Source organism: Jeotgalicoccus meleagridis (assembly GCF_903994045.1).
GTDB classification, from domain to species: domain Bacteria; phylum Bacillota; class Bacilli; order Staphylococcales; family Salinicoccaceae; genus Jeotgalicoccus; species Jeotgalicoccus meleagridis.
This window is the reverse complement of sequence record NZ_CAJEWD010000004.1, coordinates 115,344-173,014: the sequence shown is the minus strand read 5'-3', so window position 1 is coordinate 173,014 and position 57,671 is coordinate 115,344. Positions and strand designations below refer to the sequence as shown.

General features: G+C 34.5%; 55 protein-coding genes, 1 tRNA gene and 2 pseudogenes (2 of these 58 cut by a window edge). 47 read left to right on the top strand and 11 right to left on the bottom strand.

What is annotated here, in order from left to right:
* The 3 genes in view from JEOSCH030_RS03330 to JEOSCH030_RS03320 are tightly spaced (at most 13 nt apart) and all read left to right on the top strand, a layout consistent with a single transcriptional unit that may run on beyond the window.
* Positions 1 to 383: the 3' end of an ATP-binding cassette domain-containing protein gene (locus JEOSCH030_RS03330; protein ID WP_185125200.1), read on the top strand. 496 nt of this gene lie to the left of the window's left edge; only the last 383 of its 879 coding nucleotides appear in the window; its start codon lies beyond the left edge, outside the window; it ends in the stop codon at positions 381 to 383.
* Entirely contained in the window at positions 384 to 1,028 is a 645-nt protein-coding gene (locus JEOSCH030_RS03325; RefSeq protein WP_185125199.1) for a hypothetical protein, read from the top strand.
* Between the two features lie 13 nt (positions 1,029 to 1,041).
* Complete coding sequence (locus tag JEOSCH030_RS03320; protein ID WP_185125198.1) at positions 1,042 to 1,707, top strand: hypothetical protein; 666 nt, start codon at positions 1,042 to 1,044, stop codon at positions 1,705 to 1,707.
* 44 nt (positions 1,708 to 1,751) lie between these two features.
* On the opposite strand, the gene JEOSCH030_RS03315 is transcribed toward JEOSCH030_RS03320, so the two are convergent.
* On the bottom strand, positions 1,752 to 2,624 hold the full coding sequence (locus JEOSCH030_RS03315) for a LysR family transcriptional regulator (protein ID WP_185125197.1): 873 nt from the start codon (positions 2,622 to 2,624) through the stop codon (positions 1,752 to 1,754).
* Between the two features lie 114 nt (positions 2,625 to 2,738).
* On the opposite strand from JEOSCH030_RS03315, the gene JEOSCH030_RS03310 reads away from it, so the two are divergent.
* Positions 2,739 to 3,497, top strand: a complete 759-nt coding sequence (locus JEOSCH030_RS03310; protein ID WP_235962214.1) for a YczE/YyaS/YitT family protein — start codon at positions 2,739 to 2,741, stop codon at positions 3,495 to 3,497.
* Between the two features lie 94 nt (positions 3,498 to 3,591).
* On the top strand, positions 3,592 to 4,572 hold the full coding sequence (locus JEOSCH030_RS03305; protein ID WP_185125196.1) for an acyltransferase family protein: 981 nt from the start codon (positions 3,592 to 3,594) through the stop codon (positions 4,570 to 4,572).
* 33 nt (positions 4,573 to 4,605) lie between these two features.
* On the opposite strand, the gene JEOSCH030_RS03300 is transcribed toward JEOSCH030_RS03305, so the two are convergent.
* The 3 genes from JEOSCH030_RS03300 to hemQ form a co-directional block, all read right to left on the bottom strand.
* Positions 4,606 to 5,328 carry an MBL fold metallo-hydrolase gene (locus tag JEOSCH030_RS03300; protein ID WP_185125195.1) on the bottom strand — a complete coding sequence of 241 codons (723 nt, stop codon included), beginning with the start codon at positions 5,326 to 5,328 and terminating at the stop codon, positions 4,606 to 4,608.
* 54 nt (positions 5,329 to 5,382) lie between these two features.
* Positions 5,383 to 5,532: a hypothetical protein gene (locus JEOSCH030_RS03295; protein WP_185125194.1), complete on the bottom strand. Its 150-nt coding sequence runs from the start codon at positions 5,530 to 5,532 to the stop codon at positions 5,383 to 5,385.
* A gap of 75 nt (positions 5,533 to 5,607) precedes the next feature.
* Complete coding sequence (gene hemQ / locus JEOSCH030_RS03290) at positions 5,608 to 6,357, bottom strand: hydrogen peroxide-dependent heme synthase (RefSeq protein WP_185125193.1); 750 nt, start codon at positions 6,355 to 6,357, stop codon at positions 5,608 to 5,610.
* A 131-nt stretch (positions 6,358 to 6,488) separates the two neighbouring features.
* On the opposite strand from hemQ, the gene pta reads away from it, so the two are divergent.
* The 16 genes from pta to JEOSCH030_RS03210 all read left to right on the top strand — a co-directional run bounded on the left by pta (position 6,489) and on the right by JEOSCH030_RS03210 (position 24,153).
* The gene (gene pta / locus JEOSCH030_RS03285) at positions 6,489 to 7,490 is read left to right on the top strand and encodes a phosphate acetyltransferase (protein ID WP_185125192.1); all 1,002 of its coding nucleotides are present in this window, start codon (positions 6,489 to 6,491) and stop codon (positions 7,488 to 7,490) included.
* Entirely contained in the window at positions 7,483 to 8,295 is an 813-nt protein-coding gene (locus tag JEOSCH030_RS03280) for a lipoate--protein ligase family protein (protein WP_185125297.1), read from the top strand. The genes pta and JEOSCH030_RS03280 overlap by 8 nt, the downstream gene beginning before the upstream one ends.
* A 47-nt stretch (positions 8,296 to 8,342) precedes the next feature.
* Positions 8,343 to 9,521, top strand: coding sequence for an MFS transporter (locus tag JEOSCH030_RS03275; RefSeq protein ID WP_185125191.1), 1,179 nt, complete (start codon positions 8,343 to 8,345; stop codon positions 9,519 to 9,521).
* 72 nt (positions 9,522 to 9,593) lie between these two features.
* Entirely contained in the window at positions 9,594 to 10,895 is a 1,302-nt protein-coding gene (locus JEOSCH030_RS03270) for an HD domain-containing protein (RefSeq protein WP_235962209.1), read from the top strand.
* Positions 10,896 to 10,906: 11 nt separating this feature from the next.
* Entirely contained in the window at positions 10,907 to 11,422 is a 516-nt protein-coding gene (locus tag JEOSCH030_RS03265) for a YwhD family protein (RefSeq protein ID WP_185125189.1), read from the top strand.
* Positions 11,423 to 11,604: 182 nt separating this feature from the next.
* Positions 11,605 to 12,003 carry a DUF1934 domain-containing protein gene (locus tag JEOSCH030_RS03260; protein WP_185125188.1) on the top strand — a complete coding sequence of 133 codons (399 nt, stop codon included), beginning with the start codon at positions 11,605 to 11,607 and terminating at the stop codon, positions 12,001 to 12,003.
* A gap of 2 nt (positions 12,004 to 12,005) precedes the next feature.
* Positions 12,006 to 13,655, top strand: a complete 1,650-nt coding sequence (gene argS, locus JEOSCH030_RS03255) for an arginine--tRNA ligase (protein WP_185125187.1) — start codon at positions 12,006 to 12,008, stop codon at positions 13,653 to 13,655.
* Positions 13,656 to 13,782: 127 nt separating this feature from the next.
* Positions 13,783 to 14,658 (top strand): helical backbone metal receptor, encoded by an 876-nt coding sequence (locus JEOSCH030_RS03250; RefSeq protein WP_185125186.1) that lies wholly within the window; start codon positions 13,783 to 13,785, stop codon positions 14,656 to 14,658.
* Positions 14,651 to 15,601: a FecCD family ABC transporter permease gene (locus JEOSCH030_RS03245; RefSeq protein ID WP_185125185.1), complete on the top strand. Its 951-nt coding sequence runs from the start codon at positions 14,651 to 14,653 to the stop codon at positions 15,599 to 15,601. The genes JEOSCH030_RS03250 and JEOSCH030_RS03245 overlap by 8 nt, the downstream gene beginning before the upstream one ends.
* Positions 15,602 to 15,682: 81 nt before the next feature.
* Positions 15,683 to 17,620, top strand: coding sequence for a S9 family peptidase (locus JEOSCH030_RS03240; RefSeq protein ID WP_185125184.1), 1,938 nt, complete (start codon positions 15,683 to 15,685; stop codon positions 17,618 to 17,620).
* A 12-nt stretch (positions 17,621 to 17,632) separates the two neighbouring features.
* Complete coding sequence (locus JEOSCH030_RS03235; RefSeq protein ID WP_185125183.1) at positions 17,633 to 18,721, top strand: aminopeptidase P family protein; 1,089 nt, start codon at positions 17,633 to 17,635, stop codon at positions 18,719 to 18,721.
* Between the two features lie 22 nt (positions 18,722 to 18,743).
* Positions 18,744 to 20,153 carry an aspartate ammonia-lyase gene (gene aspA, locus JEOSCH030_RS03230; protein WP_185125182.1) on the top strand — a complete coding sequence of 470 codons (1,410 nt, stop codon included), beginning with the start codon at positions 18,744 to 18,746 and terminating at the stop codon, positions 20,151 to 20,153.
* Positions 20,154 to 20,273: 120 nt separating this feature from the next.
* Positions 20,274 to 21,617 carry an IS1096 element passenger TnpR family protein gene (locus tag JEOSCH030_RS03225; protein WP_185125181.1) on the top strand — a complete coding sequence of 448 codons (1,344 nt, stop codon included), beginning with the start codon at positions 20,274 to 20,276 and terminating at the stop codon, positions 21,615 to 21,617.
* Positions 21,618 to 21,628: 11 nt separating this feature from the next.
* Complete coding sequence (locus JEOSCH030_RS03220) at positions 21,629 to 22,408, top strand: hypothetical protein (protein WP_185125180.1); 780 nt, start codon at positions 21,629 to 21,631, stop codon at positions 22,406 to 22,408.
* A 163-nt stretch (positions 22,409 to 22,571) separates the two neighbouring features.
* Positions 22,572 to 23,762 (top strand): amidohydrolase, encoded by a 1,191-nt coding sequence (locus tag JEOSCH030_RS03215; protein WP_185125179.1) that lies wholly within the window; start codon positions 22,572 to 22,574, stop codon positions 23,760 to 23,762.
* A gap of 13 nt (positions 23,763 to 23,775) precedes the next feature.
* Positions 23,776 to 24,153 (top strand): RidA family protein, encoded by a 378-nt coding sequence (locus JEOSCH030_RS03210; protein ID WP_185125296.1) that lies wholly within the window; start codon positions 23,776 to 23,778, stop codon positions 24,151 to 24,153.
* 68 nt (positions 24,154 to 24,221) lie between these two features.
* Here the strand turns inward: JEOSCH030_RS03210 and JEOSCH030_RS03205 are convergent, their stop codons facing one another.
* A complete protein-coding gene (locus tag JEOSCH030_RS03205) occupies positions 24,222 to 25,061 on the bottom strand; it encodes a PPK2 family polyphosphate kinase (protein WP_185125178.1) in 840 nt (279 codons plus the stop codon).
* Positions 25,062 to 25,460: 399 nt separating this feature from the next.
* Here JEOSCH030_RS03205 and JEOSCH030_RS03200 point away from each other — a divergent pair, with 399 nt between their 5' ends.
* The 4 genes from JEOSCH030_RS03200 to JEOSCH030_RS03185 all read left to right on the top strand — a co-directional run bounded on the left by JEOSCH030_RS03200 (position 25,461) and on the right by JEOSCH030_RS03185 (position 29,679).
* On the top strand, positions 25,461 to 26,660 hold the full coding sequence (locus tag JEOSCH030_RS03200) for a M20 metallopeptidase family protein (RefSeq protein ID WP_185125177.1): 1,200 nt from the start codon (positions 25,461 to 25,463) through the stop codon (positions 26,658 to 26,660).
* 20 nt (positions 26,661 to 26,680) lie between these two features.
* The gene (locus JEOSCH030_RS03195; protein WP_185125176.1) at positions 26,681 to 27,922 is read left to right on the top strand and encodes an SLC13 family permease; all 1,242 of its coding nucleotides are present in this window, start codon (positions 26,681 to 26,683) and stop codon (positions 27,920 to 27,922) included.
* A 15-nt stretch (positions 27,923 to 27,937) separates the two neighbouring features.
* Positions 27,938 to 28,783, top strand: a complete 846-nt coding sequence (locus tag JEOSCH030_RS03190; RefSeq protein ID WP_185125175.1) for an isocitrate lyase/PEP mutase family protein — start codon at positions 27,938 to 27,940, stop codon at positions 28,781 to 28,783.
* Positions 28,784 to 28,944: 161 nt separating this feature from the next.
* Positions 28,945 to 29,679, top strand: coding sequence for a GntR family transcriptional regulator (locus tag JEOSCH030_RS03185; RefSeq protein WP_185125174.1), 735 nt, complete (start codon positions 28,945 to 28,947; stop codon positions 29,677 to 29,679).
* A 147-nt stretch (positions 29,680 to 29,826) separates the two neighbouring features.
* On the opposite strand, the gene JEOSCH030_RS03180 is transcribed toward JEOSCH030_RS03185, so the two are convergent.
* Positions 29,827 to 30,723 carry a LysR substrate-binding domain-containing protein gene (locus tag JEOSCH030_RS03180; RefSeq protein ID WP_185125173.1) on the bottom strand — a complete coding sequence of 299 codons (897 nt, stop codon included), beginning with the start codon at positions 30,721 to 30,723 and terminating at the stop codon, positions 29,827 to 29,829.
* Between the two features lie 113 nt (positions 30,724 to 30,836).
* Between JEOSCH030_RS03180 and JEOSCH030_RS03175 the strand changes: the two genes are divergently transcribed.
* Positions 30,837 to 32,015 (top strand): M24 family metallopeptidase, encoded by a 1,179-nt coding sequence (locus JEOSCH030_RS03175; protein WP_185125172.1) that lies wholly within the window; start codon positions 30,837 to 30,839, stop codon positions 32,013 to 32,015.
* A 24-nt stretch (positions 32,016 to 32,039) separates the two neighbouring features.
* Positions 32,040 to 33,452: a YfcC family protein gene (locus tag JEOSCH030_RS03170; RefSeq protein WP_185125171.1), complete on the top strand. Its 1,413-nt coding sequence runs from the start codon at positions 32,040 to 32,042 to the stop codon at positions 33,450 to 33,452.
* A gap of 76 nt (positions 33,453 to 33,528) precedes the next feature.
* Here the strand turns inward: JEOSCH030_RS03170 and JEOSCH030_RS03165 are convergent, their stop codons facing one another.
* From JEOSCH030_RS03165 to JEOSCH030_RS03155, 3 genes are all read right to left on the bottom strand, one after another.
* On the bottom strand, positions 33,529 to 33,888 hold the full coding sequence (locus JEOSCH030_RS03165) for an SLAC1 family transporter (RefSeq protein ID WP_185125170.1): 360 nt from the start codon (positions 33,886 to 33,888) through the stop codon (positions 33,529 to 33,531).
* Between the two features lie 69 nt (positions 33,889 to 33,957).
* A complete protein-coding gene (locus JEOSCH030_RS03160; RefSeq protein ID WP_328794779.1) occupies positions 33,958 to 34,911 on the bottom strand; it encodes an ornithine cyclodeaminase family protein in 954 nt (317 codons plus the stop codon).
* On the bottom strand, positions 34,908 to 36,230 hold the full coding sequence (locus JEOSCH030_RS03155) for an MFS transporter (RefSeq protein WP_185125168.1): 1,323 nt from the start codon (positions 36,228 to 36,230) through the stop codon (positions 34,908 to 34,910). Before JEOSCH030_RS03155 ends, JEOSCH030_RS03160 begins: the two co-directional genes overlap by 4 nt.
* Positions 36,231 to 36,454: 224 nt before the next feature.
* Between JEOSCH030_RS03155 and JEOSCH030_RS03150 the strand changes: the two genes are divergently transcribed.
* The 16 genes and pseudogenes from JEOSCH030_RS03150 to JEOSCH030_RS03075 all read left to right on the top strand — a co-directional run bounded on the left by JEOSCH030_RS03150 (position 36,455) and on the right by JEOSCH030_RS03075 (position 52,525).
* Positions 36,455 to 36,526, top strand: a tRNA-Val gene (locus tag JEOSCH030_RS03150).
* Between the two features lie 86 nt (positions 36,527 to 36,612).
* Positions 36,613 to 37,335 carry an ABC transporter ATP-binding protein gene (locus tag JEOSCH030_RS03145; protein WP_185125167.1) on the top strand — a complete coding sequence of 241 codons (723 nt, stop codon included), beginning with the start codon at positions 36,613 to 36,615 and terminating at the stop codon, positions 37,333 to 37,335.
* A complete protein-coding gene (locus JEOSCH030_RS03140) occupies positions 37,332 to 38,408 on the top strand; it encodes an ABC transporter permease (RefSeq protein ID WP_185125166.1) in 1,077 nt (358 codons plus the stop codon). The genes JEOSCH030_RS03145 and JEOSCH030_RS03140 overlap by 4 nt, the downstream gene beginning before the upstream one ends.
* A 17-nt stretch (positions 38,409 to 38,425) precedes the next feature.
* Positions 38,426 to 38,807: pseudogene (locus JEOSCH030_RS03135) on the top strand (VOC family protein).
* A gap of 63 nt (positions 38,808 to 38,870) precedes the next feature.
* The gene (locus JEOSCH030_RS03130) at positions 38,871 to 39,320 is read left to right on the top strand and encodes a GNAT family N-acetyltransferase (RefSeq protein WP_185125165.1); all 450 of its coding nucleotides are present in this window, start codon (positions 38,871 to 38,873) and stop codon (positions 39,318 to 39,320) included.
* A 41-nt stretch (positions 39,321 to 39,361) separates the two neighbouring features.
* Positions 39,362 to 39,892: a PucR family transcriptional regulator ligand-binding domain-containing protein gene (locus tag JEOSCH030_RS03125; protein WP_185125164.1), complete on the top strand. Its 531-nt coding sequence runs from the start codon at positions 39,362 to 39,364 to the stop codon at positions 39,890 to 39,892.
* A 107-nt stretch (positions 39,893 to 39,999) separates the two neighbouring features.
* Complete coding sequence (locus tag JEOSCH030_RS03120) at positions 40,000 to 42,873, top strand: DUF3427 domain-containing protein (protein ID WP_185125163.1); 2,874 nt, start codon at positions 40,000 to 40,002, stop codon at positions 42,871 to 42,873.
* Between the two features lie 138 nt (positions 42,874 to 43,011).
* Entirely contained in the window at positions 43,012 to 43,995 is a 984-nt protein-coding gene (locus JEOSCH030_RS03115) for a LacI family DNA-binding transcriptional regulator (RefSeq protein WP_185125162.1), read from the top strand.
* Positions 43,996 to 44,048: 53 nt separating this feature from the next.
* Positions 44,049 to 45,485 carry an aldehyde dehydrogenase family protein gene (locus JEOSCH030_RS03110; protein WP_185125161.1) on the top strand — a complete coding sequence of 479 codons (1,437 nt, stop codon included), beginning with the start codon at positions 44,049 to 44,051 and terminating at the stop codon, positions 45,483 to 45,485.
* Positions 45,478 to 45,903 carry a hypothetical protein gene (locus JEOSCH030_RS03105; RefSeq protein ID WP_185125160.1) on the top strand — a complete coding sequence of 142 codons (426 nt, stop codon included), beginning with the start codon at positions 45,478 to 45,480 and terminating at the stop codon, positions 45,901 to 45,903. The genes JEOSCH030_RS03110 and JEOSCH030_RS03105 overlap by 8 nt, the downstream gene beginning before the upstream one ends.
* 192 nt (positions 45,904 to 46,095) lie before the next feature.
* Positions 46,096 to 47,514 carry a sodium:solute symporter family protein gene (locus JEOSCH030_RS03100; protein ID WP_235962206.1) on the top strand — a complete coding sequence of 473 codons (1,419 nt, stop codon included), beginning with the start codon at positions 46,096 to 46,098 and terminating at the stop codon, positions 47,512 to 47,514.
* A gap of 11 nt (positions 47,515 to 47,525) precedes the next feature.
* Entirely contained in the window at positions 47,526 to 48,686 is a 1,161-nt protein-coding gene (locus JEOSCH030_RS03095) for an iron-containing alcohol dehydrogenase (RefSeq protein WP_185125158.1), read from the top strand.
* Positions 48,687 to 48,705: 19 nt separating this feature from the next.
* A complete protein-coding gene (gene hisD, locus JEOSCH030_RS03090) occupies positions 48,706 to 49,983 on the top strand; it encodes a histidinol dehydrogenase (RefSeq protein WP_185125295.1) in 1,278 nt (425 codons plus the stop codon).
* A 63-nt stretch (positions 49,984 to 50,046) separates the two neighbouring features.
* Positions 50,047 to 50,804, top strand: a pseudogene (locus tag JEOSCH030_RS03085) (SDR family NAD(P)-dependent oxidoreductase).
* Positions 50,805 to 51,122: 318 nt separating this feature from the next.
* Entirely contained in the window at positions 51,123 to 51,656 is a 534-nt protein-coding gene (locus JEOSCH030_RS03080) for a helix-turn-helix domain-containing protein (protein WP_185125157.1), read from the top strand.
* 38 nt (positions 51,657 to 51,694) lie between these two features.
* The gene (locus tag JEOSCH030_RS03075; RefSeq protein WP_235962205.1) at positions 51,695 to 52,525 is read left to right on the top strand and encodes an IS3 family transposase; all 831 of its coding nucleotides are present in this window, start codon (positions 51,695 to 51,697) and stop codon (positions 52,523 to 52,525) included.
* A 65-nt stretch (positions 52,526 to 52,590) separates the two neighbouring features.
* Here JEOSCH030_RS03075 and JEOSCH030_RS03070 read toward each other — a convergent pair whose 3' ends face one another.
* Entirely contained in the window at positions 52,591 to 53,484 is an 894-nt protein-coding gene (locus tag JEOSCH030_RS03070; RefSeq protein ID WP_185125156.1) for a M protein trans-acting positive regulator PRD domain-containing protein, read from the bottom strand.
* A gap of 16 nt (positions 53,485 to 53,500) precedes the next feature.
* Complete coding sequence (locus JEOSCH030_RS03065; protein WP_185125155.1) at positions 53,501 to 54,079, bottom strand: helix-turn-helix domain-containing protein; 579 nt, start codon at positions 54,077 to 54,079, stop codon at positions 53,501 to 53,503.
* Between the two features lie 195 nt (positions 54,080 to 54,274).
* On the opposite strand from JEOSCH030_RS03065, the gene JEOSCH030_RS03060 reads away from it, so the two are divergent.
* From JEOSCH030_RS03060 to JEOSCH030_RS03045, 4 genes are all read left to right on the top strand, one after another.
* Complete coding sequence (locus JEOSCH030_RS03060; protein ID WP_208454278.1) at positions 54,275 to 55,453, top strand: benzoate/H(+) symporter BenE family transporter; 1,179 nt, start codon at positions 54,275 to 54,277, stop codon at positions 55,451 to 55,453.
* Positions 55,454 to 55,480: 27 nt separating this feature from the next.
* On the top strand, positions 55,481 to 56,047 hold the full coding sequence (locus tag JEOSCH030_RS03055; RefSeq protein ID WP_185125153.1) for a glycerol-3-phosphate responsive antiterminator: 567 nt from the start codon (positions 55,481 to 55,483) through the stop codon (positions 56,045 to 56,047).
* Positions 56,048 to 56,235: 188 nt separating this feature from the next.
* Positions 56,236 to 56,916 carry an HAD family hydrolase gene (locus tag JEOSCH030_RS03050; protein WP_185125152.1) on the top strand — a complete coding sequence of 227 codons (681 nt, stop codon included), beginning with the start codon at positions 56,236 to 56,238 and terminating at the stop codon, positions 56,914 to 56,916.
* Positions 56,917 to 56,921: 5 nt separating this feature from the next.
* Positions 56,922 to 57,671 carry the 5' portion of an ABC transporter substrate-binding protein gene (locus JEOSCH030_RS03045; protein WP_185125151.1) on the top strand. 543 nt of this gene lie beyond the right edge of the window, so the window shows 750 of its 1,293 coding nt (coding positions 1-750); the start codon lies at positions 56,922 to 56,924; its stop codon lies beyond the right edge, outside the window.

The window sequence follows — 57,671 nt, the reverse complement described above, 5'->3', positions numbered from 1 at the left end:
TGTTTTACGAAGAAGTGCTAGAGACAGAGGATAGAGAAAATCGAATCATTATTCTTTCTACTCATATCATTTCTGAAATGGAACACCTATTTGATGAAATCATCATGATACATGAAGGAAAAGTATTGCTTCAAGAAACGACAAATGAGCTATTAGAAAAAGGCTTTACAGTAGCAGGTAAGGCGGAGAAAGTCAGGGACTTCACGCTTAACAAAAATGTAATCAAAGTGAAGTTTTTAGGTGCCTTACAAATAGATACAGTCATCGGCTATTTGGGCCCAGAAGAGTTAGAGTTCGCTGAAGATCAACACTTGGATATTTCACGTTTGGCTCTCCAAGAGTTATTCATTAGCCTTACAAATGATGAAAATGGGAGGGATTAGTTGCTTAATTTGAAGAAAAAAAGAATGGTATCTTATCTCCTTTGGATATTTTTATATGTGCTACTCATGACGATTGTCATCAGTTCAATTATTTATCTCTTAGACGGTATGGGAGAGATATACTATCAAGCACAATTTTCATCATTGTGCATTGGCATGCTTGTCTTTGGCATTATGGCATTTATGGTGTTAAAACGACACGTGTCATACGGTAAATCCAGACGTACATTTTTTAAAGAAAGCACAGGTACGACCCTATTTTTTTCTATTTACTCTATCATTATCATTCACTTGTTTGCTTGGATACTAAATATGGTTTTAGACAAACAGACACAAATAATATTGGAAGGCGCACTATTTGATTATATCTTATACAGCTTAACTGGACTGTTAGCAGCCATATTATTTTACTATATCGGACAGATAATATATTTCGCATTTAACAGACATCCCTTACTAGGCATTTTTGTATGTCTCTTAGTGTCCGGTCTTGGAATTTATTTTATAAATCTTGAATATTTTATAGCGCTAACTCATATGGAATTGAGTCAACCTATTTTGTTACTGACATTCCAGCTTATTGCTGTCTTTTTACTTGGAATGCTAGTGAGGAATTTACTAATAAATGGAGCGATAAGAATTTAAAAGGAGGAGAGCAATGAAGACTAAATTTAATGCGACAACCCAGTCATTGACCTTTATACTGTCAATGTTCACACTAACATTTTTAGGCATACTACTAATTATTCATATAATATTAACTTTTGTAGATGACCCAACTTCTACTTTTTTAGGGGTGGGCGTGAGAACAGCACGCATCTATTTTGTGGTCGTTGGGATTAGGACAGTACTCGGTTTTCTTGAGTGGGCGATAAACAAAGGAGTTTCTAGAAAGACATTTTTTAAATCGATAATGACTTCGGCCTTGTTAACGACAATTGTTCTAGTGATTGTGTTAGCTATCATTAGCTTTATACTATCATTTACACCATTAGCAGGTGATTATTTAATAGAAGAAGAAATTAAAGGCTTATCGGTTTTTGGTAACATTCTCTTCGTCTTGTTACAAAGTCCCTTGTTCTTTGTTACAGGTTCTCTAATTGGCGCTGCTTTTAATAAAAATTTCAGCTTAGGAATGACGTCAATACTTTCAGGTTTTATCATCATCGTAGCCTTGATATTTAGTGAGAGCATGATGAATTATTTAGTTAGCTTAGGCACTATTTGGGTCTACCTCGGTCATTTAGTAGTTGTTGTTATGACCTTGATTTATACTTGGATTTTATGGAGATTACTAAAAGATATGCCCGTAAAAGTAAAATAAGACGATTTAAAATACCTCTCGGACTTGTCTCCGAGAGGTATTTTTTAGTTAACTAGGGACCAAAAATTATTGGCTGCTGTTGATAGTGGTATATTTTTAAGTTTTAAAAACACAGGTTCAACAGTCACATTTAACTGGGGAAGCTTGTAAATTTTTAGATGCTCAGTATCTAAAGATTTATTATTCATACCTGGAATAATAGAAATACCAAGTTCGTGACTGACTAAGGATACAAGTATCGGTAGATCCTTACATTCCATCACGATGTTAGGCTTAATCCCACGACGAGCAAAAGACTTTAAAAGGTCGTTTCTAAAGGTGTAATCCTTCATGGCACCAAGCATGATAAAAGGAAGATGAACAAGATCTTTTAACTCTGGCTCATTGGGTAAGTCATTGGCCCAAGATTCAGGTGTAATTAAAATATTAGGTTCACTGTCTAAAACTTTGACATCATAATCATCTGTAAACGAAGGTCGCATGACAATGGCAATGTCTATTTCTTTTTCTTTTAGTTTGTCGACTAAGCTTTCAGAGTCACCAGAATGTATAAGTATTTTAACTTCTGGATACTGTGAGCGAAAGTTTTGAAGATAATCAATCAATAGATTGTAACAAGAGGAGGACACTCCGATTTCAATGGTTCCCCCTTGTCCAACTTCAAGTTCATGAATTCTCTTTTTCAGCTGATCGGTTTGACCAACAATCTGGTTAGCATAATCATATAGAAGTAATCCTGCTTCTGTGACCTCCCATTTCTGGCGGTAGCGGTGAATGAGTGTAGTTTCCAGCTCATCTTCTAGGCGCTTTAATAATTGACTGAGGGGAGGTTGTGCAATGTGTAATTTTTCAGCTGCTTTAGAAATACTAGCTTCTCTAACAATTTCTCTGTAGTAGTAAAGTTGTCTAAAATCCATAAAGACTCCTTAACATATTGTTTTTGATATGATTTTATTATATTTATATATTATTAATATATCATAATAGTTGGTATAATAGATAGTGGACAAATTTTGAGAGGAGAGATAGTCATAGCACATATTAATGTTACTGTTAAAAGACTATTCATATATTTATTAGGTTTATTTTTTCTTTCCCTCGGCGTTAGCTTTTCAATTCAAGCAAACATGGGTGTCTCACCTGTGTCTTCACTCGCATATGCATTAACTCTATCTTCAGGAATTTCAATTGGTTTAATGACCGTTGCTGCAAACGTATTATTTATTATTGTTCAAATTATTTTAAGTAAAAGATTAAATGTTAGAGAAGCAATTGTACAATTGATTATTGCCTTTTTATTTGGTGGAATGATGGATTTCACTTTATTTTTAGTAGAACTTTTACCTAATCCTTCGACTATCCTAAGCCAAGGGCTATTTCTTTTAGTCAGTTTATTTTTGGTGGCTCTAGGCTTACTTGGTTACTTCAATGCGAAATTCCCTTTAATGCCATACGATGAACTCACACACGTTATTAGTGACCGCTTTAAAATGGAATTTTCTAAAGCTAAGATCACGAGCGATTTATTAAACGTCATTGTAGCTGCTGGTATTGGTTTAATATTTATTCAATCATTAGGTTCAATTGGTATTGGAACATTTGTTGCAGCTATTTTTGTAGGGAAAATCCTAGGCTGGATGATGAGAAAGTTCCAACCTGCACTTATGGATTTTGTACATCTTGACAAAGATAATATACAAGAATCTGTTGAGAGAACAGTTTTAGAACAAGAAGAACAAGATAAAAAACACGAAGAAAAAGAAGAGGGACGTTCTGTATTAGAATCTTAAAGAAATTTAAGGTTCTTTTTTTAATTACTTTCATTTTGTTCTAAATTATTCTACCATATTGGTCAATGATTATATTAGGCTCGGAGGAAAAACAATGAACCGCATCCCATTTTTTGATAATGCCAGAGCTATTTTAATATTTTTAGTGGTCTTTGGACATATGATTCAACCATTCGCATCCGACTCACATCTAATTAACTCACTGTATGCAATCATCTATATTTTTCACATGCCGATGTTTATCCTATTGGCGGGATTTTTTGCTAAGGGGAGTGGAAAGCCACGCTATATTTTAAAGCTCGCTAAGAATTTGCTCTTACCTTACTTAATCTTTCAACTGCTCTATACAGGTTTGTATTTTATCTTAGGAAGAGAAGAGTGGTATAAAGGAATTTTGCATCCACAGTGGGCAATGTGGTTCTTACTGAGCTTATTTGGATGGCATATTTTGCTCATTCTCTTTAAAAGACTACCAGCAGTGTGGGGTATTTTAATTTCTGTCGCTATAGGGATTTTAGTAGGTTATACCGATCTCATCGGTTATGGACTCAGTATGTCTAGAACCCTAGTATTCTTTCCTTTCTTTTTAGCTGGATATTTCTTAACTAAAGAACACATTCAGTTAATAAAAACAAAAGGTTTAAAAATAGTAGGCTTACTTTTCACTTTAGTTCTGTTTGCCTTTATTTATATAACCATTAACGTGGACGTTACTTTAGATACGGATTGGTTAAGCGGGGCAGTTGCTTATCGTTCCTTAGAAGCAGAAATTAGTGGTGGCCTGATGAGGTTAATCATTTATATCTTGGCTAGTTGTTTGATTGTTGTAATGATTGCTTGGATTCCTTCAAAAGATTATGGATATTTTACGAGACTTGGAGAAAAGACGCTCTATGTTTATCTATTGCATGGCTTTATTATCCAGCCACTGAGAGAATTTGATATTATGTGGTTTGATCAGTGGTATGAATTATCCTACTTCATTATACTTTCAGCTCTGATTGTCTGTGTGCTTTCAAGTAAGCCGGTCGTCAACTTGACTAGACCGCTTGTCGAGATGAAGTGGAAAAAATAAGTAAAATGCATACCTGTTTTATACAAGTATGCACTATAATTCTTCCGCTATAATTGCTTGTCTTAGGGCATTAAGTTCTTGTCTATCCATAGGCTCTAAATGGCCATGAATATAAGTGTCAAAAGGGAATTTATCAACTGTTTCTATATATTGATAAAACTCTTCTGCTCGATAACCACCATCAAGTTCATAAAAATTACCAGAGTCCGCATCACCTGCAAATAATACTTTATCTTCTTCAACAAGAATCACAACGCCATCGTCTGAATGTGGATTGTCTATTGGTGTGATTGAAAGGTGTACATTGCCTAAATCTAAAGTCATTTCACCTTTGTAGACGATGTCAGCTGGAACGACTTGAATTTCTGAAACATCATCGTATTCGACTTGGATATAATCGTGGCAAAACTGACATTCTTTCCCGCTCCTTAAACGCTCTTCCATGGCGTCTTGATTCCATTGCCAGGATGACATTTTTATAAGGGATGCATTCGTTTTTTCATGTGCCATGGTGAGTCCTTTAAAAGCTGTCATACCAAAAGTATGATCCCAATGCCAATGGCTGATTATCGCTAACTTTGGTTCTTCTAAGCCCATTTTTTCTATGTCAGCTAAGACGTTTTGTAAATGTTCAGGAGAGTTTCCAGTGTCTATAAGTACGCTGAAATTTTCTCCTTTGACATAGCCAATATTTGGACGGTCTCTGTCCTTATCAAAAGGCGAGACATAAACATGCTGACTAATTTGATTTAACATATGAAAAACCTCTCTAAAAAACCACTTAACATAAAGTTAGGTGGTTTTAGTTTCTTATTTTTTTCTTTTAGATTTTTTAACAGGGTATGAGCCTGTACGATCTTGATTCGATTTTTTAGAATCTTTGTTAGAGAATTTCTCTATTACTTTATTAAGAACAATCGGTGCTAAGAAAATAGCAGCACGTTTTAATAGACGATTCATAGTATATCCTCCTAAATTTAGATAGTTATATATAACCAATTTTTAAACTGTCAAAACAAGGAAGGAGATATTACTTTATTTAAAGTAGTCTGCTAATCCGTCTGCACTGATTAAGCCGCCGACATAGAAGTCACCAAAAACACCGTAGCGGGCACTTGCTTCATCGAAACGCATTTCGTAAATAATCTTTTTAAATTCGAGCATGTCATCTGACAGTAAAGTGACACCCCACTCGTATTTGTCTAAACCTTGTGAGCCAGAAATGAACTGCTTAATCTTACCGGCATACTGACGACCGATCATACCATGATCTCGCATGAGTTTCTTTCTCTCATCCATTGGTAACATATACCAGTTATCATCGAGATCACGTTTTTTATCCATTGGATAAAAACAAATGTACTTAGATTTTTCGAGAGTCGGGAATAATCGACTTTGAACATGTGGAATTTTGAGCATTTCTTCAGCTGTTTTATTTCCACCGAGATATGAGCTCATTTCAATAATAGAGACGTAGGAATATGTTGGGATTAGGAAATCTCCAATACCTAGCTTACTAATTGCTAGTTCTAAGTTGATTAGCTCTTCTGGAGTATTGCGTAAAAACCAGAATAATAAATCAGCTTTATGGCCCATAATGTTATAAAAAGCATAATCGCCTTCTTTGTTTAAGTGTACTTCTTCTTGTTCTTTTAAGAATGTTTGAAGTTCTTCTAAAAGCGCATCTTTTTCTCCTTCATCTAAGACCTTAAAGGCTGACCAATCTACGCTGTAAAGTAAATGTAAACTGTAATATCCTTCGATAGTACTAACCGCTTCACTCATCTTTGTCTCTCCTTTTTATATCATTAAGTCTATTTTAAGGAGTAGAAAACGTTTTAACAACAGATTATGTTTAAAAGATGTGACAGAACAAGTATAATAATAGTTAAAGTAAAGTCACCGAGGAGGATATAATGAGTAACTTTATCACAAATCTTAAAAATGATTTACAGGGTAAAAGGGTAAAGATTGTATTTCCTGAAGGTATAGACAAGAGGATATTAACAGCAGCTGTTTGGCACTTGAAGGATAGTTATGTTCATCCTATTGTTCTTGGAGACAAAGAGAAAATACAGGAATTAGCAAAAGAAGAAAACTTAAACATTGATAAGCTAGAAATTATAGATCCTTCTAATTCAGATATGGCTGAGTCACTTGCCGAAGAGTTTAAAAAGGTGAGAGATGGTAAGGTGACAGGTGAACAAGCCGAGGAGATTATTTCTAATAACGTCAACTATTTCGGTACGATGTTAGTACATACAGGCTATGCTTCTGGTCTAGTGTCTGGGGCAATGCATTCTACACCTGATACTGTCAGACCAGCACTACAAATTATTAAGACCAAAGAAGGCGTCTCAAAAACGAGTGGAATCTTCTTTATGCGTAGAGATAGTGAATTATACGTAATGGGTGACTGTGCAATTAACCCAAGTTTAAATGCTGAGGAATTAGCTGAAGTGGCAGTAGAAACTGCTAAGACTACTCAAAGTTTTGGCATAGAGCCGAGAGTTGCTTTACTGAGCTTTTCTTCGAAAGGATCAGCGAAGACGGAAGAAGCTGAAAAAATTAGATTGGCAACTGAATATGCACAAAATAAATTACCTGAAGTTATGATTGATGGAGAATTGCAGTTTGATGCTGCGTTTGTGCCGAGTGTCGCAGAGAAAAAATCTCCTAAATCACCATTAAAAGGTCAAGCGAACGTCTTTATTTTCCCATCTTTAGATGCAGGTAATATTGGTTATAAGATTGCTCAGAGACTAGGTGGTTTTGAAGCATATGGACCTATTTTACAAGGGCTTAGAAAGCCAGTGAATGATCTATCAAGAGGCACAACGACTGAAGAAGTTTATAATCTCGCGCTCTTTACAGCAACTCAAGTAGTAGCAAATAGAGAGGCACAAAATGATGACTGAGTCATATTTTAATGGAAAAACGGTTGAAGTGATTGACAGATACCAGTTTTCCCATCCTTTTGAATCATTTGCTTTTGATGATTATCTTCAACATCAGATTTCCAATGATCACACACCAAAAATTAGATTTTGGGTACATGATCCTTTTGTCATCCTAGGTTTACAAGATGCGAGACTTCCTAAGCTCGGATATGGCTTAGATTTTTTAGATGATAGTGGTTATGAGTTTATCGTTAGAAATAGTGGTGGTCTTGGTGTTGTTTTAGATGAAGGTGTCTTAAATATCTCCTTGATTCTGGATAAAGCAGATTTTCACTATATAGAAAATGGCTATGATATAATGTATGAATTGATTTCTCAGATGTTTTCTGAAGATGAAGTCAAGGCGTATGAAATCATCGATAGTTATTGTCCTGGAAGTTATGATTTGAGCATTGATGGTAAAAAATTTGCAGGTATATCCCAAAGACGCATCAAGAATGGCGTTGCTGTGCAGATTTATTTGTCTGTCACAGGAAGCGGGGCGGATCGTGCAAAACTTATGAAAGACTTTTACTATCATGCTGAGGCAAACACACACCAGAAATTTACCTATCCTGATATTAACCCGGCTAATATGGCTTCAATTAACGAATTGTTAAAGATGGATTTAACAATTGATCAAGTAGAAAAAAGAGCTTTAAAAGTACTTGGTGACATGGGTGCAGAACTAAAAGAATATCGGAGTCAAGAAGACGAAACACTTTACGAACAACTTTTGAATAATATTAAAGAGCGGAACAACAAATATCTTGCAGGTCATTAACCAGTATATTCATACTGGTTTTATTTTATTAGGAAAGAAGGAATTGAATGTCAGAGAGTGAATATTCACCGAAGATTTGGACCAAGGAATTTATAGCAATTTTTGCCTTTCATTTTATTTTAATGGGAGCGATGTATTCAACGCTTGTAACCGTTGGTAACTATGCCATCGATAAATATGATATCAATCCAAGTATCGCGGGTTTTACTGCTAGTATTTTTATTGTTGGAGTACTCGTAGGTAGGGGTGTGACTGGTTATCAAATTAATCATCTAGGTGCTCGTAATATCATGATGATAGGGACTCTCTTATATTTTCTTACATATAGTCTGTATTTCTTAGATTTTGGCTTGACCTTCTTATTAGCTACAAGACTTTTAAATGGTTTTGCTACAGGAATTATTTCAACCGCCTTAAACACTCTAGCAACAATATCTGTACCCTTAGAAAAACGAGGAGAAGGAATCAGTTACTTTAGTTTAAGTATGGTCGTGGCAAGTGCGGTGGGTCCATTTATCGCCTTCTTATTACTCGAGGTCATTAGCTTTGAAACCATGTTAATTTACGTTGGTATCTTAATGCTACTTGTACTCTTAATGATTCCTTTTATAAAGATTAATAACATCACTAAGGAAACTGCAGTCAAACCAAGTAAGTTTGTTCTAATAGAAAAAAATTCTTTAAGAATGCTGTTGCCAATATTTTTAATGGGACTAAGTTATTCTAGTATCCTGTCCTTTTTAAATACTTATGCGATTGAAATTGATGTAGTGACACAAGCGAGCTTTTTCTTTATTGTGTATGCAGCTGCAGTCTTAGCAACCAGACCGTTTACAGGCCGACTGATTGACCAAAAAGGACCAAACTTAGTAATCTACCCGACCTTTATTTTAATGGCACTTGGTTTTTATCTGCTCGGTAATACGACATCAGGTCTTCTTGTTTTACTTGCTGGTTTTATAATTGGCCTCGGCTTTGGGAATTTCCAATCGGCAGCGCAAATTATTTGTGTCAACGTTGCTCCAAAAGAAAATGTTGGTTTGGCAACATCAACCTACTTTATTATTTTAGAAATTGGACTTGGCTTTGGACCGGTCATCTTAGGTCTATTTATTCCTTTTGTTGGCTATAGTGGTATGTATCTATGGTTAATCGTACCAATTGTAATTGCAGGTCTATCATACTTATTTTTAATCGGTAAAAAAGGGTCAAGAGTGAGTCGATAAAGAACACTTAAGAGTCGGTGAAGACCATTCTCTTATGATATTATGAGGATGTTAAGAAGGAGGCGTCAGTATTTGGAAACGAGCGATTATGGCAAGAAACAACTTGCTGAAGAAAAAGTATTTAAAGATCCAGTTCACCGTTATGTTCATGTTCGTTATCAAGTGATTTGGGACTTGATTAAAACTAAAGAATTTCAAAGACTAAGAAGGATCAAACAACTCGGCACTTTATATCTAGCCTTTCATTCAGCGGAACACTCACGTTTTAACCATTCACTTGGGGTCTACGAAATTGTTCGAAGAATGATTGAAAATTTTAAGGACTATCCCGAATGGAATGAGGATGACAATCTATTAGTGCTGACCGCAGCACTCCTTCATGATTTAGGACACGGTCCTTTCTCGCATAGCTTTGAAGATATCTTCCACACAGATCATGAGGAATATACTAAGAAAATCATTTTAGGACATACTGAAGTGAATGCAGTTTTATCTAAAGTTGCTCCAGATTTTCCTAAACAAGTTGCCGAAGTGATTAATAAAACACACAGCAATAAATTGATTGTTTCTATGATTTCCAGTCAAATAGATGCAGATAGGATGGACTATCTCCAGCGCGATTCTTTTTATACAGGTGTATCTTATGGTAACTTTGATATGGAAAGAATCTTAAGGGTCATGCGTCCTTCAAAAGATGAAGTGCTCATTAAAGAAAGTGGTATGCATGCGGTGGAAGACTATTTAATGAGTCGTTACCAAATGTACTGGCAAGTCTACTTCCATCCAGTTTCTCGGGGCGGCGAGGTATTGTTAAATCTCATACTAAGAAGAGCCAAACACCTCTATAAATCGAACTATAATTTTAAACAAGCACCGACTTATTTCATACCTTTTTTCAATGAAAATGTAATGGTGGAAGATTATCTTCGTTTAGATGAGATGGTAGTCAACTTCTATTTACAGGAATGGGTTTATGAAGAAGATGAAATTCTGAGTGATTTAGCTAGTCGTTTTGTAAATAGGGATCTGTTTAAGTACTTACCTTTTGATGGCTCTATTATTACAATTTCAGAGCTAAATGAACTGTACAAAAGAGCGGGAATTGACCCTGACTATTACGTCTTCTCAGACAGCTATTCAGACCTTCCTTATGATTACGATAAACCGGGTCAAAAGACCAATAGACAGCCAATTCATCTTCTAAAAGCGAATGGCCAAATCAGAGAAATTAGCTCTCAATCTGCCATCATTAATTCAATCACTGGCATGCATAGACTAGGTTCTCGTCTTTACTATCCTAAAGAAAAGATTCTTCAAATAGACAACTTAGAAGTTAAAGCAGAAATCATTAATTTATTAAATGAACTCGATTAGGAGGGTTTATCTTGGCAGAAGAAAAGAAAAAGCCTGGTTTCCAATTTAATATTATAAAAAATGATCCTCTAGATGGTCACCGAGGACAAAACTTTGGTTCGATTAGTCTAGAGAATATCGCACCGATATATATTGATATTAACAGTCACGAAGCACATTTAGATATTGGTGGATTACACGGTAAGGCAGAAGTTGAGAGACGCGTTAAATGGGTTAAGGACACAGAAGAAGTCATTGGAGACGACGCCAAAGAGTACTTCCTAGTATGGATTGCGGTTGAAAGAAAAGAAGTCGGTCCAGTCTACGATGGAGCAGGCGCTTGTTATCTTATGGTAAACAAAGAAAAAAGACGCGGCTATAAGATGATGCACGAGCATGTGAACAGTTTAGATGATGCGATGAAAGGTCGTATTAAACTAGATATTTTAGATCAAGAAAGTAAGAATGCCTTAAGAGAATTTCTTAAAGGTCATAATGAAAGCATGTGGGAGAACTCAACAGAGCTTCAAGAGGCGCTGTCTAAGTAATTTTAAATATGTCTTTTTTATGACATTTAGAAATTACGTTGCACATTTTACTGACTATGGATAAAATAAATAGTAGTTATAGTGATATAACTAGGACACAAGGTGGGACATTTGTCTCACCTTTTTTATTTGCTAAAATTGAAGTGATAATATGTTATAATCTGTAAGATGAAGGTGATATGATGACAGAGAGTAAAACATTGCCATATAAGCTTAGACAGCATGTCAATTTGAATGGTGATAAAACAGATTATGAACAGGATTTAGAAGTCTCAATTATTGAAAAAAATGATGTTTATTTGCGTTACATTGAGGCACTTGATGAACATGAAATAAAGGTTACAGTCCGCTTAGCAAATGATCACGTCAAGCTTCAAAGACGTGGCATCATCAATATGAATTTTCATTTTGAAGAAGGTTTAAAAACTGATACTTTCTATGAATCACCAGCGGGTAAACATCACTTCCAAGTGTACACGCATCGCCTATTACAAAGTGTTGACACACTTATTATTGAATATGATTTATACCAGAGTGGGGAACTCTTAGGCAATTATAAATATAAGTTAGAGAGGGTTTAAATATGGATTTAAAACAGCAATTAAAAGTCACGATAGATGAAGCGATTAAACAAGCGGAATTAGTCCCAGAAGGACAGCTTCCAGAATTGAAAGTTGAAGTGCCTAAAGATAAGTCAAATGGAGATTTCTCCACTAATGCAGCGATGGTCTTGACTAAAATTGCACGCAAGAACCCTCGAGATATTGCTGCTGCAATTATTGAAAATTTTGATCAAGCGAAAGCTGGTGTCAAAGAAATCAATATTGCGGGACCGGGTTTTATCAACTTTACAATGGATTCCAAAGAACTCGCAAATGTCATTTATAAAGTGTTAGACCAAAAGGAAAACTATGGTCGATCAGAAGCTAATAATGAAAAAGTATTGGTTGAGTTTGTGTCAGCAAATCCAACTGGTGATTTACACATTGGGCACGCGAGAAATGCTGCAGTCGGTGCGACTTTGTCTAATATTTTAGATTTTGCTGGCTACGATGTGACACGCGAATACTATATCAATGATGCCGGAAACCAAATTAACAACTTAGCCTTATCTATTGAAGCACGTTATTTTGAGGCACTTGGTCAGGATTTAAACATGCCGGAGGATGGTTACAACGGTAAAGATATTAAGCTTATTGGTGAAAACTTAGCAAAAGAGCACCCTGAATATAAAGACTTAGACCAAAAAGAACGTATTGCAGAGTTTAGAAATCTAGGTGTGGAATTAGAGATGCAAAAACTGAAAACAGATTTAGAAGATTTTAGAATTCGCTTCGACAATTGGTTTTCAGAAACTTCTCTTTATGAAAGTGGCGAAGTAGATTCTGCCATGGACAAGATGACTGAAAATGGCTATACCTATCAAGCTGACGGGGCAACTTGGCTACGTACGACGGACTTTAAAGACGATAAAGACCGTGTACTTGTTAAAAAAGATGGGACGTTCACTTACTTAATGCCGGATATCGCTTATCACTACGATAAGGTTGAACGTGGTTATGATAAGTTAATTAATCTTTTTGGAGCTGACCACCATGGCTATATTAATCGCTTAAAAGCATCACTTGGTGCGCTTGGTGAGGATCCAGACAAGTTAGAAATTGAGATTATGCAATTGGTAAGATTGATTGAAAACGGCGAAGAAGTGAAAATGAGTAAACGTACAGGTAAGGCAGTGACCTTGAAAGATTTAATTGATATGATCGGTGTAGATGCTGCACGTTATTTCATGGTCATGCGTTCAACAGATACTCACTTTGATTTTGATTTAGACCTTGCACGTAGTGAGTCGAGTGATAATCCAGTTTACTATGCCCAATATGCGCATGCTCGTATTTGCAGTATTTTACGTCAAGCAAAAGAACAAGGTTTTGAAATAGATGAATCACAAGCGGTCGATGTGATTGAAAATGAACAGGCACTAGAACTCTTGAAGAAGATCTTAGAATTTCCGAATATTGTTAAAGGTGCAGCGGCTGCTAGAGCAACCCAACGCATACCGAACTATATTCATGATCTTGCAGCAAGTTTCCATAAGTTCTATAATGCAGAAAAAGTTTTAGGTGAAGTAGAAGAGAAGACGCGTGCTTATATTTTAATGATTGAAGCAGTTCGTCAAACCCTAGAAAATGCGCTTGGTTTGATAGACGTGTCTGCACCAGAAAGTATGTAAGAACTCAACACATATTGATATGCTCCTCCCTAAGTTGACATTTTAAAAAAGTGAATGCTTAAGGAGGAGTATTTTTTCTTACTAAAGACTCTTAATACATAGAATTTTAATGAGGAGATAAACAAAGATGAGAGCAAATCTAAACACATATGTCATGCTTTTAATCCTATCAATTTTATTACTGTCATCCTGCTCCAATGAAGAAAAACAAGTTGAACACTCATCTGACGATAAGAGGATAATTTCTTTAATGCCGAGCAATACTGAAATCATTTCTACCTTGGGAGAAGAAGATAGTCTAGTCGGAGTGACAACGGTGGATAATTATCCTGAAAGTTTAAGTGACGACCTTACACGACTAGACTCTTTTGAATTAGATGAAGAGGCAATGCTTGCACTTAATCCAAGTCATATTGTGATACATGAGAGCAATCAAGCTGCTATAAGTCATGTAGTCAACCGAGTAGCTGAGTCGACGAATGCAGATGTGCTTGTGGTAGATGATGCGACCAATATTGAAGAAATTTATGAGACCATCGATCAAATCGGGCAATTTTTAGATAGAGAACAAGAAGCAAAGGAAGTTAATGAAAAATTACAAAATCAAGTGACTGAAGTAATCAGAGAGTACGAAGATGAAACAATCGATGGAGACGTGCTTCTTTTAGTATCAACAAATCCAGATATCTATGTTGCTGGTGCAGATACTTTCATTGATGATGTTCTCACTTCTTTAAATGTTCGTAATGCCTTTAGTGATGTCGAAGGTTATCCAACTGTGACATCGGAGGAATTAGTAAAAAGAGATATTTCTAAGGTCGTATCCATAAGTGGTGAAGCGCCTGAAGTTTTATCTGAATCACTATCTAATATTGCTGGTTTAGAGGATTCAGCGATCACGAATGAAAAAAATCAATGCGTGCCCGACGCTGATGTCATCTCTAGACCAGGACCAAGAATTTCTGAAGGGTTAAAAGAAATCGCAGAGTGTGTCTATGAATAAAAGCAACCTTATTTTAGTGACCCTGTTGATTTTTAGTGTCTTAATTAGCCTGACTTTCGGTTCTGTTCTTTTAACTGACCTAACATATATGCAGGTGTTTTCAATTATTATCGATATCAGGCTGCCTCGAGCGCTGATGGCAGTCTTAACAGGTGCAGCCTTAGCGATGAGTGGCGCGGTGTTTCAAATTATTTTAAAAAACCCTATGGCTGACAGCTTCACTTTGGGTATGGCAAACGGTGCAGTATTAGGATCTAGTTTAGTGGTTGTTTCGGTTCTTCCTATATTTTTAGCACCCATAGCGAGTATTGTTTTTGGTTTAGCTACTATGCTCTTGGTCGTCGCTATTGCACGGAAAATTGATGTCACTTATCGACCAGAGACTTTGATTATCACTGGAATTTTACTCGGAGCCCTCTTATCTGGTCTATTGTACTTACTCATTCTACTTTTCCCTAATGAGACTGCTAATATTTCTCGTTATATGTTCGGTTCATTAGGAGGGGCAAACTTCAATCAAGTAGGCATACTGCTCTTTGTGACAGGAGTGAGTTTTATCATTCACTTGAAATTTTCAAGGAGTTTGGATCTATTAAAATTGGGAGATATCAGGGCACACGCTTTAGGTGTTAAAGTCAGTTTAGTGCGTCCACTGCTACTGATGGTAGCCTCAATTCCACCACTGATTGCTATAGGATATACGGGAATTATAGCGCTTGTGGGTATTATCATTCCACAATTGATTCTCTATGTTAAACCAATGACTTTTGCCCCCTTAGTCAAACGCTCAATTTTGCTCGGTGCGCTCTATGTTTTATTTATTGATACTTTAGGACGTACGATTATTGCACCTATCCAAATCCCGACGGGAGTTATGGTGATGTTATCAGCTGTCCCATTCTTTATTTTCCTTCTTTATAAAAGAAATTTTAAACGATCTTAAAAATAAATCGTAAACGATTTCACTTATAAAATAGAAGGCTTTATAAAAGAGTGTTATATTAAATAAAAAGGGGGAATTCGGATGGAATACGTTTCAGTCGATGATATTTTTAAAATTCGTTCAGTAGCAGCACCCAAAGTAATGGGTAAGACTGGTCGTGTGACTTATTTAGTTGGTCAAACTGATCAGGATAAGGACACGTATTATTCTTATCTGCATGCATATGATTCAAAAGGGAATATCCAACTTACATATAAGGATGAAAAAATCTCTGAAGTTAACCATTCTAATGATGGTATGATGACTGCTTTTACAGCAAAAGATGAAGAAGGCAAAAGCCAAGTTTTCTTACTTCGTCATGCTGGGGGAGAAAGAGAGCAAATTACGAATGAAAAAGATGGCGCAAGTAGTCCAATCTTTGGTCTAGATGATCAAACGATTTATTATTCAGTTAAAAGCTCTAAAGAAGAACAAGAAAAAGACGATAAAACCCTCAAACCGACAGTGGTAAATCGCATGAAATATAAATCAGATGGTGGACCTTCTCCATACGGTGTTTTTCCTGAAAAATATAGTGCGATTAAGAAAATTGATATTCACTCGAAGGAATCAGAAACAGTCTTAAGTGGGGATGAAAACTATACTCTTGAAGAGATTGCACCAAATGGTTTCTTCTACTCTACGGATCAAAGTGATAATCCTGACTACAATTTCTCTTCTAAACTTTATTACCGTAAAGATGGACAAGACCATTTATTAAGAGAAGGGGTCAATGTAGTCAAAGTAGAATTATCGCCGGATCATAAATATCTGTTGATGACTCTCATTGGTCGTGAATATAAGAACGCGACCCATCCTCATATTGAAGTGCTAAATTTAGAAAATGAAACGACAATCGATGTGACAACGGCCTTAGATAAACCAGTGGGTGGCCTCGTTGCCCAAGATACGCAACAAAATTCAGTGAATAATCCAAGTAAGTGGATTTCTAATGATACGTTTGTCTTTATCGTGTCGGAATTTGGCAGTGTCAACTTATACAGAGGTAAGGTCGACGGTTCGATTGAACCGTTATATAGAGGAAAGCATAATATTTTTGGCATGGATGCTGACGATACGGCAGCTTACTTAACAATCTCAACTCATGTCTCACCGAGTGAGCTATATAAGTTTGATTTTGCCTCAGGTCAAGTGAGTCAATTAACAGAAATCAACAAGGATTATGTAGAAGATACACACTTAGTTGAGCCAGAAGAAATTGAGTTTACAAGCTTTGATGAGACAACAGTACATGGTTGGTTTATGAAACCTGCTGCTTATAAACATGGAAATAGTTACCCGATGATTACTAATATTCATGGAGGACCCCATGCACTATTCGCCAATACTTTTTTCCATGAAATGCAAGTACTCGCAGCTAAAGGCTATGCGGTTCTTTTCATTAACCCAAGAGGTTCACACAGCTATTCACAAGATTTTGTTGATGCAGTCAGAGGAGATTATGGTAATGGTGACTACAAAGATATTATGGCAGCAGTTGACTATGTCACTGAAAAGTTTGACTGGATCGATCAGGATAAATTAGGTGTCACAGGTGGTTCTTATGGAGGCTTTATGACCAATTGGATTGTTGGACATACTAACCGCTTTAAAGCGGCTGTTACACAGCGTTCTATTTCGAATTGGATTAGCTTCCGCGGAGTTTCAGATATTGGTTACTACTTTACAGACTGGCAAATATTAGCAGACCTTGATGACCTAGATAAACTTTGGCATCACTCTCCGCTTAAATATGCAGCCAATGTTGAAACACCACTATTGATACTACATGGAGAAGAAGATATCCGTTGTCCGATTGAACAAGGAGAGCAGCTCTTTATCGAGTTGAAATCACGCGGTAAAGAAACACAATTTGTTCGATTCCCTAAATCTTCACACGAATTGTCACGTTCAGGAAAACCAAGCCTACGCATGGAAAGACTTAATCACATGACGAATTGGTTTGAAAAATATATTTAAGGGTGTGAGTACATGAGTAAAAAAATCGAAGCTTTAGCTAAAAGTCTAGATACGGACTATTCCTTGATTACAGATCCAATGAATATATTTTATTTTACAGGTGTTAAATTAGACCCACATGAGCGCTTATTAGTGTTAATCATTAACAATAAAACTCTTGAAACTTCAATAATATATCCTGCTTTGGACGGGGAGACAGTTAAAAATAATACTAACCTTAATTTATATCTACCACACGATGATAAGGAAGATGCATTTCAATATGTCTTTCAAGCGATTCCGAAAAACAGCACAATCGCGGTAGAAGGTGGTCACCTTTTATACGAGCGTTATTTAAGATTAATAGAGAACTACCAAGCTTCTGACATTAAGGTGCTCGATAAAGAGATTGCTTATTTACGCACTAAGAAAGATGCACACGATAAAGAAGAACTCTTACGTGCGGTAGAAATCACAGAGAAAGCACTTGAAGATTTGAAAGAATTTACAGTAGAAGGTAAGACTGAAATGGAAGTTTCAGATTTCTTAGTCAAACAATTTAAGTCATACGGTGCGATTGGACCGAGTTTTGGCCCGACTGTCCTAACGGGTAAAAAGTCAGCCTTACCTCATGGTGATACAGGTAATGAAGTCATCAAAAATGGAGACTTCTTATTGATTGATTTTGGTGTTATCTCTGACACAGGTTATGTTTCTGATATGACAAGAACCTTCATCGTTGGAGAAGCGTCTAAAGAACAGGAAACCATCTATAAAACAGTCTTAAGAGCGAACCTAGAAGGCATTAAAGCCGCCCAAAAAGGTGTCGAATTAAAATCCATAGATCAGACTGCTAGAGATGTAATTGAAGACGCAGGTTACGGAGAATACTTCATGCACAGAATTGGGCATGGTCTTGGTCTAGATATTCACGAAGCACCTTCAATCCACGGTGACAACACTGATCTTTTAGAGAGTGGTAATGTCATTACAATTGAGCCTGGGATTTATATTCCTAGTATAGGCGGGGTAAGAATTGAAGATATGTTATTTATAGAAGAAGACAATACAATTACTCTAAATAGTTTTCCAAAAGACTTTGAGTCGATGATTATACAATAATGCTTAGGAGCTGTAATTTATTATGACAAAAGAAACAAGAATAGAATCGGATTTTCTTGGAGAAAAAGAAATTGATAATGATGCTTATTATGGAGTACAAAGTTTACGTGCTTTAGAGAACTTTCCCATTACAGGTTATCATTTAAATACAGATTTAATTCGTGCACTTGCTATGGTCAAAAAAGCAGCAGCGATTGGTAACCATGCAGATGGAGTATTAGACGAAGAGCGCATGAAGGCGATTGTTCAAGCTAGTGAAGAAATTATCGATGGTCAATGGCACTCACACTTCATCGTGGATCCAATCCAAGGTGGTGCAGGTACTTCAAATAATATGAACGCTAATGAGGTCATTGCTAACCGTGCCTTAGTTATTCTTGGTAGAGAAAAAGGAGATTATGATTACATTAGTCCTAATAACCACGTAAACATGTCTCAATCGACTAATGATGCTTTCCCAACAGCTCTACACATCAGTCTCTTAATTAGAGCTGAAAGCTTGCTTGAAACGATGAATACTATGAAACAAGCATTTGAAGCGAAAGCTGTTGAGTTTGATCATATTATTAAAATGGGACGTACACATTTACAAGATGCGGTTCCAATTCGTCTTGGCCAAGAATTTAGTGCTTATGCTAAAGTTTTATCAAGAGATATCAGACGTGTTACAAATGCACTTGAAAATCTTTATGAAATTAACATTGGTGCCACAGCAGTTGGTACAGGGCTGAATGCGGATCAAAAATACATTGATGTCGTTGTAGAAGAGCTAAGAAAAATAACAGGATATCCTCTAAAATCTGCTGAAAACCTAGTGGACGGTACTCAAAATACTGATGCTTATACAGAGATTTCAGCGTCTCTTAAAGTATGTATGATGAATATGTCTAAGATTGCTAACGATTTTAGAATGATGGCTTCAGGTCCAAAAGCAGGCTTGAATGAGATCAATCTACCAGCTCGTCAACCAGGTTCATCAATTATGCCAGGTAAAGTGAACCCAGTAATGGCAGAGGTTATTAACCAAATTGCTTTCCAAGTCATCGGTAACGATAATACCATTTGTCTCGCTTCAGAAGCAGGACAGTTCGAGTTAAATGTTATGGAGCCTGTCCTTGCATTTAATCTGCTACAATCTATCGACATTATGAATAACGGATTTAGAGTATTCACAGAAAAATGTATCTCAGGAATCACTGCCAATGAAGAACAGATGGCGGCTTACGTCGATTCATCGATCGGTGTTATTACAGCGCTTGTGCCTCATATCGGCTATAAGAAAGCTTCAGCAATCGCGAGAGAAGCGATGTCAACTGGTGAGTCGGTTCGTAGTCTATGCTTGAAGTATGACGTACTCAGAGAAGATCAGTTAAACCATGTCTTGAATGCATTTGAAATGACAAACATCGGCGTATCTAAACTTCCAGAATAAAAGACAAATCACGCTGGCTCTATTATTGAGCTGGCGTTTTTTTTATAGGTACTTGAAGCGACTTTTCATACTTATAAAGTGTAGAATAAAGAGAAAAGGTATTTAAAAGGAGGGAAACAATTGGATATTCAAGAGTTTTATCAAAATTACTTGGGTGAGCAAGACCTCATAAGAGCAAGCCTATTTAACTCAGAAAACTTTACCAATCTAGATGACTTAATCAATTATAAAATTAATGAATTAAATGATATGAACAGTATTCAAGAAGTCTTCGAACACTTCTCTATGGCAGAGGCAAAACTTTTAAAAAGATTAGCTTCAGAAGATACTCATGATAATGTGCACCATGTCGCTTACAACTTAAGTAAATATGCTACCTTGATTGATTATCAGTATATTTTAGAAGATAAAGCAGGAGATGGCGTCATTCATTCAGAAATTATTAATAGCTTAAATCATGGGATGAAGCAATCAGGAATATTTCCTATAGAAGAGATGTATATCGATGATTCGGAAAGAATATCAGCAAGAGATTACAATCGTTTTATGCCAATTTTTCAAGGTCCAATGTATTGGCTATACAATAATTTAACCTTCTTTGAACTCAGACGCTTAATGTCTAAACTTAATATCAAATCACTTGGTCAATATAAAGAGGACTACTTAACAGAAGTCGTCAATCATTTAAGACTAAAAGAGTACCTCGTTCATGCTGTATCTCAATTAGATAACGAAGCAGTCAATGAAATTCAAGATAAGCTTAGAAATGACGATTACATCTATGACAATATTCCCCGTTGGCGTACCGCATTAGAAACGGGCTTACTAGTAAAGGTGCATAAAGATTACCTCATTATGCATAAGGATATTTTAGCAGGATTAAAGGAAATCGATTTTGATAACATTAATTATTCCAAAGTAGAAAAAGACGACGCTAACTTCAATGCTTATCAAGTCGGCTTAAAGTTGTCTACTTATGAAGATATTTATAGACAGATCATTCTACCTAGTCGATTTAATCTCTTAGAAGTTGAAATCATAATCTGTCAAACCTTTGGCTGGACCAATGAAGACTCAGGCTATTTCTTGATTGATGGTAAGGAAGTAACTCCTACCAATATGAGTAAAAGTGCGATTATGGCAGATGTGTTTTTAGAATCGGGCTTAGAATATCAGTACGAATCAAATGATGACTATATTATTAAACTTCAGGTTGAAGATGTCTTGAGTATCGATAAGCCAATACCGAGTGTCGAAGATTATCAAGGACCGAGCCCAATAGAAGGCGTCGGTGGAGTTGAAAACCTTAAAAAAGTTCTAAAAATTCTAGAAGATAAACACCATCCAGATTTTGATAACACTTATTACCGGGCAAGACAGAAAAACTACAGAGAACGCTACCCTGTCAGTGCTGTAAATAAGCAGTTGTCGAGATTATTTAATCGAGGAAACCCAATGACTTAAGGAGAATCAAGATGGATTTAGCAACATTTTATAAGACTTATTTAACTTATTTGCATCTAGATAAAGTGGGAGAGTCCCTATCACAAGTGGATAAATTAGTTGAAGAAAAAATAGAAGAAGCAAAGTCTGATGACTATTTAACTTTACTTGGAGATAGCTTAGCGATGGAAGAGATAGAATTAATCAAGCGTTATTCCAATGCTTTAACAGCTGATAATATCATCTCTATTCCATTTGATGAAGAAGAACATCCATTTTTAATTTATAATCATCACTTACTTTACGTTGGTGACGGTATGGGTGTGATGCACGAAGAAGTGATTGATGGTATTTTAAGAAACTTCGGTTCAAGCATTCAATTGCCACCTTTACCAGAAGGCATTTCACTTGATAATGTGACCTTAAATAATGCTGAGTATACAACCACAGTTAATCTCTTAGATTATCCAATTATAGAGTACTATGATCTCTTATTAACTGAAGAACACATGAATTTAGTAGCGGAAAACTTAGATCTTTCTTTAGAAGAATATAAAAATAGACCACAAATCATAAATGCAATTTCTAAACGTCTAATTCATAAGGAATATTGGCAAGAAAAATTAAAATTATTTGAAGAAGATGAGCTCGCACGTTTTAAGAAGAAAATTGAAGCGGGTCAAGTATTGTTTACCGAAGACGAAGGGGATTGGAGTACCTTCCTTGCGACGGGTATTATTATGCCATATTTACCGAACGTCGCTATTTTACCCTTAGTGCTTTTAGAATTCTTTAAAGAAGAAATCTTTTAATCATAACTCTCTATAAAGTCGACACCTGTATCAGGAATGAAGCTTTAGGGAGAGATTTATTTACAGTAGAAGAGGGTAAGTGAAATACGTTCGTGACTATAGCCATTATTTTTTCCAACTTTAAGAAGAGATTTTAAAAATCTATTTAAAAGGGGTAATGTAAATGTCATTAAAAGAGAAATTATTTAAGCAACTTGAGGATAACGAGGATAGAATGATTCAAATTAGACGTCATTTACATGAAAATCCAGAACTATCATTTAAAGAAGAAAAAACAGCTCAGTTCATAGAAGAATTTTATAGAGATAAAGAAGTTTCTATTACAACAAATGTAGGGAATGGAAATGGAATCATTGTTGAAATTGAAGGTGGAGCTGGCGAAGGACCAACTTTAGGCTTAAGAGCTGACTTTGATGCTTTACCTATAGTTGAGGAAGCAGATGTAGAATTTAAGTCTAAAAATGAAGGTGTCATGCATGCGTGCGGCCACGATGGACATACAGCTTATTTATTGATTTTAGGTGAGGCATTAATTGATTTAAAAGATGAGTGGAAAGGGAAAATTAAACTGATTCATCAACATGCAGAAGAAGAGCCACCAGGTGGTGCGAAAAGTATTGTTGCCTCAGGTATCTTAGATGACTTAGATGAAGTTTATGGTATTCATCTCTTCCCAACTATCGATGTCGGTGACATTACAGTATGTGCTGAAGAAGCGATGACAGGACGTTCGAATTTCGAACTGAAAATTCAAGGCTCCGGAGGACATGGTGCCATGCCACATACAACGAATGACGCACTCGTTGCAGGGGGCTATTTTGTCACTACAGCTCAAACGATTGTCTCTAGACGTATGAATCCAAATGACTCAGTCGTAGTATCCATCACAGCCTTCGATGCACCAGGTGGATATAATGTAATTCAAGATAGTGTCACTTTAAGAGGGACAGTGCGTTACTTATCTATGGATAATCAAGAACCGATTTATGAAGAAATGGAACGTTTAGTTAAAGGGCTAGAGGTTACATACGGTGTGGAGTGTACCCTAGACTATGTCTATGATTATCCAGTCCTTTACAATACGCCAGAAATTATAGATGAAATAGAAGAGACACTTAGTGAAAGTGCAGGCTCATACTTTGAGAAAGTGTACCGCGATAAACCACAGGCAGCATCTGAGGATTTTGCATATTACTTACAAGAAAAACCAGGTGCTTTTATATTTGTAGGAGCTAAACCTGAGGGTGTTGAAAATGCTTATCCAAACCATCATCCTAAATTCGAAGTGAATGAAAAATCGTTAATTATTTCTGCAAAAGCAATGGCAGATATTATTCTTAAAAAAATTCAATAAAAAAGGTGACATGATGAGAGAAATACACACGAAATACTCTAAAAAGAATCCGGGACATTATGTTCCTGCTATGGAGCATAATGGAACCCTATATATATCTGGGCAATTATCAATCGATAATGAGACTGGGAAAGTTGTAGAAGGTGGCGTGAAAGAAGAAGCGGCACAAGCTTTGAAGAATTTGGATCTTGTCTTAAGTGAGGCGGGCATTACTAAAGATAAGGTGATAATGTGTCGTATCTATACACCAGATGTTGCTTACTGGAATGATATTAATGAAGTGTATAGCGACTATTTTGGAACTCATAAACCAGCACGAGCCATTGTTCCTACGACGCCATTACATCATGGTTGTCTAGTGGAAATAGAAGCTGTTGCTGCAATGGAATAGCTTAAAGCAAAAACTGTTTAGAAACCTAAGTAGGGATTTCTAAACAGTCTTTTTATGTGCTATAAACCTTATTCATTTTCTAGTTTTTTAATATATTTATCTAAGAGTTTTTTATCTTTACCAGAAATTTTGGGGAATTTCGGATCGATTTTCTCTAAAACTTTAATCATGATTTCAGTAATAATACGGCGACTATGCCACTCATCATCAGCAGGTAATATATACCACGGACTGTGTCGGGTGGAGGTGTTATTTAACATATCTTCAAAAGCGATTTGGTATTGATTCCATTTTTTTCTTTCTTCAACATCTGAAATTGAAAATTCCCAGTGTTTATCTGGATTTTTCATTCTACTCAAAAGCCTGTCTCTTTGTTCTTTTTTAGACATATGAAAGAAAAATTTGATAACCGTAAAGCCATTTTCGTGTAGGTATCTTTCGTAGTCATTGATCTGTCTATAACGTTGTTCGAATATATCATCATGCTCATCTACTAATAGATTATGGACTTTTGTAGCAATAACATCCTCATAATGTGAACGATTTAAAATCGCGACTTCCCCACGATTAGGTTCCCCAGCGTGGATTCTTCTGAGATAATCTTGTTTTTTATCTTCTTCTGTTGGTTTCCCAAAGGAAGTGACTTTGAGACCCTGTGCGTTTAAATTTGAGAATATATATGAAATTGCTTCATCCTTACCAGCAGCATCAATGGCTTGTAAGACTACCATAATTCCGTTTTCTTCCTGAGCATTTAATTTAAGATGTAGATCCTTTAATTTTTCAACTAAAGGCGGGACTATATTTTCTTTAATCTCTTGATTATCTTTTTTCTTGCCCTCACTAGTTTTGTATTTCTTTAGTTTTATATTTTTAGTACACGGTACTTTATAATTTGATAATTTCATTATTATCACCCCTGTTTGAAGATATTTACCCGCATGAAAAGGTGGGAAACATTTGAGATATCAGAATCACTATAGTTCGTGAACAACTAGTAGTTGGCAATGTACATGGAATAAACGATACAAGTTTTGAAGAATTTAGACTTTGTGTGATGTGAAAGAAGGATTCCAAAACAGTTTTCTCTGGGCTATTTATAAACTAACTCACTTAAATTTTTAGAAAATTTACATTTGACAGAATAATATATGTGAGTTATTATCGAATTTATAGAAAACGATTTCATTAAATTTAAATAATGATAATGTGTACAAAACATGTGAAATGAGGTTTCTCATTTTATATGTAATTTTTTTAGCTTTATAGTATACGTCTATAGACGTCTTTAAAATAGGAGGATGGAAATGAGTAGTAATTTACAAGAAGAAATAAAAAATTTTGTTAAAGACATTGAAGAGAAGTTAGTAAGCTTTAGAAGATCTATGCATCAAAATCCGGAATTAAGTAGTGAAGAATACAATACATCAGAGAAAATTTTCAAATTCCTCGAAAAAGAAGGATTGAAACCTCAATTTATTGAAGATAGAGGCATTGGTGTAACTGCACTTATTGAAGGAAAAACTAATAATCAAACTGTTGCGTATCGAGCAGATATTGATGCATTGCCTATTGATGAACAAACAGGTCTTGAATTTAAATCTACAGAATCAGGAAAAATGCATGCATGCGGTCATGATATACACACTACAACATTACTGGGAACTGCTTTAACACTGAATAAATTTAAAGAAAATTTAAATGGTAATGTCAGATTAATATTCCAATCAGGAGAAGAAATCTTTTATGGTGCTAGAAAAGTAATAGAGTCGGGAATTTTGAATGAACCTAAAGTTAATAAAATTCTTATGTTTCATACGTGGCCAGATTTACCAGCTGGAACAATTGGATTAAAAAAGAATGAAATGATGGCATCAAGCACAAGCTTCAATTTTAAGATTAAAGGTAAAGGTGCCCATGCTGCTCATCCACAAAAAGGTAATGATCCTGTAGTTATAGGAGCAAATCTAGTTTCAAATTTACAAAGTATCATATCAAGAAGAGTTGGAGCTCAAGAATCTGCTGTTGTTACGATAGGGAAACTAGAAGCTGGAAAGGTTTCAAATGTCATTCCAGATGCAGCATATGGAGAAGGAACTATTCGAACTCTAAATTCTGATTTAGATCAATTTATCCAAGAAAGAATAACAGATTTATTTGAATATGGTGCTAAAAGTTTTGGAGCTGTTGGAGAAGTGAATTTTGAACAAGCCACTTATCCGGTAGTGAATGATCCAGATATTATAGACACAATTGAAAAATCTGCAGAAAATTCAATTGGATTGGAAAACATACATTGGCTTAAACAGGCTTCTATGGGAAGCGAAGATTTCTCACTTTATTTACAAGACATCCCTGGAGCACTGGTAAGATTAGGCACAAATAATGATGATGAGAGATCAAAAAGGGCATTACACAGTAATGATATCCATTTTGATGAAAAAGCTATACCAACAGGTGTGAAAGTGATGTCAAATGTAATCGTAGATTTATTAAATGATAAATAAAATATTAGGGGTGAAGTTTAATGTCCACTGAAGCAATAATTGCAGTAACAATCTTTGTAGTTGCTATTGTCCTATTAATTTGGAGACCAATAAGCCCAATATTAATTGGTGCTATGATACCTACCTCCTTAGCTTTGTTTGGGGTGCTTGATGCTGATGTTGCATTCGCTGATTTTGCCAACTCTGTTGTTATATTTTTTATGAGTCTATTAGTTGTAGGTAGAGCAATATTTAAAACTGGACTAGCAGATTATATAGGAGGAAAAATTATAGGATTAACCGGTAAGTCTGAAACAGGGACTTTATTTGGTACAAATATTGTTGCCAGTGGACTATCCGCATTTTTAAATGATACAGGAACGACTGCATCATTAATGCCTATTGTTAGCACAGTAGCAGAAAAAGCAAATGTTTCTAAATCTAAACTCTTAATGTCATTGGCATTCTTTTCATCTATAGGTGGAACAATTACTTTAATTGGTACAACCCCTCATATTGTTGCCAGTGGGTTACTCTCAGATTTTGGATATCGTGAATTTGGATTTTTTGAATTCGCATGGATTGGTATACCCGTTTTAATTGTTGGAATGATTTATATACTCACATTAGGGAAGAAGTTGTTGCCAGATATAGAATTGGAAGATGAGTATGTAGGCGAGGAGACAAGTAAACAACCAGCAAAAATGCTTCTTGTTGCAATAATATTTATAGGGATTATTATTTCTATGGCAAGTGGAGTAATTCCGATGCACGTTGCGGCTGCAGCTGGTGCAATCTTAGTAGTATTAACAAAATGTATCACGATTGAAGAGGCTGTTAGTTCGTTTAGTGTACCAACACTATTTTTAGTAGCTGGTATTTTCCCGTTGAGTACTGCATTGGTCGAAACAGGCGCAACAGAATATCTAGTGAATTGGATTTCTCCTTACTTTATAAACCTTTCACCGGTATTCATCATAATGGCTGTCACATTCTTTGTAATCTTGATAACTCAATTCCTGATGAATACATCGTTGACCGCAATTATGGTACCTGTGGGTATTTTAGTAGCGGAAGCGGCGAATATAGATCCAGCAGGGGTTGTTATGGCAATCGCTATTGCTGCATCAATAGCACTAGCTACTCCGTTTGGAACAGGGCCAAACCTGTTAGTTTGGGAAGTTGGTGGATATCAAGTAAAAGACTATTTTAAAGTTGGATTTCCACTAACTTTAATATTAGGTATTGTAATTACAATTGCATGTTCAATAATTTATCTATAGAGGTGTTTAATAAAAATGAAAAATTTTAAAGAAATAGTGAATGAAAATAATTTTACTATATTACCTGGAATATATGATTCACTTACTGCAAAATTAGCAGAGAAGGCAGGATTTCAAGCCATATTTTTATCAGGAGGCGCACTTTCTATTACTAACTTAGGAAAACCTGACATGGGATTCTTAACATTAAGTGATTTTAAAGAAAGTATTCAAAAAATTAGTAGAGTAGTAGATATCCCTATAATAACTGATGTTGATAATGGGTTTGGGAATTCTATTCACGCAGGTGATACCGCTAAAACAGTTTTTGAAGCTGGAGCCGATGGTTTGCAAATTGACGATCAAATTTTACCACAAGACAAACCAACAACTTCTAAAGATGCTTTGGATATTGATTTAGTTATTCCAAAAATTAGAGCTATGAGAGAGAACGTTGACGATTCCTTTACAATTATATTTAGAACAGTAGAAAATTATAATGGAAGTGTTGAAAAAGCTGTCGAAAGAGTTAATCTGGCAGGAGACAATGGAGCAGATTTAGTTTATGTTGATGGCTTATCTTCATACGAAGAAGTCTTGTATGTTTCCGAAAATGTAAAATACCCCTTATTAATAAATATGAACGAAAAAGGTTTTCCCGCAAGTTTAGAAACTGAAGTAGTAAAAAATCTTGGATTTAAGATTGCTCTATTCCCAGTGTCAACCATGGCAATTACAGCTCATATAAATGAAAAATTATTTGAAACATTAATTAATGAACAAACTACTCTATCTTTAAGAGAAGATATGACGAATCCATTAGATATCTATAACCTATTTGGACTAAGTGAATCAGTTGAAAAAGAATCTAAAAAGTACTAATAATATAGTAGATGCGGTATACATTATGTGTGTATCGCATTTTCTATTACGTTTTGAAATTCTAGAATAAGTTGTATTATGGTTTGTGACTGATTACGACATTATTGGTATAATATATAGATTCTATGTAATAATTAAATACTTTAAAGAGAGTGGATTTTATGAGCTTTATTGATTCTGGTGCTTCTAAACCAATTTTTATACAAATACAAGATAAAATAAAACATAACATATCAACTGGACTATGGTCTGAAGGATTCAAATTACCCTCTGAAGAAGAATTTTCAAAAGAATTAAATGTAAGCAGAGGAACAGTAAGAAAAGCTATTAAAGAATTAGTGAAAACAGGATATCTAGAACAGATACACGGGAAAGGTACATTTGTTTTGAGTCGTTTCACAACTTCGAATTTAGCCCAAGAATTTATATCTACTGCTGAGTCTTTAGTTAATAGTGGAGTGGACTATGAAACAGAAGTCTTAGTGCAAAAGTTAATAAAGCCAAATAAACATATTATGTCAAAACTAGAATGTCAAAAGGATACACCAGTCCTTTACTTGAAAAGAATTAGGTTAGTAGAAAATGAAAAAGTGCTTCTTATGGAAAACTGGGTTAACACAAAAATTTGTAAAAATATAGAACTTGAAAATTTTGAAAGTGATACGATTTTTGACATGATGGAAAAAACTTCAAAAAAAACGATAAAGTATGGAATTAGAAGTTTTGAAGCTAAGAGTGTTGATACTGAACAAGCTAAAATTCTCGATGTTCCTGTATCTAGCCCTATTTTATTTTTAGAACAGTCAACATTTTTAATAGAGGATAAAGTAGCTGAATACTCTAATATTTGGATTAAATCGGATAAGTATAAAATTATATCTGTTTTAGAAAGATAAAATATGCTAACTTATAAGACCTTTAAACAAAAACTGTTTGGAAATCTGAGTTGAAGATTTCTAAACAGTTTTTTTGCACCGATCGTTATATTTTTTATCACTTGTCTTGTATTTTAAATTTTAAGTTTTAGGCATCTGGTCTCAACTTTATTTGATTTTACCAGTGTCTATTAGGTTATTAATAAGTTTTCTGAAAAGCTTTACTCCAGGTGATTGACTATCTACATGCCAAGCAAGTGCAGTGGTTTTTTTATATTGTTGCTTTATAGATTTAAATACAACGTCACTATTAATAATATTAGTAGATGAGTTAGGTACAAGAGCTACTCCAAGTTCAGATGCTACTAGAGAAATAATAGTTTGTTGTTCTTGTGCTCTCTGAGCTATTACTGGATAAAAGCCTGCATTGTTACATAATGAAATCACTGAGTCATAGTATCCTTTGCCTGATTCTTCAGGAGTCATAATAAAATCCTCATCTTTTAATATGCTTAAATCTATAGGTTCGGGTAATTTAGAATATTCATGATCCAGGGGTAAAACAAGTTTAAAATCTTCTTGGTTGATTGGTAAAAATTTTATTTTTTCATTTGAAACTGGAGGAACTAAAATACCTAAGTTCAAATGACCATTTAGAAGCAATTTTTCTTGCTCCCCACTAGTATGTTGTTCAACTACGATATTCAAATTGGGATGTCTTAGTTTCATTTCCTTTATTATAGTTGGGAGTATGTCATAAACTGCTGAACCACTGAAACCTAAAACAATCGTTCCTAGCTCACCTGCGTGAATTTTTTTAGTGGTGTCAATCTCTTTATTTAAGAGGTTTATTATAAAGTCACAGCTACTATTAAAGTAATAGCCAGCTTCAGTTAGTTCTACTTTTCTATTAGTGCGATGAAATAATCTGACTCCAATTTCTTCTTCTAATTGCGCTATTTGCATACTTAAAGGAGGTTGTGAAATATTTAGACTTTTAGCTGCTTTACTAAAATTTAAATACTTTGCTACCGCTTGAAAATATATTAGGTGTCTGATTTCCAAATGATGGTCTCCTTTCATATATATTAAATATCAATAGTTATTAATAATATATTATACAAAACTCTAATTTAAATCTAACATAGATTTAAATAGATTTTAGAAGGGATGATTACATGAAACTAAAAATACCAAATGAAGAAATTAGAGAACGCCAGAAGAAATTTACGGATAATTTAAAAGAAATGAATGTTGAATCAGTAATTTTATTTAACACTACAGACATATTTTATTTGACGAACTTTATGTTTAGACCTTCAGAAAGACCTATTGCATTTTTTATTGATGACTCTAACAAAACGCATCTATTCGTTCCTCGTATGGAGTACTCTCATGCAGAGAATTATGCTGTTATTGATTATATTCATGAATATATAGAATATCCTGGGGAAACCCATCCTATGGAAATTTTGAAGATGTATTTAATAGAATATAAATTCACTGAAAAGACAGTTGGTTACGATTCGCTCGGATATAGTTCTCAAAAGGGCTATAAAGGACCATTGCTGACAGAAATAATGGATTTTAAGGATATTGTGAATATTAAAGGTATGGTAGAAAAGCAAAGATACATCAAGTCCAATAATGAAATAGAACTTATAAAAGAATCTGCAAGATGGGGAAATTTAGCTCATACGTTACTAGTTGAGTATTCAGAAATTGGTAAAAGAGAAATGGAAATCGAAGGTAGGGCATCATTTGAAGCATCTCAAATAATTTATAAAACTTTAGGTGCAGACTATAAACCATACGGAAATCCTCCACACGCTTTTTATAGAGGTCAAATTGGGAAGCATTCATTTTTTCCACATTCACAAAATCAAAATGCAATGTTGAAAAAAGGATTTAATGTTGTTTCTCAAGCAGCATGTGATGTCTGGGGATATAAAAGTGAATTAGAAAGAACAATGTTCATTGGTGAAGCAAGTAAAGAGCAAGAAAAATATTTTAATCATATGCTTCAAGCACAGGAAATAGCATTTGATTCTATAAAACCTGGCATTGAGGCTTCTGTTATCGAAAAAAATGTTCAAAGGTACTTTAAAGAGAACAATTTAGAACCTTTAGTGAGACATCATACTGGTCATAACATTGGATTACTCAATCATGAAGCTCCATTTTTTGATATCGGTGATGACACATTATTAGAGCCTGGCATGATATTTTCAGTTGAGCCAGGACTGTATGTTGAAGATATTGGAGCATTTAGACATTCTGACACTATTCTTATTACTGAAACTGGAATGGAGTTGATCACTTATTATCCTAGAGATTTTGAATCTCTAATAATTTAAAAATCAAATAAAGGGGGGATAGTTATGAGTGAAGAATCAAGCAAGAAGAGACGTAACAAGTTTAAGATGCCAGATTCGTATATTATCTTGTTTGTTATGTTAATTATAGGGGCTATAGCGACGTATATTATTCCAGCTGGTGAATTTGAAAGAGAAGAAGGAGGACTTGTACCGACAGTAATTCCCGATAGTTTTAGTTATGTTTCTTCAGATCCGGTAGGGCTTATGGGTTTTTTCTTATCTATCCAAGAAGGAATGATGGAAGCTGCAAATATAATTTTCCTTATTTTAATAATTGGCGGTGCATTTTCAATTATTAATTACACGGGAGCTATAGATTCTGGAATTATGAGTTTAATTAATAAAACCAGAAATAAAAAAATTCTTCTTGTTGTGTCATTAGCAACGGTATTTTCTATTGCAGGATTTCTTGGAGTACTTCACACTGCTGTAATCGCCTTTATACCAGTTGGTATAGTGGTGGCAAAAGCCTTTAAATTAGATGCCATTGTAGCGGTAGCTATTGTGTATTTAGGAGCATACTCTGGTTACACAATTGCTGGGCTTGATCCAATTACAACAGGTTTTGGTCAGGAAATCGCAGGACTCCCTGTTTTTAGTGGGTTATGGTTTAGATTTCTTATATACCTAGCTGTATTAACTTCGAGTATTTTGTACATTATATATTATATTAAAAAAATTGAGAAGAACCCCAATAAAAGTATAATGGGGGAGAATAAATTTAATGAGACAAATGAAGAGGTAGTAGAGACAGATCATGGAGATTTCACTACTTTAAGAAAGATCATTCTTATTTTCTTTGCAGTTTGTATGACTATTTATACTGTTGGTGTATTTAGAAATGATTGGGGTTTAAATGAGATGACAGCTTTATTCCTAATTATAGGAATAGGGACAGCGTTAATTGCAAGAATAGACGGAAATACTTTTGTCAAAGAGTTTGTAAAGGGAGCCCAAGGTATGATTTATGCTGCACTAATCGTCGGTTTAGCACGATCAATTGTTGTTGTCCTTGAAAATGGTTTAATACTAGATACTGTAGTAAATTCAATATCATCCATTATAGAGCCTTTACCGGTTATGGTAGGAGCATTGGGTATGTTCTTTTTCAATCTTCTGTTTAACTTGATTATTACATCGGGAAGTGGACAGGCAGCGATTGTTATGCCAATAATGGCTCCTTTAGCAGATATTATTGGAATTACGAGACAGACAGCAGTGCTAGCATATAATATGGGAGATGGATTCACTAATACTATAGCTCCAACTTCCGGGATTTTAATGGCAAGTATAGCTGTTGCTGGTGTATCTTGGGTAAAATGGTTACGGTTTATGCTGCCCTTGTTAGGAGTTTGGGTACTGATTGGTGTAGTAGCGATGATTATTGCGGTAAGCATAAATATTGGACCTTTTTAATCAACCATATTCCAATATGAAATATCCAAAAAATAAGTCACCTAGATTTATAAATCTAGGTGACTTATTTTTTGGATTAAATTTTCTTTGTATTATTTATAATCCATGTGTTGATTTCATCTTCTTGTAAACTTTTAACAGCGATATCTACTATAAAGTCTGCACTATCTTTGTTACTGGCAATGAAAGTGAAAAAGCCTGGACCTTTAATTGCATTTGTGAAGTCTGACCAGACAGCTGTGGTATTAAAAGAAATTCTGAGTATATTTAAGACAATTAAGCCAAAATACACGACAATATTTAACCAGAGTAAAAACTCAGCAAATGCATGATAGCCTAAATACCATGAAGACAAAGAGAGTGCACCGGTTGCCATGACCATAGCAAAGTATCCTGGGTAAAAATGTTCTGTTTGTCTTTTTAAAAAATTAATCATCTATGTCACGCTTTCTAAAGTTTACAGTAAGAGCTCACCGTATTTACGGTGAGCTCTTTATATTATAACTTATTGGTCAAACATCTTCATTACACCATGGGCAACCGCTAAATCAAAATAACCAGCACCTACGCATTTGTAGAGCGTGATTTCTTCATCGTTTTGACGTAAATATTCTCCATCAAAAATCTCGGCCAGTGTACCTTTGATATCATCCCAACTAATGATGCCCGCTTCAACAGCATCAATTAGTTCACCAGCTTCTTCTTTGATGCCATGCATATCGTCAACATAGATTTGGTCTGCTCTTTTGATAATAGTGCGGTCCATTTCTTTCATCTCTGGAGTAAAGGAACCGACACCATTGATATGCGCACCTGGCTTCACTTTTGCACCATCATAGACAGGTGTCTTACTTTGTGTCGCACAGTTAATAATATCGCTCTTTTCTACTAAACTATCGGCATCTGATACAACTTCTATATCAGCCCAAATTCCAAAATCCTCTAAGCGTTTTTTAAAATCATGAGCCTTACTTTCAGTACGGTTAAACAAGTAAATTTTTTGAATATCTCTGACTTGAATGACACCTAAAACCTGTTCGAATGACATGTTACCTGTACCAATCACACCAAGTGATCTAGCGTCTTCTGTCGCAAGTTTATCGGTTGCAATTGCAGTCATAGCACCTGTTCTTAAACGAGTTAAGTAAGAGGCTGCCATATTCGCTTTATGCTCACCACTATTTAAATCTGTCACCAGTATATTCCCCTGAGTCGTTGGGAATTTCTTATTAGTCGGGAAAATCGAGACAGTTTTGATAATCGATACGTGACTACTAATGCTGATACAAGGCATATATAACATAGAATTGTCATCACCAGCAGGTAATACAGTGCGAATTGATTCTACGATTTGATCATTTTTGTAATCATCCAAAATGTTTTTAACATCTTCAATTGCATGAGTAATCTTATACTTAGCTTCTATATCTTTATCAGTCAAAGTAATCAATGGATTCACTCTCCTATAATATTTTCATTTTTAAGTCGGTCTTCACGGTCTTGAGCACTTTCACCTTTAATCGATAGTACAGCTAGAATTGAAATTACCGCTGTAGCAACAATGTATAGTGAAACTGGTATGCTTGAACCGTCGAATTGATTCATTAAAAATTCAGCAATCATTGGTGCTGAACCCCCAGCAACGGCAGCTCCAATTTGATAACCGAGTGTAACTCCAGTATAACGTACTTCTTTAGAAAATGACTCAGAGAACATAGTACCTAATATGGCTGTGATTGGTGGCCAGATAACAACAAGACCAATCAAGGTTGCTAAAATCACTAAGAGTGGTTCATGTGTATTAACGATGTAGAAGTACGGGAAGCCATATAATAACATGGCAAAGGCACCAATCAAGAACATCTTACGGCGTCCAATTTTATCCGATAAAGAACCCATAATCGGTATCATGATTGTTGTCCCAACAGATACAGCCATAATAGACAGCATCATAAATTCAAAAGTGACATCAAGTGAAGAGACACCATAACCGACAATAAAGGTTGTGAATATATAAAACGGTCCAGTTTCAACAAACTTAGCCCCAGAAGTAATCAGCACTTCTTTTGGATGTTTCTTAAAGATTTCAACGATAGGTAACTGACGTACTTCATTTTTAGCAGCAGCTTCTTTTTGCATTTCTTGGAATGCTGGTGTTTCATCTAAGCCTTTACGGATAATAAGTCCAACAAATACGAGTAGTAAGCTGAAGATAAACGGTATTCTCCATCCCCACGATAAAAATGCTTCTTCAGGCATTACCCAAGTTAAAAAGAAGAAAAAGCCGTAAGCTAAAACTAGGCCAATCGGAATTCCCATCTGTGGGAAACTACCAAACAAACCACGTTGTTTCTTTGGTGCATATTCAGTTGCAAGTAATAAGGCACCGCCCCATTCTCCACCAATTCCTAAACCTTGGATCAGACGGAATAGTAATAGAAGTAACGGTGCGGCAACACCAATTGAAGCATATGTAGGTAAGAGCCCGATACCAGCAGTTGCTAGCCCCATCATACTTAAGGTAATAATCAATGTTTTCTTACGTCCAACACGGTCTCCAATGTGTGCAAATATGACACCACCAAGTGGCCGTATAAAGAATGATAAAGCCAAACCAAAATAAGCTAAAATTGTTGATAAAAATTGATCATCGGTAACAAAGAACTGAGTGTTAAAAATTATGCTCGCAACCGCAGCATATAAGAAAAAGTCAAACCACTCAATTGAAGAACCGATCAAACTTGCTGATAATACTTTTCTTCGTAATTTTTTATCCATGTTGTTCCCCCTTTGTATACGTTTACAATACCACGTTTTAATTTCTGAGACTATAAATAATTAAATATGTGAAGCGATTTATAGAAGTGAATTTATTTATTGTTAAATAAGGGGTAAAATAAAGATGATATGCACATAAAATACAGAGTTGAAGAGAGTCGTCTGGTCCAATTAGAGTTGCTTTATTTATATGAATCGCTTAAAGTATAAATAAGCTGACTCATGATTCCGTAGCTCAGCGGGAGAGCGCTTCGTTGACATCGAAGAGGTCGGTGGTTCAATCCCACTCGGAATCATACCGAGCCGGAACGCTCTAGACGTTCCGGCTTTTTCTTTTTGTAAAAATACATACGTATAAAAATGTCAAAAAGGAAGTGAAAAAATGACTGAGAAAGTAGCCTCATTAGTTGATGCAGATAAATTTTTCTTTTTTAAACAAGTATTAAATAACATAAATCTGGATATTTATAATGGTGAAATACTAGGCTTAATCGGACCAAGTGGTTCAGGAAAAACGACTTGTATTCGATGTTTGCTAGGTATGGAAGAATTGACAGAAGGTCAGTCTTACATTTTTGAACAAAAGATGCCACATCGAAAAACGATGAATAAAATTGGATATATGGGTCAAGAGACAGCCCTGTACGAAAGTTTAACAGCTCATGAAAACATGACCTTTTTCGGCAAGTTGAAAAAGTTAAAGGGCGAAGAACTAACTCATGAGATTGATAAAAACCTTGAACTTGTTGATTTAAGCGGTGCGCGTAATAAGATAGTGTCACAGTTTTCAGGAGGAATGAAACGACGTTTATCTTTGGCGATTACCTTACTTGGTCAGCCGGATATTATCGTCTTAGACGAACCGACTGTTGGAATTGACCCTAAGCTCAGGCGTTCAATTTGGGAACAATTGAGAAACTTACGAGACAGTGACAAAGCTTTAGTGATTACGACTCATGTTATGGCTGAAGCGGAACAATGTGATAAAATTGCGCTCTTAGTGAGTGGAGAAATCCATGATTATGGAACGCCTAAAGATTTAATGAATAAATATGAAGCGGCTTCTATCGAAGAAGTGTTCTTAAATCTGGAGGTGACAACATGACTAGATTATTAGCAATATCTAAAAAAGTCGCCTTAGAATTATTTCGTGATCAGAGAACCTTAGCACTCATGTTGCTTGCACCACTTGTAGTGATTACTCTGATGTATTTTATCTTCGATGTAAATAATGATATGGATGTCCGTATAGGCATGCCTGATACTATTGATGAGCAGTTTATAGAAAGCATGCCAGACGAAGTAGAAGTTGTGACTTATGCATTGAAACCGACCTTATCGACCTTACTTGATAATGATGATTTAGATGCATTTATAGATGTCAACGACAACGAATTTGTAGTGACCTATCATAATGAAGATCCATCACAAACGACAGCAGCCAAACAAATGATTCAAGCCACTGTTCAAAATGTGACGAGAGACTCAGCGAATGAGATGTTTGAATCAATGCCCGGTGATGCGACTATGCCGAATATGGATATTACAGAGAATTACTTATATGGAGATGAGGATAGTACCTTCTTCGATAAAATGTTCCCAATACTGATGGGCTTCTTTGTATTCTTTTTTGTCTTCCTAATTTCAGGGATGGCGCTTTTAAAAGAACGGACAATGGGAACCATGGAAAGAATGCTTGCGACTTCAGTGAAGAGAAGCGAAGTTGTTCTTGGTTATATGGGTGGTTATGGTGGCTATGCTATTATTCAGACCGTCATCATTGTGCTCTATTCTATCTACCTCTTAAACATGACGATTGAAGGTAGTATGGTATGGGTATTTGTAATAAGTATCTTACTTGCCATGGGCGCGCTTGTCATTGGAATGTTTATTTCGACATTTGCCAATACAGAATTTCAGATGGTGCAGTTTATCCCGTTGATTATTGTGCCGCAAATATTTTTCTCAGGAATTATCCCGCTAGATAATATTTCGGACTGGATTGCAGTCATTGGTTACGTATTTCCTTTAAGTTATGCTGGAGAGGCCTTAACTGAAGTGATGATTAAAGGTCATGGGTTCGCTCATATTTGGCAAGAGTTATTGGTATTAGTCGGCTTTATTGTGTTATTCACTTTACTGGATATCTTTGGCTTAAGAAAATATCGTAAAGTATAAAATAGGAGGCTTATATGATCAAGAAACTTCAAAGCGTCATGATTTATGTAGAAGATGTGGAAAAAAGCGAAAGTGTTTTGGACGGAGAAACTGGAATTTGTGGTTAAAGAAGAAATAGATTTGCCAGAATATTTTAAGGGCTATGTAATTGCTCCGGATGAGAGTGCGCAAACGACGATGACTTTGTTTTCAAAAGACTTTATAAAAAAGTATAGTCCAGAAGTGAGCTTAGGATTACCATCTTTGATGTTTGAAGTTGAAGAGATTGAGAAGCTTTATGAAGTGTGCAAAAATAACGGTGTAGAAGTTGGAGAGTTAGTAGAAATTCCAGGTGTGAAAACTTTCAACTTCCAAGATGGACAAGGAAATTACTTTGCTGTGAGTGAAGCGGTGGAGTAAGTGATTATAACCCTGCCAATGCGTGTCATTGGTGGGGTTTTAGTTTAAGGGGATGGATGTTAAATGGTAGAATTCAAAGAAATTACAGAAGATAATTTTGAAAAAGTGTTGAAGCTTAAAATTAGTGAAGAACAGGATAAAAACCGGTTTGTCGCACCGAATGTGAGATCCTTGGCAGATGCTTATTTATATAGAAATGCAGGTGATGTATTTCCATTCGCTGTAGAAGATGATGGTGAGGTTGTTGGGTTTATATTGTTAGATGAAGATGTTGAAGAAAAAGAATATATGATTTGGCGAATGATGGTTGATGAAAGATTCCAAGGTAGAGGGTATGGTAAAGATATTGTGAAAAAAGTGATTGAGCAATTTGAAGCGGATGAACGGTTTGATGTTTTAATTGCTGATTATGTAGTGGGTAATGAGCCGATGAAAAAGTTGTTGGAATCGTTAGGGTTTAAGGAAAAAGAATTTGATGAAAGTATAAATGAGTATGTGATGGAGTATAAATGATTTAATGACAAGATGTCTTTAAAACCATAAAGGGGAATTATATGGTTGAAATAAATAAGGTCTATGAAGAGTTTGAAAAAGTCGGTGTTAGTTTTAAAACAGAGATGAATAACAGTGATGTTAGCATAAGTTATGTCACAGTAATGGAATTACCAGAGAGAAAAAATTATTTTAAAAAGAATGGTATTGTATTAAGCACATTTCAGGCGTTTGAGAGTACAGAAGTAATTATCGACCAAATAGATTGGTTACAGAAACAAGGGATTGTAGCTATAGGATTTCATGAGTTATATCATAAAGTAATCCCTGATATTATAATAGAGCATTGTCAGAAGATAAAAATGTTATTGTTTAGTATTCCGTCTGATATGCCATATCACAAGTTACAAGATTCTTTTAATCAAATGGAGAACGAGAATTTTAATCTGAAAAGCTATGAAATATATAAATTAAATGACAAGATTTTAGAATCCATCTTGCAAGAGAAAGATGCAGGATACTTAATTAATCTCGTAGGAAACTACCTCAATGAAAATATCATATACTTGGATTTGAGTGAAGCGGTGGAGTAAGTAGTAGATAACCCACCAGTGCGATTGCATTGGTGGGTTGTTGTGTAAGTGGGAGATAAAGAAATAAGCCTAAATAATTTTGAAAGAACATTGAAGGTGACTTGAATATGAAAGAAAATTTATTAAATGCATATGAAAGAGGCTTTATTGATAAGTATACAAATAAAACGTCCCATTACCCTCCAGAATTAATTATTAATACCAATGGGAGAAACTTATTGTCTCCTCTGCTCGATGCGCTAGAGATATGTGAGGACTTTATTATATCGGTAGCATTCATTACTGAAGGTGGTTTAGCTACTTTAAAGACTGCACTTTATGAATTATCTCTCAGGGGGGTAAAAGGTAAAATTATTACATCTACATATTTAAATTTTAATAAACCTAAGGTTTTTAAGGAGTTATTAAAGATACCTAATATAGAGATTAGGATAACTGACCAAGTTGGCTTTCATGCAAAAGGATACATCTTTGAGAATAAATCTTACTCAACCATGTTTATTGGAAGCTCTAACCTTACTGATACAGCACTTAAGAAAAATTATGAGTACAATCTGAAATTGACCTCTTTAGATAACGGAGAAGTTATTCAGTATTTTAAATCACAGTTTTTTAAGTTGTGGGATTCATCGAAGATACTTGATGAAAATTGGATAAACAAATATGAAGTTATATATCTTGAAAATGCTAATGAAAACAAAATTTTGGAATTGTTAGAAACGCAAAATCCTTATCATAATGACAATAGAGATCTATCTAAAGAAATTACACCAAATATTATGCAAGAAGAAGCGCTGGATTCCTTAAAGAATTTAAGGGTATCTGGTGAAACTAAAGGATTGATAATATCTGCAACAGGCACTGGTAAAACCTTCTTGTCTGCGTTTGATGTGAAGAGATTTAAACCGAAAACTGTATTATTCATTGCTCACAGAGAACAGATACTAATAAAAACATTGAATGATTACCGTGATTTAATCGGTGGAGATCATAGTGACTATGGCATTTATAGTGGAAGTTCAAAGAAAGTGAATGCTAAATATATGTTTGCCACTATCCAAACTTTTAGTAAAAATAAAAATTTGGAACAATTTAGCAAAGATGCATTTGACTATATAGTAATTGATGAAGCGCATCGAAGTAGCGCCGAATCATATAAAAGAATTATAGATTACTTTGAACCTAAGTTTTTACTTGGAATGACAGCGACACCTGAACGTACTGATGGAAATGATATTTTTGCTTTATTTGATTTTAATATCGCATATGAGATTAGATTACAAAAAGCACTAGAAGCTGAGATGTTATCACCATTTCATTATTTTGGGGTTACAGACTATATAGTTGAAGGTAAGGTCATAAATGAAAAAAGTACATTATATCAGTTAGTCGATGAAGATAGAATAAATCACATTATTGATAAATTAAATTACTACTCTTACGAAGGAGAGATAGTAAGAGGGTTAATGTTTGTGTCTAGTAGAGAAGAAGCAATAAACTTATCTATCTCATTGAATGGTAGAGGATTTAAAACTAAAGCTTTAACGGGTCTCGATTCACAAGAAGAGAGAAATGAAGCTGTGAAAAATTTGGAAAGAGGGCAATTAGAATATCTGATCACTGTAGATATTTTTAATGAAGGAGTGGATATTCCTAGCGTGAATCAAGTAGTCATGCTGAGGCAAACGGAGTCTAGTATTATCTTTATTCAGCAACTAGGTAGAGGTTTACGTAAGCATAAAAATAAAAAATTTTTAACCGTAATTGATTTCATAGGTAATTACAAAAATAATTACTTGATACCTGTAGCTTTAACAGGAGATAAATCTTTTAATAAAGATTCTCTTAGAAGAGATGTAGTTGAAGGGAATTTAATAACAGGACAATCTACAATTAACTTTGAACATGTTGCAAAAGAACGTATTTATAAATCTATCTCTAAAGCTAAAGTTGATTCTCTTGCAAACTTGAAAAAGATGTATTTATACACAAAAGATAAAGTTGGGAGAATACCTACTCTAATGGATCTTTATCACGATAAAGATTCAATGGACCCTATGATTATTTTGAACAAGTACGATAATTATTTAGAATTTCTAATTAAAATAAAAGAAGTAACTAATTCTACAGAAAATGTTCATAATAAAATTTTAATGTTCATATCCAAAGAATTAACTGATGGTAAAAGATTAACTGAAATTTTACTATTGGAAGAGCTATTAGATGGACAAGTAAATAAATTTGAATTTCAGAAAAAAATTAGAGGACAAGGTTACTTTATGAATGACTCTACGATGAATTCTATTATCAGGATGCTTTGCTTAGAATTTTTTACTAAACAAAAAAAGAAAAAATATCAGTTTCCACTGATCAGAATAGATAGTGATGAGATAAGTTTAAGTGAAGAATTTAAAGAATCTATAAAAAATGAGGATTTTAGAAATCAAATTAATGATTTATTTAGTTTAGCTCATATAAATTCGAAATCTTATAATCAAAAAAACCAGCTAACATTATACGAGAAGTATAGTAGAGCAGATGTTTGTCGACTGCTTAATTGGGAGACTGATGAATCCAGTACAATCTATGGTTATAAAACCAAATATAATACTTCACCTATTTTTGTAAATTATCATAAAACTGAAGATGTAGACGAATCTGTTAGATATGAAGACATGTTTTTAGATACACATGTATTTCAGTGGTATACAAGAAAAGGTACTGATTTAAATTCTAAAATTAATAAAGATTTGTTAGAAGGTTATCAAACAAAAACTTCAACAATACATCTTTTTGTTAAGAGGGATGATGATGAAGGAGCATATCATTATTATGTAGGTGAAGTAGATATTGACATTGAATCAATGGAAAACACAATGATCGGTGCAAAAGATAATAAACATAAAGTTGCAAAAATGAATTTTATATTAAAAAATGCTATGGAATATAATATGTTTAGGTTTATAACAGGTAGTAAATAATGAGTATTAAACATCATAGAACAGATTGTAATTTTAAAAGGATGGGTAGCTACTCATCCTTTTTTCTAATTGACACAATTATCAGACAATGGTTTAATGTATTTTGTAAGCGTTTTATATTATTTTATGAGGTGAGAAATGGTATCTTCAAATGACGTTGCGAAAATGGCTGGTGTATCACAATCAACTGTTTCAAGAGTTATTAATCATCCAGAATCTGTTTCAAGAATAAAAAGAGAGCGTGTTGAAAGGGTGATGAAAGAATTAAATTATATTCCAAATTCTATTGCAAGATCTTTGATTAACAATAAAACAAATCAAATTTCTTTAATCTCTGGAACTCTAAATAACCCTTTCTTTGTTGAATCTACCAGAATAATAATCAACGCTGCTTATAAAAAAGGATATACAGTAAATGTGTTTTTTGAAGAAAATATACAGAAAGATGATTTGTATAAAACTGTTTTTAGTCAAAAAACAGAAGGTATAATTCTTTCTTCAATGTATTATGAAAGTGATTATTTAGATGAGATAGAGAAACTCGGTGTGCCATACATGATGTTCAACAGAAAGCATATTAGTGGAGGTAATTATGTTGAAATTGACAATTATCAGGCAGGCTACATGGGTGGAAAATATTTAGTTTCAAAAGGTCACAACAATATACACTTTTTTTCGGGAGAACTTGAAAAATCTACTTTTCTCGGACGATATAATGGCGTTTTTCAGGTAATGTCTGATTTAAATGTAAAATTTGAGAAATCAAATGTTTCTATTACTAAACAGAGACCTGAACTCATTGCTGAAGAGTTGGTTAAAGTGATGTCAAAAAGAAATCGGCCAAGTGCAATATTTGCAGCTACAGACATGATCGCCTTTACTCTACTTGATACTCTTCAAAAAATGGGCTACAAAACTCCAGAGGATATTGCAATTATTGGAATTGATAATACAGAAACCTTAAAACATAGTTCATTTAATCTAACTTCTATCGGTCCAGAAGGAGATGAACATTTAAGTGCAATTGCTATTGAACAGTTGATGAATATGATTGAAACAGAAAATTATGATGAATATCAAAAAACGATACCGTGTAAACTTTATGAACGGCGCACAGTTTAAAAGATTATTTGAATACGTATTCAAATAACGTCAAATTGATATGAGGTGAAAATGTGGACTATAAGAGTGTTCTTATCTCGGAAATCGAAAAATCTGCTAAATATAACTTGAATACGTATCCATTCAATTATTTAGGATCTTTAAACGATTTATATATTTATAATTTTAATGAACCAGCATTGGATGATGTTTTAATACGATCTCAAAAAGCTTATGAAAGTAATAGGCAATTATCGTCCTTTGAACGTTCAGAAATTCTTTTGGAGGCTGCTAGGTTATTAAGAATACACAAAAAAGAAATGTCTACAATTATAAGCTATGAGGCAAAGAAACCAATAAAATTTGCTGAACAAGAGGTTGAGCGCTCAATACAAACTTTAAAATTATCTGGTATTGAATCATCTAAATTAGAAGGAGAATATCTAAATTTAGATGTGGCTCCGAATGGAGCTGGAAGAGAAGCTTTTACTAAAATTGAAAGTTTGGGAGTAGTTTATGCTATGACACCTTTCAACTTTCCGTTGAATTTAGCAATTCACAAAATTGGCCCAGCTATTGCTGTAGGAAATTCTGTAATAGTTAAGCCCTCTGAAAAAACTCCTTTCTCAACATATTTTTTAAAATATTTATTAGAAGAATCAGGTTTACCTAAAGACTTAGTTCAAGTTGTCACGGGGGATGGAGAAAATATAACAGATACTTTGCTTAGATATAATGAAGTGAAAAAAGTTTCATTTACAGGCAGTGTTAGAGTTGGAAAACTCATAAAAAATAAAGTTGGTCTTAGAAAATTAACATTAGAGTTAGGAAGTACATCTCCTGTTTTTGTTTCGAAAAATAACACGATAAAAGATTTAGATGATATTGCAGAACAAATTGTAATCGGAGCTTTTTCTTATAATGGACAAGTGTGTATAAGTACCCAAAAAGTATATATAGATGATGAGATATATGAGACTCTATTGGAGAAAATAGTTACCAAAACAAAATCATTAAAATATGGTGACTTGTTCAATCATGAAACTGACTATTCAGATTTAATCGATCAACAAGCCAAAAACAGAATTTTACAATGGATTACTGAGACTAAAAATGATGGAGCAGTTGTAATTACAGGCGGTAACTCTTTTAATGGAGCAATTGAACCAACAGTGATTACAAATACAAATGACAATATGAAAATTTGTAGTGAAGAAATATTTGGTCCTCTAGTGGTCGTAGAAAACATAAAAAGTAAAAGCATTATTGAACTATTAAACAATAGTCAATATGGTTTGAATGTGGGGGTATTTACTTCTGATTTAACAGAAGCACTGAAACTTTCCAATGAGTTAGACTATGGCCAAGTTTTAATAAATGATGTTCCAACATTGAGATTTGATCACATGCCATATAATGGTCGACGCAATTCTGGATATGGAACCGAAGGTATAAAGTATGCGATCAAAGAAATGTCACAAATGAAGATGGTGAGTCTTAAGTATGAATAATAAAAAGTTTAATTTACCTATACTAGTTTCAGAGTGGAGAGTTATTTATAAACCTCTACCATTAATGAGCAAAAAAGGCTTAACTCATTTTTTAGCTACAGATTTAATCGAAACTTCTACATCGTTTAGTGATACGTGTCTAAGCGAGTATAAAACTGAAAAACATGAATATACCTTACCTGTTGATTTAGATTATTACATTGATGATTATGGCTGGAAGATGTTGAAAAATTATTATATGCATCAAAAAAAAAGCTGGAGTTATCCAGAAATCGAGAAAGTATCTGAGTATATTGTTTACTTGCCTTATGCTATTGAAGAGGAGAAGAATAAAATGTTTTTAGTGGAAGAATCCACAGGTATGAAAAAGAAAATTTCAAAGAAAAACAAATTATATGAACTATTACAAAGGGGATAAGTACATATGACTTTTCTATATATTATTTTGGCAGTTAATGCGGTAACTTGGCTCACCATGTATTTAATAATATTTAAAACACCATTGTTAGACGTAGACGAGGGGGATGAATAAATGGGAAGTGTAGTATTTTGGTCATGGGTTCTACTAATTGTATTTGTAGTTATGATGATGTTCTTTGGAGTAATGGGGATGAAGAGGACGCATAATAATGATGACTTTGCGACTGCTCGTTCAAGTTATGGACCTATTACAATTGCTTTAGTAATTGCAGCAGGAATTTCTAGTGGTTCTACCTTCATGGGAATGCCCGGGCTTGCATTTGATTTGGGTGCACCATCACTTTGGTATCCATTATTATATCCTGTAGCGACTGTTTTTGGGATGTTATTTTTCGCAAAAGCCATTAAAGACTACGGTGATAAATTAGGAACAAGAACTATTCCTGAATTTATTGGTAATAGATATAACAGTGATTTTTTAAGAGTAGTTTTAGCTATCATTTCCGCGTTACTTATATTCTATGTTATTTCGCAATTAGTTGCTGCTGCAACAATGTTCCAAATTATGATGGGTGTTGATTACAAGGTAGGCATATTAATTACAATTATAGTAATTGGTGCATACGTATTCATGGGGGGGTCACACTCTGATATTCTTACTGACGCTGTTCAGGGGATGTTAATGGTATTAATAGCAGTTGTTGTGGTCGCTTGTTTCATAACTGCATTTGGGACAGGCGGAGGTTTTGGAGAGATGATCCAGACAATTCAAGAAAGAAGACCGGAAGGACACTTTGGGAAATTATTTATTCCTGGAGATGAAACTTATGGTTCACTTTGGCTAGTGCTATTGCTTTTTATTGCCCATATACCATTTGCAATTCAACCGCATTTAGGGAATAAATTTATGGCAGTTAAATCTAGTCGTGATTTAAAGAAATTATTAATGTGGACCACAGTTTTTGCAACGATACTTCCACTTATGGGACTAGGTGGTATGTTAGCAATAGCAGTATTACCAGGAGATATAGACATTCGTCCAGATGCAGTCATTCCTACATTATTTACAGAATTGTTCCCACCATTTATAGCAGCATTTCTAGCTATAGCAGTTTTATCAGCGGTTATGTCAACATCAGATGGATTGGTAGTATCTTTAACTCAGTTAGTAGCTAATGATTTATTTAGACTTTCTATAGTGCCTAGACTTAACATATCTCAAAAGAAAGCAGAAAGAATTGAATTAAATATCAGTCGTGTAGGTACGCCTATAGTTTTAATTATTGCTGGATTAGTTGCACTAAACCCGCCTCAATACTTGTCAATATTCATGTGGATTGGTATAGGAGGAATTGTTTCTTCTACTGCTGGACCACTAGTTATTGGTTCACTTTGGAAACGAGCAAATAAAACATCTGCAATCATCTCATTATTAGTAGGTACAGCAGCTTATTGGATACTTTACCTACCATTTGGCTTTGATATATCTAATCCATTTGCAGCTGCGGGGCTTGGTGTAATTATTTCGATGGTTACAATGATTATTTCAGTGTTAATTACCACTAAGAAAAATGAAGATAATATTACTGAGGTACTAGAAAACAAGTAGGAGATGTTCATATGAAATTAATTTCGCCTAAATATATATACTATGGCTTAGATTCAACACAAAAAATCAATAATATAGTAGAAGAAATAAAAGCTAACAAAGTATATATACTTTGTGATCCAATATTAAAAGAAATAAATGCGATTGAAAAAATAGCCTCTATCTTGAAAGAAAGAAATATCAAATACGAAATATCTACAAATGTTATGGCTGAACCAACAGTAGAAAAAGGAAATGAGATAATTGAAGAAGTAAGAAATGTACAACCTGATTTGATTATAGGGCTAGGTGGTGGTAGCACTATGGATTTAGCAAAGGCTGCATCACTGATTGCACCTCAAAAGGGAAGTATTGAAAATTATTTAAATTTGACAGGAGATATGAAACTTGAAGATGTTAAAATTCCAAATATCCTCATGCCTTCGACGTCAGGAACTGGTGCAGAAGTAACTGATATTGCTGTCTTTTCTACTGGTGATAGTAAAGATGCAGTAACAGATCCGCATATGATTGCTAATTACGCAATAGCTGACCCATTTTATACGTATTCACTTCCTCCAAAAGTAGCAGCAGCAAGTGGTGTAGATGCTCTAACACACGCAATTGAAGCATATACTTCAATTGAATCTGGACCATTAACAGACAATTTAGCGTATGGAGCTATAGAGAAAATTCACAATAATATTCGAGAAGCAGTTTGGGATAAATCTAATGTAGAAGCCAAAAATGAACTTTCTTTAGGCAGTTTAATGGCGGGTATTAGCTTTTATAATGCTGGTGTCGCTGGTGTACATGCCTTAGCTTATCCTTTAGGCGGCAACTTTAAAATACCACATGGAGAATCTAATGCAGTTTTATTACCGTATGTATATGAAAAAATTATAAAATCATGCAGTACTAAACTCGCTAAATTAGCCCCGATTTTCAAAGTTGAAACAAGCAACAAAAATGAAATGGAAGTTTCTAAAATAATAACTAATAAGTTATTTGATTTAGTTGAAGAAGTAGGATTGCCAAAAACTCTTAAATACTATGGCATTACAGAAGAAGATATACAACTACTTACAGATAATGCATTGAAGCAAACTCGATTATTGGCGAGAAGTCCACTTGAATTAGGTCAAAATGAAATTGAAGAAATATATACTAATGCTTTACATGGAAAAAAATAAAAATAAAGGGGAAATAAGAATGGAAATTTTAAAGCAGGGAAAATCAGCAGCGGACATTAAAAGCGCAGATGATAAAGTTTCCGCTATTGTCAGCGAAACCTTGAAGAACATTGAAGAGGAGGGTGATAAAGCAGTTAAAGAGCTATCGGAGAAATTTGACAAGTGGTCACCGGAATCTTTTAAATTAAGTGAAGAGCAGATTCAAAAAGTTGTTGATCAAATAGATGATCAAACAAAATCTGATATTGCCTTTGCGCAAGCAAATATTAAAAAATTTGCCGAAGCACAAAAAAACTCTATAAATGACATTGAAGTTGAGATGGAACCCGGTATAATTTTAGGGCATAAAAATATTCCGGTAAATAGTGTGGGCTGTTACGTACCAGGAGGTAGATATCCTATGGTTGCAAGTGCACATATGAGTGTGTTAACTGCTAAAGTTGCAGGAGTAAAACGAGTTATTGCGTGCACACCACCAATAAATGGAGAAATACCTAAAGAAACGGTTTATGCAATGCATCAGGCTGGAGCCGATGAAATTTATATACTGGGTGGTATTCAAGCTATGGGAGCTATGGCACTTGGTACAGATACAATTGATAGTGTTGATATGATTGTTGGACCAGGAAATGCATTTGTAGCCGAAGCAAAACGACAACTATTTGGTAAAGTAGGTATTGATTTACTTGCTGGTCCCACAGAGGTTATGGTAATTGCAGATGAGACGAGTGATCCAGAGATGATTGCAACAGACTTAATAGGACAGATGGAACATGGTCCTACATCTCCAGGAGTACTCATTACCACTTCTAAAAAAATTGCTGAAACTACAATAGAGGAAATCAATAAACAGCTTAAGACTTTACCTACTGGTGAGGTTGCTAAACAATCATGGGATGAATATGGTCAGATAATTTTGGTGGATGACAATGAGGAAGCTTTAAAAGTAGCAGATGATCTGGCATATGAGCATGTTGAAATTTTAACTAAAGATGAAGACTTCTTTTTAGACAATATGACTAACTATGGCGCATTATTTGTCGGTCCAAGAACTAATGTTGCGTTTGGAGATAAAGTGATTGGAACTAATCATACTTTACCAACTAAGCAAGCAGCTAAATATACTGGTGGTTTATGGGTAGGTAAATTTATTAAAAACGTTACTTATCAAAGAATCACTTCGGATGAAAAAAGTGCAAAAATTGGTGAATATGCTGCACGACTTTGTCAGTTAGAAAACTTTGCCGGCCATGCAGAACAAGGATTGCTTCGAGTGCGTAAATATGGAAATAAATAATAACTATCTGACTGTTGAAATATTATTTTTCAACAGTCAGTTTTTTTAGAAAAGGAGGAAGTTATGTATTTCTCAGAATTGAAAGGTAAAGTAGTTATTGTGACTGGTGGAAATAAAGGAATAGGTAAAGAAATTGCATTAGAGTTTTCGAAATTGGGATCAAGTGTGATTATTTTAGGGAGAGATAGCAAAAGTTTGAAAGCTACAAAAAATTTATTAGATAAAAATAGCCATGGGAATTTATATTTTCAATTAGATATAAACAATATAAATAAGATAAATGAATGTATTGATGAGATTTTTGAAATATATAATAGGATAGATATTTTAGTTAATGATGCTGGTATAAATATAGCTAAAGAAGCATTTGAAGTTACTGAAGAGGATTGGGATAGTGTTTTGGATACAAATTTAAAATCTCTATTTTTTATATCTAAAGCTGTAGGAAAGAAAATGAAAATGACTGGTGGAGGAAAAATAATAAATATGGCTTCTCAGATGTCTTATGTTGGTTATGTGAAGAGAGCAGCTTATAGATCAAGTAAAGGGGCGTATTACAGTTAACTAAGGCACTAGCAGTTGAGTGGGCAAAGTATAAAATCAATGTGAACGCCGTTGCACCTACATTTGTAGAAACAAACTTAACGCAGAAAATGTTCAAAGATAAAGAATTCAAAAAAGATGTATATAGCAGAATTTTTTTTGAAGAATTACCTAAGCCTTCGGATATAGTTGGAGGAGTATTATATCTGGCTTCTGATTTATCAAAATTTGTTACAGGAGAAACAATTAAGATTGATGCAGGATGGACCGTGATGTAATAACTTCATGTGATGTTAAAGATTATTGAGTAGCTAAGAATATTTTCTAAGCTACTTTTTTTGTGTTAAAAAATCAGACTATTGAAAAAATAGTTAAAAAAATATTAATATAGTCATTGTAACTAATAAAGAACAATTGGTTCTAATTTAGAACCGAGGAGGATGGATATGAAAATTTCAACAGATATTGGTGGAACATTTACTGACTTAGTATTTCTAGATGAATATGGGAAAATGAAATTTTAAAAAACACACACCACATCTCTGTCATGCACCCCTAAAGTTGAACTCCAAAATACAACTTTAGGGGTGTTTTCTATGTCTGAAAAGTATTCAATAGAATTAAAATTAAAAATCATTAATGAGTATTTAACTGGTGATGATGGCTTCAGAATGTTAGGAGCCAAATATAATATCAGTCGCAGTTTAATCAGGACATGGGTCGATCAGTATAAAAATAATGGTGTTCAGGGCTTGACTGCTGGCATGACGAAATCAACTTACTCTAAGTCATTTAAGATAACAGTGCTACAACATCGTTTAGAACATCAGTTATCCTATAGAGAAACGGCTGAAATATTTGATATACCGAACTTTTCTCTCATAGCGCAGTGGCAGAGTAAATACAACCAATATGGTATTCTGGGTTTAGAAACTAAACTGAAAGGTAGGTCCTCTAAATCGATGAAACAGAATACATCTAAGCAAAAGCGAAAAAAATTAGAGACTTTGAATGAAACCGAACGTGAAGAGCTGGAACGCTTAAGAGTAGAAAATCGGAAACTTGAGGTCGCTATCGCCCTAGAAAAAAAGTTACAATCCTTAGCTCGAGACAAAAGAACAAAGAAATAGTCAGAGCGATAATAGAGTTAAGGGAAACAGGTCTCTATATGCTTAAAGAACTGCTTGAGACCGCAGGTATAGCAAAGAGTGTATTTAAGTGCTGGAATGATCGTTTACCTGAAGAAAATAGTAAGGATACTGAGATTGTTCAATCCATCAGGGATATTGTGAAAGACAGTCAAGGCAGATACGGTTACCGTCGGGTCTGCTTATCATTGAAAAACAGGGGTATCATTGTAAATCACAAGAAGGTATTACGCTTAATGCGACAGAATCAACTGCTTTGCGTAAAATTTAAACATAGAAATCGACAATATAAATCCTATAAAGGAAAAGTCGGTAAAATTGCTAAAAACAAACTGTCTCGTCGTTTCAAAACCGATCGCCCTTATCAAAAAGTATTGACTGATATCACTCAATTCAATATTTCAGCATCAGGAGAAAAACTTTACTTGTCACCATTTATGGATGTTTTTAGCGGAGAAATATTATCTTATCGAAGCAGTCGTGCACCGACACTAGATAACGCTATAATCCCTTTAAAAGAATTAATTGATCTGCGTCCCGAGTTAGACTATAGGATGACGGTTCATTCCGATCAAGGGTGGCACTATCAGCATAAAAAGTGGGTCAAATATCTTAAGACACATAAAACATTTCAAAGTATGTCTCGAAAAGGAAATTGTTTAGACAACGCATCCATGGAGAACTTCTTTGGGTTGCTTAAACAGGAAATGTTTTATGGACAACAGTTCGTAACATATAAAGAACTTGAATCTGCGATTCATCAATATATAGAGTTCTATAATCACGATAGAATTAAAACAAAATTAAAAGGCATGTCGCCTGTAAATTACAGGAAACATACCTTTAATTAAATAGCTTAATCAAAAAGTTCAACTTTTTGGGTTCACTACATATTCTTTTGAGTGTTGGATTTTTCTTATAAATACTTCGTCGCTTCATGCTGTACTTCATGAATCGCATACATTATTTTCCGCATATCTTTAGCGGTCGGCAAATCATTAATCGCAAATATATGATCTTTATCGTCAAATGGGACAGAAAAATTCGTAATAATAATATCTGCTTCTTCATCACTCAATATCTCTTTTAAATCATTAACTTCGGCGACAGATACCTCAACTTGGCCGTCAAAATCAAATTCCAATTTCTGCTTAATTATTTCTGCATGATATTGATCATTTGTACTCACCACTTTAATATTTACTGGAGGCATGTGGCGGTATATATTTTCCAATAAATTTTCCCAATGGGTCACAAATGTATAAGTGAGATGTGACAACAATGACTCAGATCGATCTAAATCTAATAACTTAACATATCTTCTCAAATCTTTTTTAATTTCTTCATACATACTTGGTGCAATAGATTTAAACGTATTGATGAATGTGCTCTTTTGCTGTGAGATAATTTGTCTTGCATTAATTTTTCGTATACCGACTTGTCCTGCATTGTGCACTTCTAGCAATAGGTCTTCAAAATTCGAAATAGGCATATTAAATTTTTCAGAAATATTTTCGATCGTACTGATTAATAATTCCACTGATTCCTTAGTATAGTCACTTTTTTCAAGACTATCTGAGAGTTCTTGATAATTGTTAAATGAATATTTATTGATGAAATAGCCAGCAACGTCCATAGCCATTTTTCCATCATATGGTTTATTAATCATTTCTTTATGAATCTTATCAATTTTGCTTTTACAATCTGATTGTTGATAAATATCTTCAATGATGATTGGCTTAGGTTCGAGCTGATATTCATTTTGATAGCGAATCATCGAGACACCAGCGCCTAATTTAATATTTCTCAACTGAGAAAAGGATAGATTATCCAAAAAAGTTTGGCGAAAAGATTTTAATGAGTTCTACTAATGCGTCCTCATCTATATTATCAAATGGCCACTCATTAACGAGATATCGTTCAGACATATACTGAGTATAGAAACTTCTGATATTAACCTCATCACCATGTAATCGACACGGATTTGAAGATAAAGAGATGTTGAAAGAAGCTTGCAAGGCTTCGTTAATGCTGTTGATATAACGATAAGTTGTTGGGACTGAGGTGTGTAGGCATTTAGCAAGCTTTTCAACATTCATATTGTCACGATAGAGCGTTAATTCAATGATTTGGAAATGTGCATTTTCTTTAAGAACGTACTGTGTAAATATATCGATAGTAATACCTGGATTGAAGACTAACATATAGTCTTTTCCCTTGTTGAAGATAGAGAAATATTTTGAGAACTTTGATTGTTTGAGTTCTTCAATTTCATCATGGGCCGTTCTTTCAGAGCATGATAATTCCCAGGCGATAGTCTGTAAATCAACATAAGCATCTGCGCTTTCTAATAGATAGAGCAATTCAAATTTTCTCTTCATGGTTAGAGATAATAAGTCGAGCATAATAGTTCCTCCGTAGGACATACTTCAGATATGACAGACTTCATGAATAATTTTTATGATAAAATAAGGGTTTACACCATCATTTTATTGTTATTGTAGTGTGTTAAAAACCGCTGCATTTCTTAGGATTATAGTTTTATTATAAATGTTAAAAAATGACAAGTAATAGTAAAATAAATAGAAGGTAAGGATTATATGAATATAATGAAGAATAAAACGTCGATTTGGAATGATATAAATAGGGATAATATTTCAGGTGGCTTAATGACAGGGATGCTAGGAATTATTGGGCCGCCTGTCATGGTGATTGAAGCGGCCAATGCAGGAATGTTTACTCATGAACAGACGATTACTTGGTTTTATGGAGTGCATTTCTTTGGAGCCTTACTTGGAATAATATTATCTGTCTATTATAGGATGCCAATCGTTGGTGCACACTCTTTAACGGGTGTGGCATTTTTAGTTACAGTTACTCCATATTTTACATTTGAAGAGCTTGTAGGTAGTTACATTATTACTGCTCTGATCATTTTATTATTCGGTGTATCAGGTATATTTAAAAAGGTGATGAGTTGGATTCCCCGGGAAATTATCGCTGCCATGCTAGCGGGAATTATTGCATCTTACGTGTTTGGTATTATTCCTGCAGCATTGGAAATGCCAGCGATTGGCTTAACCGCAATTGTGGCATTTTTAGTGTTTAGCAAATGGAATTTGAGAATACCTCCAATGCTTGGCGGGGTACTTACAGCTGTGATTATGTACTTTATCTTAAATAATTTTGATTTCTCCGCGCTTGGTACAACACCGGTTGCACCTACTTTTGCAGTACCTGAATTTTCTCTTTCAGCAATTGTTTCTGTCACACTACCATTAACACTTTTAATATTATCAAATGATGCAACGCCTGCCATCGGTGCTCTTGAGAGCAATGGCTATAAGGTGCCTGTTAATAATATATTAATAGCGAGCGGACTCTCATCAATTGGTGCCACACTTTTTGGCGGACAGTCTGCAAACGTCGGTGGGATGATGACAACCATTGCATCCGATCATGCCTCAGGAGAAAAATCGAAACGCTATATTGCTTCAGTGATTTCGAGTGTGATTATGCTAATATTCGCTATTTTTGCTTGGGCACTTGTGCCATTAATGTTTGATTTACCAGCACCACTTATGGCAATTTTAACGGGCTTTGTCTTGATTGGCGTTTTTGCATCGACATTAAGACGCACATTTTCTAATCCTAAATATACTATGAGTGTAATATTTACTTTTATCATTTCAGTATCTGGTATTACTTATTTTTATATCAGTGCACCAATTTGGGCCTTGTTAATTGGAACATTGATTGCAAAATTCATTGAGGATTAAAGATATGTAGACTGTAGGGAGGAAAACATGATAAAAGATAAAAATTTAATTGCATCGGTTTTGAATTTTAAGCAATTAGAACAAGCTATTGAGTTCAAAGAAAATTTAAAATGTGTTTTTATTCTATTTGGTAACATCAGTAATTTAAAGGATATAGTGCAGTTACTTAACGATGCTAATATTCCCAGTTACGTACATATAGAGTATATATCAGGGCTCAAAGTAGATGACTACGCATTTAAGTTTTTGAAAAATAATATTAAAGTAAAAGGTATTATCACAACGAAATCTGGTCATATTAAAAGAGCGCACAAAGAAAATCTAGAAGTAGTACAAAGATCTTTTATCGTTGATACCCGTATGTTGAAACTGACATTGAGAGGGTTAGATTCTAATAAACCGGATTACTTGGAGATTATGCCGGCTTTAGTCTCTAATTTGATTCCAGAGATGAAAAAACACACCGGTATACCTATAATAACCGGTGGATTAGTAAATGATGAATATGTCTATGAAAAAGCTATTGAGAATGGCGCAGATGCAGTGTCTACATCTAATATTAAAATGTGGAAATATATTTCTAACAATTATTAACAGAAAGTTCAATATAAATTAATATATCTTGTGTAACATAATCATTGAAAAGTGAATATTCAATGGTGCGCTAGAGAGACCGATATTGACAGTAAGTAAATACTGTCGGTATCGGTCTGTTCTTTTTTAGGAGGGAAATATTTTTCGTGCCTCACTTTAGAATCAAATAATAACTAAGGAGAAATGATGTGACACTTGATGTATTAGTATTTGATATGGATGGAACTCTATATTATTCGGAAGACTTTATAGACACATATATATATTACTTAACAAATGATGAAATGCTGCGTGCAGAGATGTTGGAAGAATATAAAAATGTAACTAATGAATTTTCAAAACCAGATAAACAAAAATTCGTATACAACGATAAACCTCTTGGTGATTTGTGGCAAATATTATTCTACATCGCAGAAAAATTTAATATCTCTAGTGAAGCAAATAACTTAGCTTTTTTAAAAACGAGAGAAAAAATGATAAATGGAAAAGAAATCACAATAAACATTGACTTAGTAAAAACAGTTAAAACTTTAAATTTACCTAAAGTTTTAATGACTAATTCTCCGAAGGAGAGCGCAACTCCGTTTATTGAATATCTAAATCTTGGTGATGATTTTGATATGTATATCTATGATGCAAAGAAACCTGATATGATGAGCGACCATGTCAGGTTAATTACTGAAAGATATCCCGAACATAACATTATTAAAATTGGGGATAACTACCATAATGATATTAGTTCATCGAGTAACTCTGGAATAGACTCAATATATATAAATCACTTCAATGCTCAGGAATTACATAAAATAACCCTATACAATCTTGAACAGTTAAATAGTTATTTATTAAAAAAATACATGGAGGTTTAAAGAAGATGAAAAAAGAATATTCATTATTTTTGATGTCGTTAATTGTTATTTTACTTGCAGCTTGTGGAAATGGAGAATCTGATGAAGTTTCGGCAGAGTCTGAAGAGAAAACTAAAATAGAATATTGGCATGTTAACGCAGAGACTCAAGGGGGAAATACCGTTGATCAGCTTGTAGAAGAATTCAATGCACAAAGTGATACTGTTGAGGTGGTAGCGAGATACAACCCTGATATGTACGCTGGTTTAATGTCCAACATGCAAGCAGAGGTTGCATCTGGAAATTCACCTGCAGTTGTTCAAGTAGGGTGGGCTTTTCTAGACTATTTCTCTGAAAATTTTGAGTACGTTGAACCTCAAGAAGTCATTGAGAATTACCACGAAGAAGATGTTACTTTTTTAGAAGATAACTTTTTACCGAATATATTAGAACTTGGTCAAAATGCAGAAGGGACACAAGTTGGTATTCCTTATTCACTAAGCAACCCTATTCTATATATAAACAAAGATATGTTACAAGAAGCTGGTTTAGATAGTGAAGGACCAGAAACTTGGGAGGAAGTAAGAGAATACTCTGAAGCAATAAATAAAGCTACAGGTAATTATGGTGTGTATATACAGGAACCTGCAGATTCTTGGGGACAACAGGCAATGGTAGAATGTAATGGGGCAAGCTTCATTGATGATGGTAAAGCTAGTTTTGCATCTGACGAAGGAATTGAAGTATTTCAATATTATCAAGATCTTGTAAATGAT

Bases quoted from the DNA above. Each gene is read 5' to 3' on its own strand.
- JEOSCH030_RS03140 (WP_185125166.1), top strand. From the start codon at position 37,332: ATGACTAGATTATTAGCAATATCTAAAAAAGTCGCCTTAGAATTATTT.
- JEOSCH030_RS03065 (WP_185125155.1), bottom strand. From the start codon at position 54,079: ATGCTCGACTTATTATCTCTAACCATGAAGAGAAAATTTGAATTGCTC.
- hisD (WP_185125295.1), top strand. From the start codon at position 48,706: ATGGAAATTTTAAAGCAGGGAAAATCAGCAGCGGACATTAAAAGCGCA.
- JEOSCH030_RS03235 (WP_185125183.1), top strand. From the start codon at position 17,633: ATGAGTAAAAAAATCGAAGCTTTAGCTAAAAGTCTAGATACGGACTAT.
- JEOSCH030_RS03300 (WP_185125195.1), bottom strand. From the start codon at position 5,328: ATGTTAAATCAAATTAGTCAGCATGTTTATGTCTCGCCTTTTGATAAG.
- JEOSCH030_RS03185 (WP_185125174.1), top strand. From the start codon at position 28,945: ATGAGCTTTATTGATTCTGGTGCTTCTAAACCAATTTTTATACAAATA.
- JEOSCH030_RS03075 (WP_235962205.1), top strand. From the start codon at position 51,695: ATGCTTAAAGAACTGCTTGAGACCGCAGGTATAGCAAAGAGTGTATTT.
- JEOSCH030_RS03275 (WP_185125191.1), top strand. From the start codon at position 8,343: ATGTCAGAGAGTGAATATTCACCGAAGATTTGGACCAAGGAATTTATA.
- JEOSCH030_RS03320 (WP_185125198.1), top strand. From the start codon at position 1,042: ATGAAGACTAAATTTAATGCGACAACCCAGTCATTGACCTTTATACTG.
- JEOSCH030_RS03260 (WP_185125188.1), top strand. From the start codon at position 11,605: ATGACAGAGAGTAAAACATTGCCATATAAGCTTAGACAGCATGTCAAT.
- JEOSCH030_RS03095 (WP_185125158.1), top strand. From the start codon at position 47,526: ATGAAATTAATTTCGCCTAAATATATATACTATGGCTTAGATTCAACA.
- JEOSCH030_RS03165 (WP_185125170.1), bottom strand. From the start codon at position 33,888: ATGATTAATTTTTTAAAAAGACAAACAGAACATTTTTACCCAGGATAC.
- JEOSCH030_RS03315 (WP_185125197.1), bottom strand. From the start codon at position 2,624: ATGGATTTTAGACAACTTTACTACTACAGAGAAATTGTTAGAGAAGCT.
- JEOSCH030_RS03155 (WP_185125168.1), bottom strand. From the start codon at position 36,230: ATGGATAAAAAATTACGAAGAAAAGTATTATCAGCAAGTTTGATCGGT.
- JEOSCH030_RS03190 (WP_185125175.1), top strand. From the start codon at position 27,938: ATGAAAAATTTTAAAGAAATAGTGAATGAAAATAATTTTACTATATTA.
- JEOSCH030_RS03175 (WP_185125172.1), top strand. From the start codon at position 30,837: ATGAAACTAAAAATACCAAATGAAGAAATTAGAGAACGCCAGAAGAAA.
- JEOSCH030_RS03305 (WP_185125196.1), top strand. From the start codon at position 3,592: ATGAACCGCATCCCATTTTTTGATAATGCCAGAGCTATTTTAATATTT.
- hemQ (WP_185125193.1), bottom strand. From the start codon at position 6,357: ATGAGTGAAGCGGTTAGTACTATCGAAGGATATTACAGTTTACATTTA.
- JEOSCH030_RS03220 (WP_185125180.1), top strand. From the start codon at position 21,629: ATGGATTTAGCAACATTTTATAAGACTTATTTAACTTATTTGCATCTA.
- JEOSCH030_RS03280 (WP_185125297.1), top strand. From the start codon at position 7,483: ATGACTGAGTCATATTTTAATGGAAAAACGGTTGAAGTGATTGACAGA.
- JEOSCH030_RS03125 (WP_185125164.1), top strand. From the start codon at position 39,362: ATGGTTGAAATAAATAAGGTCTATGAAGAGTTTGAAAAAGTCGGTGTT.
- JEOSCH030_RS03170 (WP_185125171.1), top strand. From the start codon at position 32,040: ATGAGTGAAGAATCAAGCAAGAAGAGACGTAACAAGTTTAAGATGCCA.
- aspA (WP_185125182.1), top strand. From the start codon at position 18,744: ATGACAAAAGAAACAAGAATAGAATCGGATTTTCTTGGAGAAAAAGAA.
- pta (WP_185125192.1), top strand. From the start codon at position 6,489: ATGAGTAACTTTATCACAAATCTTAAAAATGATTTACAGGGTAAAAGG.
- JEOSCH030_RS03240 (WP_185125184.1), top strand. From the start codon at position 15,683: ATGGAATACGTTTCAGTCGATGATATTTTTAAAATTCGTTCAGTAGCA.
- JEOSCH030_RS03145 (WP_185125167.1), top strand. From the start codon at position 36,613: ATGACTGAGAAAGTAGCCTCATTAGTTGATGCAGATAAATTTTTCTTT.
- JEOSCH030_RS03105 (WP_185125160.1), top strand. From the start codon at position 45,478: ATGAATAATAAAAAGTTTAATTTACCTATACTAGTTTCAGAGTGGAGA.
- argS (WP_185125187.1), top strand. From the start codon at position 12,006: ATGGATTTAAAACAGCAATTAAAAGTCACGATAGATGAAGCGATTAAA.
- JEOSCH030_RS03120 (WP_185125163.1), top strand. From the start codon at position 40,000: ATGAAAGAAAATTTATTAAATGCATATGAAAGAGGCTTTATTGATAAG.
- JEOSCH030_RS03295 (WP_185125194.1), bottom strand. From the start codon at position 5,532: ATGAATCGTCTATTAAAACGTGCTGCTATTTTCTTAGCACCGATTGTT.
- JEOSCH030_RS03115 (WP_185125162.1), top strand. From the start codon at position 43,012: ATGGTATCTTCAAATGACGTTGCGAAAATGGCTGGTGTATCACAATCA.
- JEOSCH030_RS03055 (WP_185125153.1), top strand. From the start codon at position 55,481: ATGATAAAAGATAAAAATTTAATTGCATCGGTTTTGAATTTTAAGCAA.
- JEOSCH030_RS03215 (WP_185125179.1), top strand. From the start codon at position 22,572: ATGTCATTAAAAGAGAAATTATTTAAGCAACTTGAGGATAACGAGGAT.
- JEOSCH030_RS03100 (WP_235962206.1), top strand. From the start codon at position 46,096: ATGAAGAGGACGCATAATAATGATGACTTTGCGACTGCTCGTTCAAGT.
- JEOSCH030_RS03250 (WP_185125186.1), top strand. From the start codon at position 13,783: ATGAGAGCAAATCTAAACACATATGTCATGCTTTTAATCCTATCAATT.
- JEOSCH030_RS03245 (WP_185125185.1), top strand. From the start codon at position 14,651: ATGAATAAAAGCAACCTTATTTTAGTGACCCTGTTGATTTTTAGTGTC.
- JEOSCH030_RS03080 (WP_185125157.1), top strand. From the start codon at position 51,123: ATGTCTGAAAAGTATTCAATAGAATTAAAATTAAAAATCATTAATGAG.
- JEOSCH030_RS03130 (WP_185125165.1), top strand. From the start codon at position 38,871: ATGGTAGAATTCAAAGAAATTACAGAAGATAATTTTGAAAAAGTGTTG.
- JEOSCH030_RS03060 (WP_208454278.1), top strand. From the start codon at position 54,275: ATGAATATAATGAAGAATAAAACGTCGATTTGGAATGATATAAATAGG.
- JEOSCH030_RS03200 (WP_185125177.1), top strand. From the start codon at position 25,461: ATGAGTAGTAATTTACAAGAAGAAATAAAAAATTTTGTTAAAGACATT.
- JEOSCH030_RS03195 (WP_185125176.1), top strand. From the start codon at position 26,681: ATGTCCACTGAAGCAATAATTGCAGTAACAATCTTTGTAGTTGCTATT.
- JEOSCH030_RS03210 (WP_185125296.1), top strand. From the start codon at position 23,776: ATGAGAGAAATACACACGAAATACTCTAAAAAGAATCCGGGACATTAT.
- JEOSCH030_RS03205 (WP_185125178.1), bottom strand. From the start codon at position 25,061: ATGAAATTATCAAATTATAAAGTACCGTGTACTAAAAATATAAAACTA.